General features: G+C 67.5%; 51 protein-coding genes (2 of these 51 cut by a window edge). 35 read left to right on the top strand and 16 right to left on the bottom strand.

What is annotated here, in order from left to right; all coding sequences use genetic code 11:
- From AC1DP9_RS08485 to AC1DP9_RS08475, 3 genes are all read left to right on the top strand, one after another.
- Positions 1-409, top strand: partial view of an RNase LS family HEPN domain-containing protein gene (locus AC1DP9_RS08485; RefSeq protein WP_477107043.1) — the end only. The gene continues 629 nt to the left of window position 1, outside the view; 409 of the gene's 1,038 nt are visible here — the last part of the coding sequence; its start codon lies off the left edge, out of view; its stop codon occupies positions 407-409.
- Positions 406-771 carry a type II toxin-antitoxin system RnlB family antitoxin gene (locus AC1DP9_RS08480; RefSeq protein WP_477107042.1) on the top strand — a complete coding sequence of 122 codons (366 nt, stop codon included), beginning with the start codon at positions 406-408 and terminating at the stop codon, positions 769-771. Before AC1DP9_RS08485 ends, AC1DP9_RS08480 begins: the two co-directional genes overlap by 4 nt.
- Positions 772-1,325: 554 nt before the next feature.
- Positions 1,326-1,658, top strand: a complete 333-nt coding sequence (locus AC1DP9_RS08475; protein WP_441591525.1) for a nucleotide pyrophosphohydrolase — start codon at positions 1,326-1,328, stop codon at positions 1,656-1,658.
- A gap of 14 nt (positions 1,659-1,672) precedes the next feature.
- Here the strand turns inward: AC1DP9_RS08475 and AC1DP9_RS08470 are convergent, their stop codons facing one another.
- Genes AC1DP9_RS08470 through AC1DP9_RS08460 form a run of 3 tightly spaced genes read right to left on the bottom strand, consistent with a single transcriptional unit; the run spans position 1,673 to position 4,366 of the window.
- On the bottom strand, positions 1,673-3,304 hold the full coding sequence (locus AC1DP9_RS08470) for an ATP-binding protein (RefSeq protein ID WP_477107041.1): 1,632 nt from the start codon (positions 3,302-3,304) through the stop codon (positions 1,673-1,675).
- A gap of 10 nt (positions 3,305-3,314) precedes the next feature.
- A complete protein-coding gene (locus AC1DP9_RS08465) occupies positions 3,315-3,929 on the bottom strand; it encodes a DUF4194 domain-containing protein (RefSeq protein ID WP_477107040.1) in 615 nt (204 codons plus the stop codon).
- Entirely contained in the window at positions 3,926-4,366 is a 441-nt protein-coding gene (locus AC1DP9_RS08460; protein WP_092291162.1) for a DUF3375 family protein, read from the bottom strand. Before AC1DP9_RS08460 ends, AC1DP9_RS08465 begins: the two co-directional genes overlap by 4 nt.
- 182 nt (positions 4,367-4,548) lie before the next feature.
- On the opposite strand from AC1DP9_RS08460, the gene AC1DP9_RS08455 reads away from it, so the two are divergent.
- The 8 genes from AC1DP9_RS08455 to AC1DP9_RS08420 all read left to right on the top strand — a co-directional run bounded on the left by AC1DP9_RS08455 (position 4,549) and on the right by AC1DP9_RS08420 (position 13,450).
- The gene (locus AC1DP9_RS08455; protein WP_441591517.1) at positions 4,549-5,424 is read left to right on the top strand and encodes a DUF72 domain-containing protein; all 876 of its coding nucleotides are present in this window, start codon (positions 4,549-4,551) and stop codon (positions 5,422-5,424) included.
- Between the two features lie 53 nt (positions 5,425-5,477).
- Entirely contained in the window at positions 5,478-6,908 is a 1,431-nt protein-coding gene (gene dbpA / locus AC1DP9_RS08450) for an ATP-dependent RNA helicase DbpA (protein WP_477107039.1), read from the top strand.
- Between the two features lie 202 nt (positions 6,909-7,110).
- Positions 7,111-7,551 carry a CBS domain-containing protein gene (locus tag AC1DP9_RS08445; protein WP_441591515.1) on the top strand — a complete coding sequence of 147 codons (441 nt, stop codon included), beginning with the start codon at positions 7,111-7,113 and terminating at the stop codon, positions 7,549-7,551.
- 251 nt (positions 7,552-7,802) lie between these two features.
- Entirely contained in the window at positions 7,803-9,293 is a 1,491-nt protein-coding gene (locus tag AC1DP9_RS08440) for an MDR family MFS transporter (protein WP_441644157.1), read from the top strand.
- 131 nt (positions 9,294-9,424) lie between these two features.
- Positions 9,425-10,090, top strand: a complete 666-nt coding sequence (locus AC1DP9_RS08435; protein WP_369823464.1) for a glutathione peroxidase — start codon at positions 9,425-9,427, stop codon at positions 10,088-10,090.
- A gap of 97 nt (positions 10,091-10,187) precedes the next feature.
- Complete coding sequence (locus AC1DP9_RS08430; RefSeq protein WP_092291172.1) at positions 10,188-10,967, top strand: oxygen-binding di-iron domain-containing protein; 780 nt, start codon at positions 10,188-10,190, stop codon at positions 10,965-10,967.
- A 147-nt stretch (positions 10,968-11,114) separates the two neighbouring features.
- Complete coding sequence (locus tag AC1DP9_RS08425) at positions 11,115-11,963, top strand: fumarylacetoacetate hydrolase family protein (RefSeq protein WP_092291174.1); 849 nt, start codon at positions 11,115-11,117, stop codon at positions 11,961-11,963.
- Between the two features lie 227 nt (positions 11,964-12,190).
- Positions 12,191-13,450 carry a M20 aminoacylase family protein gene (locus AC1DP9_RS08420; RefSeq protein WP_092291176.1) on the top strand — a complete coding sequence of 420 codons (1,260 nt, stop codon included), beginning with the start codon at positions 12,191-12,193 and terminating at the stop codon, positions 13,448-13,450.
- 46 nt (positions 13,451-13,496) lie between these two features.
- Here AC1DP9_RS08420 and AC1DP9_RS08415 read toward each other — a convergent pair whose 3' ends face one another.
- The gene (locus AC1DP9_RS08415) at positions 13,497-14,315 is read right to left on the bottom strand and encodes an AraC family transcriptional regulator (RefSeq protein WP_092292079.1); all 819 of its coding nucleotides are present in this window, start codon (positions 14,313-14,315) and stop codon (positions 13,497-13,499) included.
- Between the two features lie 189 nt (positions 14,316-14,504).
- Here AC1DP9_RS08415 and AC1DP9_RS08410 point away from each other — a divergent pair, with 189 nt between their 5' ends.
- A complete protein-coding gene (locus AC1DP9_RS08410; protein ID WP_092291178.1) occupies positions 14,505-15,734 on the top strand; it encodes an MFS transporter in 1,230 nt (409 codons plus the stop codon).
- 94 nt (positions 15,735-15,828) lie between these two features.
- On the opposite strand, the gene AC1DP9_RS08405 is transcribed toward AC1DP9_RS08410, so the two are convergent.
- Complete coding sequence (locus tag AC1DP9_RS08405) at positions 15,829-17,136, bottom strand: M20/M25/M40 family metallo-hydrolase (protein ID WP_477107038.1); 1,308 nt, start codon at positions 17,134-17,136, stop codon at positions 15,829-15,831.
- A gap of 262 nt (positions 17,137-17,398) precedes the next feature.
- Here AC1DP9_RS08405 and AC1DP9_RS08400 point away from each other — a divergent pair, with 262 nt between their 5' ends.
- Both AC1DP9_RS08400 and AC1DP9_RS08395 read left to right on the top strand, forming a co-directional pair.
- Entirely contained in the window at positions 17,399-17,662 is a 264-nt protein-coding gene (locus AC1DP9_RS08400) for a hypothetical protein (RefSeq protein WP_177219853.1), read from the top strand.
- A gap of 114 nt (positions 17,663-17,776) precedes the next feature.
- Positions 17,777-18,769, top strand: coding sequence for a Bug family tripartite tricarboxylate transporter substrate binding protein (locus AC1DP9_RS08395; protein ID WP_454756716.1), 993 nt, complete (start codon positions 17,777-17,779; stop codon positions 18,767-18,769).
- Positions 18,770-18,790: 21 nt separating this feature from the next.
- Here AC1DP9_RS08395 and AC1DP9_RS08390 read toward each other — a convergent pair whose 3' ends face one another.
- On the bottom strand, positions 18,791-19,522 hold the full coding sequence (locus AC1DP9_RS08390; RefSeq protein ID WP_477107037.1) for a response regulator transcription factor: 732 nt from the start codon (positions 19,520-19,522) through the stop codon (positions 18,791-18,793).
- 176 nt (positions 19,523-19,698) lie between these two features.
- Between AC1DP9_RS08390 and AC1DP9_RS08385 the strand changes: the two genes are divergently transcribed.
- Positions 19,699-20,502, top strand: coding sequence for a response regulator transcription factor (locus AC1DP9_RS08385; protein WP_092291188.1), 804 nt, complete (start codon positions 19,699-19,701; stop codon positions 20,500-20,502).
- An 80-nt stretch (positions 20,503-20,582) separates the two neighbouring features.
- Here AC1DP9_RS08385 and AC1DP9_RS08380 read toward each other — a convergent pair whose 3' ends face one another.
- From AC1DP9_RS08380 to minC, 4 genes are all read right to left on the bottom strand, one after another.
- Positions 20,583-21,686 carry a porin gene (locus AC1DP9_RS08380; RefSeq protein ID WP_092291190.1) on the bottom strand — a complete coding sequence of 368 codons (1,104 nt, stop codon included), beginning with the start codon at positions 21,684-21,686 and terminating at the stop codon, positions 20,583-20,585.
- 449 nt (positions 21,687-22,135) lie between these two features.
- The gene (gene minE, locus AC1DP9_RS08375; RefSeq protein WP_011296252.1) at positions 22,136-22,390 is read right to left on the bottom strand and encodes a cell division topological specificity factor MinE; all 255 of its coding nucleotides are present in this window, start codon (positions 22,388-22,390) and stop codon (positions 22,136-22,138) included.
- A gap of 15 nt (positions 22,391-22,405) precedes the next feature.
- The gene (minD, locus tag AC1DP9_RS08370; protein WP_092291192.1) at positions 22,406-23,221 is read right to left on the bottom strand and encodes a septum site-determining protein MinD; all 816 of its coding nucleotides are present in this window, start codon (positions 23,219-23,221) and stop codon (positions 22,406-22,408) included.
- A 72-nt stretch (positions 23,222-23,293) separates the two neighbouring features.
- Positions 23,294-24,100, bottom strand: a complete 807-nt coding sequence (gene minC, locus AC1DP9_RS08365; protein ID WP_441644112.1) for a septum site-determining protein MinC — start codon at positions 24,098-24,100, stop codon at positions 23,294-23,296.
- Between the two features lie 197 nt (positions 24,101-24,297).
- Here minC and AC1DP9_RS08360 point away from each other — a divergent pair, with 197 nt between their 5' ends.
- The 8 genes from AC1DP9_RS08360 (at position 24,298) to kdpE (ending at position 34,011) form a co-directional block, all read left to right on the top strand.
- Entirely contained in the window at positions 24,298-25,269 is a 972-nt protein-coding gene (locus tag AC1DP9_RS08360; protein WP_092291196.1) for a magnesium and cobalt transport protein CorA, read from the top strand.
- A gap of 167 nt (positions 25,270-25,436) precedes the next feature.
- Positions 25,437-25,565 carry a hypothetical protein gene (locus AC1DP9_RS08355; protein WP_255370702.1) on the top strand — a complete coding sequence of 43 codons (129 nt, stop codon included), beginning with the start codon at positions 25,437-25,439 and terminating at the stop codon, positions 25,563-25,565.
- Positions 25,565-25,654, top strand: a complete 90-nt coding sequence (gene kdpF, locus AC1DP9_RS08350) for a K(+)-transporting ATPase subunit F (RefSeq protein ID WP_092291198.1) — start codon at positions 25,565-25,567, stop codon at positions 25,652-25,654. The genes AC1DP9_RS08355 and kdpF overlap by 1 nt, the downstream gene beginning before the upstream one ends.
- An 11-nt stretch (positions 25,655-25,665) precedes the next feature.
- Complete coding sequence (kdpA, locus tag AC1DP9_RS08345) at positions 25,666-27,492, top strand: potassium-transporting ATPase subunit KdpA (protein ID WP_477107093.1); 1,827 nt, start codon at positions 25,666-25,668, stop codon at positions 27,490-27,492.
- A gap of 14 nt (positions 27,493-27,506) precedes the next feature.
- On the top strand, positions 27,507-29,687 hold the full coding sequence (gene kdpB, locus AC1DP9_RS08340; protein WP_441591501.1) for a potassium-transporting ATPase subunit KdpB: 2,181 nt from the start codon (positions 27,507-27,509) through the stop codon (positions 29,685-29,687).
- Between the two features lie 25 nt (positions 29,688-29,712).
- Positions 29,713-30,348 carry a potassium-transporting ATPase subunit KdpC gene (gene kdpC / locus AC1DP9_RS08335; RefSeq protein WP_477107036.1) on the top strand — a complete coding sequence of 212 codons (636 nt, stop codon included), beginning with the start codon at positions 29,713-29,715 and terminating at the stop codon, positions 30,346-30,348.
- A gap of 67 nt (positions 30,349-30,415) precedes the next feature.
- Positions 30,416-33,310 carry a DUF4118 domain-containing protein gene (locus tag AC1DP9_RS08330; protein WP_477107035.1) on the top strand — a complete coding sequence of 965 codons (2,895 nt, stop codon included), beginning with the start codon at positions 30,416-30,418 and terminating at the stop codon, positions 33,308-33,310.
- A 5-nt stretch (positions 33,311-33,315) separates the two neighbouring features.
- On the top strand, positions 33,316-34,011 hold the full coding sequence (gene kdpE, locus AC1DP9_RS08325; RefSeq protein ID WP_092291206.1) for a two-component system response regulator KdpE: 696 nt from the start codon (positions 33,316-33,318) through the stop codon (positions 34,009-34,011).
- A 207-nt stretch (positions 34,012-34,218) separates the two neighbouring features.
- On the opposite strand, the gene AC1DP9_RS08320 is transcribed toward kdpE, so the two are convergent.
- Positions 34,219-34,764, bottom strand: coding sequence for a hypothetical protein (locus tag AC1DP9_RS08320; RefSeq protein ID WP_477107034.1), 546 nt, complete (start codon positions 34,762-34,764; stop codon positions 34,219-34,221).
- Between the two features lie 301 nt (positions 34,765-35,065).
- Here AC1DP9_RS08320 and AC1DP9_RS08315 point away from each other — a divergent pair, with 301 nt between their 5' ends.
- The 8 genes from AC1DP9_RS08315 to AC1DP9_RS08280 all read left to right on the top strand — a co-directional run bounded on the left by AC1DP9_RS08315 (position 35,066) and on the right by AC1DP9_RS08280 (position 47,331).
- A complete protein-coding gene (locus AC1DP9_RS08315) occupies positions 35,066-35,755 on the top strand; it encodes a tetratricopeptide repeat protein (protein WP_369823465.1) in 690 nt (229 codons plus the stop codon).
- 152 nt (positions 35,756-35,907) lie between these two features.
- Positions 35,908-39,447, top strand: coding sequence for a transglutaminase family protein (locus tag AC1DP9_RS08310; RefSeq protein ID WP_477107033.1), 3,540 nt, complete (start codon positions 35,908-35,910; stop codon positions 39,445-39,447).
- A gap of 30 nt (positions 39,448-39,477) precedes the next feature.
- The gene (locus tag AC1DP9_RS08305) at positions 39,478-42,114 is read left to right on the top strand and encodes a circularly permuted type 2 ATP-grasp protein (RefSeq protein ID WP_477107032.1); all 2,637 of its coding nucleotides are present in this window, start codon (positions 39,478-39,480) and stop codon (positions 42,112-42,114) included.
- The gene (locus AC1DP9_RS08300) at positions 42,111-43,061 is read left to right on the top strand and encodes a transglutaminase family protein (protein WP_441591493.1); all 951 of its coding nucleotides are present in this window, start codon (positions 42,111-42,113) and stop codon (positions 43,059-43,061) included. Before AC1DP9_RS08305 ends, AC1DP9_RS08300 begins: the two co-directional genes overlap by 4 nt.
- A gap of 134 nt (positions 43,062-43,195) precedes the next feature.
- On the top strand, positions 43,196-44,062 hold the full coding sequence (locus tag AC1DP9_RS08295; RefSeq protein WP_477107031.1) for a hypothetical protein: 867 nt from the start codon (positions 43,196-43,198) through the stop codon (positions 44,060-44,062).
- 103 nt (positions 44,063-44,165) lie between these two features.
- The gene (locus AC1DP9_RS08290; RefSeq protein ID WP_092291218.1) at positions 44,166-45,041 is read left to right on the top strand and encodes a hypothetical protein; all 876 of its coding nucleotides are present in this window, start codon (positions 44,166-44,168) and stop codon (positions 45,039-45,041) included.
- Between the two features lie 145 nt (positions 45,042-45,186).
- Positions 45,187-46,080 carry a hypothetical protein gene (locus AC1DP9_RS08285; protein WP_477107030.1) on the top strand — a complete coding sequence of 298 codons (894 nt, stop codon included), beginning with the start codon at positions 45,187-45,189 and terminating at the stop codon, positions 46,078-46,080.
- 123 nt (positions 46,081-46,203) lie between these two features.
- Complete coding sequence (locus tag AC1DP9_RS08280; protein ID WP_477107029.1) at positions 46,204-47,331, top strand: hypothetical protein; 1,128 nt, start codon at positions 46,204-46,206, stop codon at positions 47,329-47,331.
- 98 nt (positions 47,332-47,429) lie between these two features.
- On the opposite strand, the gene gatB is transcribed toward AC1DP9_RS08280, so the two are convergent.
- From gatB to gatC, 5 genes are all read right to left on the bottom strand, one after another.
- Positions 47,430-48,884, bottom strand: a complete 1,455-nt coding sequence (gene gatB, locus AC1DP9_RS08275) for an Asp-tRNA(Asn)/Glu-tRNA(Gln) amidotransferase subunit GatB (RefSeq protein WP_092291224.1) — start codon at positions 48,882-48,884, stop codon at positions 47,430-47,432.
- A gap of 60 nt (positions 48,885-48,944) precedes the next feature.
- Entirely contained in the window at positions 48,945-49,934 is a 990-nt protein-coding gene (locus tag AC1DP9_RS08270; RefSeq protein WP_477107028.1) for a dienelactone hydrolase family protein, read from the bottom strand.
- A gap of 103 nt (positions 49,935-50,037) precedes the next feature.
- The gene (locus tag AC1DP9_RS08265) at positions 50,038-50,502 is read right to left on the bottom strand and encodes a hypothetical protein (protein ID WP_441591485.1); all 465 of its coding nucleotides are present in this window, start codon (positions 50,500-50,502) and stop codon (positions 50,038-50,040) included.
- Positions 50,502-52,001, bottom strand: coding sequence for an Asp-tRNA(Asn)/Glu-tRNA(Gln) amidotransferase subunit GatA (gene gatA, locus AC1DP9_RS08260; protein WP_477107027.1), 1,500 nt, complete (start codon positions 51,999-52,001; stop codon positions 50,502-50,504). Before gatA ends, AC1DP9_RS08265 begins: the two co-directional genes overlap by 1 nt.
- Positions 52,002-52,064: 63 nt before the next feature.
- On the bottom strand, positions 52,065-52,364 hold the full coding sequence (gene gatC, locus AC1DP9_RS08255) for an Asp-tRNA(Asn)/Glu-tRNA(Gln) amidotransferase subunit GatC (RefSeq protein WP_092291232.1): 300 nt from the start codon (positions 52,362-52,364) through the stop codon (positions 52,065-52,067).
- A gap of 766 nt (positions 52,365-53,130) precedes the next feature.
- Between gatC and AC1DP9_RS08250 the strand changes: the two genes are divergently transcribed.
- The 4 genes from AC1DP9_RS08250 to mrdA form a co-directional block, all read left to right on the top strand.
- Complete coding sequence (locus AC1DP9_RS08250) at positions 53,131-54,174, top strand: rod shape-determining protein (RefSeq protein WP_011296266.1); 1,044 nt, start codon at positions 53,131-53,133, stop codon at positions 54,172-54,174.
- Positions 54,175-54,301: 127 nt separating this feature from the next.
- The gene (gene mreC, locus AC1DP9_RS08245; protein ID WP_477107026.1) at positions 54,302-55,273 is read left to right on the top strand and encodes a rod shape-determining protein MreC; all 972 of its coding nucleotides are present in this window, start codon (positions 54,302-54,304) and stop codon (positions 55,271-55,273) included.
- On the top strand, positions 55,270-55,782 hold the full coding sequence (gene mreD, locus AC1DP9_RS08240; protein WP_092291236.1) for a rod shape-determining protein MreD: 513 nt from the start codon (positions 55,270-55,272) through the stop codon (positions 55,780-55,782). The genes mreC and mreD overlap by 4 nt, the downstream gene beginning before the upstream one ends.
- Positions 55,783-55,867: 85 nt before the next feature.
- A protein-coding gene (mrdA, locus tag AC1DP9_RS08235) for a penicillin-binding protein 2 (protein ID WP_477107025.1) crosses the window boundary here: on the top strand, positions 55,868-57,249 show its 5' portion. 994 nt of this gene lie beyond the right edge of the window; the window shows 1,382 of its 2,376 coding nt (coding positions 1-1,382); the start codon lies at positions 55,868-55,870; its stop codon lies off the right edge, out of view.

Raw genomic sequence — 57,249 nt, 5'->3', positions numbered from 1 at the left:
TGAGATTCGCAAGCAATTGAGTTGCGCATTGACGTGGTCCAAAGTCGATGTTGAACTGGAGGACTACAGCACTGTCGCTTTCCCTGCATTGCGCGGACTGGAAGGTTTCCTTTACCAGGAAATCCGCGAATGTGGCCTTCAGCCTGCCGACAAGGGCAATTTTGGCGACTATTTCGATGTGAATGGGCAACTTTATGCTGTCCGGGAGTCGTATCTCGAGCATCTTGCAGGAGATAAGGGCATGCTTCTTGCTCAGGCTTATGGGCTATACCATAAGCAGCGGCACGGTCTTGCTCACATGAGCGTTCTCCTGGTGGGCACGCGAACGCTTGCTTCGATGGCTGAGGCGATTAATGTAGTTAAGCAAGTGCTGGATTTGATAGAGAGTTTCTATCAAAAGGTAAAATGAAACAGCCCTTCCTTGTGAAGTCGAAAGGTCCAAAAGGACTGTCGGCCGTAGTGTTCTCTGTAGGATTCCAAAATCCTATGGGGACGCTCACGCGGGTCGAAAGCGATTTGCGAAGGAGGAAGGTATGCGGGACAGTGCTTTTTGATTTACTGCTGGCTAACGGCACTCGGTATAACCGGTTTTTCGTTGGGGAATTTGACGGAGACCATTTCATTTCAACCGATTTCCGTAGCGCCGATAGCAGGCGGCAGGAGTTCGCCGACTTCTGTGCCTCCGTTTACCAAAACGCAGTCGAGGACGTCGACACTTCGCTGCTCACACCAGCGATGAGATTCGCTCTGAAACGCGGCACCCCACTCTGACTCCGTGTCGATTTCTTCGATATGGCACGTGTGCGGAGTCGCTTGGTAGGCTTCTCCGTCCGCGCTCTCACTTTTCCGAATCCCGAACGAGTCAGTGATCGCAAGGCGATTTTGCTGTGGTACGCCTGGGTGGCGTCAAGGATCATGGTCGCGAGGGACCGCCGCTCCGTTATGGCGAACCTTTCCAGCGCTTCCATTTGAGTGGTGGGCAGAGGCCGACTTGGATGCAGGCCATCTTCAGGTGCTCATGGAGTCGGTGGGACGCGTTACGCCTTCGGTTTGCGCTTGGCGACTACGTAGTATGGCAACTMAGCCTGAGCGGGTGCCACTTTTTGTGGCGTTTCGGTAGGAATTTCTCAACTATTTTGGAATTTTGACGAACGGGTGTTGCGGAATAGTTGGTTAAGTTACTGATTTATATGGCAAGATTTGCCATCTATTTTGAGCGGCTACAGGTGGTGCGCCGATCCTAGCGAGATCATAAAAACGCTAGTCATCAAATGGGGTTACGGCTTGCCAGGCCGTAACCCTTTTTCATTGAAGTGAGACTGTCCATGCCTCTCATCGACATCAAGAATCTCCAACTCGCCGCCGCCGCCTTTGGCGAGCGGCGCGGCTGGGGCAAGTATCACAGCCCCAAGAATCTCGCCATGGCGCTGAGCGTCGAGGTGTCCGAACTCGTGGAAATCTTCCAGTGGCAGACGGAAGAGGAATCCCGCAACGTCATGGCGACCGCGGAGCGGGCGCATGTGGAGCAGGAACTGGCGGATATTACGATTTACCTCACGCAGCTTGTGACGGCGTTGGGGGTGGATCTGGATGCCGCGGTGAGGGCGAAAATGGAAATGAATGCGGTGAAATATCCTCCGCCTGCGGGGGAAGCGTAGCGGGATACCGCCACCTACCGATTCTCTATCCCTACCCGCCAGACCCGCGCTGCAGCGTCTCCCTCATCCCGCACAAACGCCACGCTGGACACCATCGGCTCAACAATAGGAATCTTCTCCATCGGGGTGACGATCAGGCATTGCACGTTGGCGGCGCCTAGCCGTTGTAGCCAGTTGCGCGTGGTGTCGTCGTCGCCCCGCCAGAATGATTCATCCAGCACGGCGAGGTGGAAGCGGTAGGGCCGAGCCGCCTCTGCGGTGGCCAGCGCGGATGGCGCGTCGCGTAGTTGTTCGTCCAGAAGTGCCCAGTCGCGTGCGTCGGCGTCGATGCGGGCCTGGAGCCAGCGGCGCATGCTCTCGCGGCAGGGGTCGCATGATTCCACGGTGGGCGCGTGTTGCCCGAACGCCTCGGCGCGCAGCGCGTCGAGCATGTCGAGGCTGGCCGACTGCATGGCGGGTTCGGACGCGGCCAGTAGGTCTTCCGCCTGCTGGCGCTCCGTTTCTGCGATGGCCATCGCCGTCTGCGCCGCCGTGCGGGCGTCGCGGCAGGCATCGAGCGATTGCTCGCATGACCGGATTGTCCCTCGTAACTCCTCCAGCCCATCAGCCAGTTGCTGGAGGATGTCCGAGGCATTCTGGAGTCGTTGCTTTTCCTCCCCAAGTCGCGCCGCGTCGCGCGCCGGAATGTGCCAGTCGATTTCGTGGAAGTCTGAAAAAGCGGAGAGTTGCGAGAGCGCTGCGGACGGCGCATGGGCCCGGCGCGCCGCCAGCCGCTCGCGTTGGGCGAGGAAGTCCGCCTCGGTGGCGGCAGGCGCTTCGTTGACGGAGGCAATCAGCGTGGCGTACAGCGTTGCGCGTTGCCGGCGGATGTCGCGTACCCGTTCGAGTTGCTCGATATCGATGTCGAGTTGCGCGATCCGCTCGCCTCCACTCGCGGAAATGCTATGCCGCAGGTGCAGCGCCTGGGCGCGCAGCGCGGCGTGGCGCTCCACTTCATCCAGCACGCGGCGGTCGTGTCGCGCCCAGTCGTCGGCCAGTTGTCCGAGCCGCACCTCCAGCAGCGCGAGCTTGAGGCTGGCAAAGTAGCCGTCCAGCGCGTCACGGCAGGCGCGCAGAGCTTCGACGGGTAGCGGATCGCCGATGGCGAAGCAGCGACGGAACCATGCGTGATACCGCGGGAAGGTGTCGAAGGATTCGGCGCCGACCGTGCGCAGCGATTTGCGGAGGGCGACGAGGTCGCCGTCGAAGTGAGAAAGATCGCCGCCGATGCTCAATTCATGCGGCGCGGCGACGAACAGCCGCGCGGGCAGGGGCTGATCCGCCGCGCTAGGGAATATCTGGGCGAGGGTGACCGTTCTGTCGAACGCGGCATTGTGGAAGACGCCAAGCAGCATGGCGGGCCGATCCGTCGCATGCGGCGTGATGGCGGGGTTCGGGGCCGGGAGTAGGAGCATTCTCAAGGCCTCGACCAGGGCGCTCGTGCCTGGCCCGAGGTTGCCAGTCAGCACGGCATGGCGGCCGTCGGGACACATCGACGTCACACCTTGCCGGAACGGCCCCCAGTTCGAGACCTCGAGCCGCATCAGGCGGAATCCTGCATCCAGTGTGGTGGCCTCGATATCCGGGGCCACCGTCTCCGGTGCCATGGTGGGTGGCCTATCCATCGACGCCTCGCGTGCGCTCGGTGGAGGTGCCGCGCAGTTGTGTCTGATAGGCGGCCAGCCGCGCGTCGAAATCGGCCAGCCATTGGGTGTCGATAAATGCTTTCAACACCCGGCGGACTTCGTACGAAGGTGTTTCCGTTTGGCCCGCGCGCCGCAGGAAGCCGAGTTCGACGATCTTGCCCACATGCGAGTCGACCATGTCGATAAGCTTGGCTTCATTGCTGCCCGAAGGCAGGAACGTGCGTAGCAATTCAGCGATGTCTTCGCGCGTCAGGATCAGTGGGCCATCGAGACCGGCAGCGTCGAATTCGGCGAGCGCCTTGCGCAGCAACGCCAGCGTGAGGCTGACCGCGTAGGACAGGGGGCGTCTGGCGATCAAAGAGGGCGCCGTGGCATCTGCCGCTGGCGCTGATAGCACTCGTAGAAATGCGAATCCATCGTCCTCGTCGACGACCAGGGCGAGGCCCAGCACGGCCACATAGTCGCGCACGGCTGCCTGCTGTGACACGAGTGCCTGCCAAGCGCTGGGTGAGTCTTCGCGGCTCAGCACCCCTTTGAGCAGCGGGACCACAAGGGGCGACAGGGCATGGGGACCGTGCGCGCTCATGATCCATGTCTCACAAAGACGACGCGTGGCATTTGCGCGCCGCGTGTCAGCGGCTCGCCGCCCATGCCGCGCGCGTGCCAGGTGACGGTCTCGGTCGCCGCCTCATCGACGACGCAATGGAAGGTATCGCCAGTCAGTTGCAGATAAGTCAGCAACTCCGCGAGGCCGTGTTCGAGTGGGTGGTCCCCGCAGAGGGCTTGCAGCGAGACTTGCGGCTGGCTGCGTAGCGCAGCTTCGACCCGTCGTTTGAGAAGGCTCTGACTCAGGGCCGCAGCCGGCGGCGGCTGATAGAGCACCCGCTCCATGGGCAGGTCGATGTGAGCCGCCGTCTCGTCGATCGACGAAAACAAGCCGGCTGGCGGGGTGTCGCGCAGTGCCAGGGCCCGTGCCTCGATGCTTTGCAGAATCGCCGGGAGCGTGTCGGGGTCGATGCGCAAGGCGGGCCCTCCGGGTTAGGTGAGGCGGCTGGAATCGGTTGTAGTGTGCCTTCGGTCGCCACATTCAGGAAGCAACATTCCCGCCATGAATCGTCATGCGACGAAAACGTGGCGTTGGCCGGACACGCCGCTGCGCGCTAGACTGGTATGCATCGCATTTTGCGTGATTGGCGGAGGTGGTCATGGCAGTGCGCAAGCAAGGCAAGACGGTAGGTAACATCCACATCGGCATCGGCGGATGGAGTTTTGCGCCATGGCGCGACAACTTCTACCCGTCCGGGCTCGCGCAGGCGCGCGAACTCGAGTACGCAAGCCGTCACCTGACCGCCATCGAGATCAACAGCACCTATCACGGGACACAAAAGCGAACGTCATTCGCCAATTGGCGCGATGCGACCCCGGATGGCTTCGTGTTCTCGGTGAAGGCGTCGCGCTTCGCCACCAACCGGCGCATCCTGGCCGAGTCGGGCGACTCCATCGCCCGTTTCATCGACAGCGGCATTGCCGAGCTGGGCAAGAAACTCGGTCCCATCGTCTGGCAATTCGCGCCAACCAAGCAGTTCGTGGCCGATGACTTCGAGGCATTCCTGACCTTGCTCCCGGATGCTGTCGAAGGCGTGAAGCTGCGGCACGTGCTTGAGGTGCGGCACGAGAGCTTTATGTGCGACGACTACCTGAAACTCGCGCGCAAGTTCAAGGCGGCCACGGTGTACACAGATTCGCCAAAGTTTCCGTCGTTCGCGGACCCGACCGCGGACTTTGCCTATGCGCGGCTGATGAACGCGCAGGCCAAGCTCAAGACCGGCTATGCGCCGAAAGATCTCGACGCCTGGGCCGCGCGCGCCACCGCGTGGGCCGGCGGTAGCGTGCCGGACGACCTGCCGCGCGTGGATGAGCAGGCCGGCGCCCGTCAGAAGCCCAAGGGGTTGTTCCTGTTCTTCATCAACGGGGCGAAGGAGCACGCGCCGGCGGCGGCGCAGGCCCTGCTCGAGCGGCTGGGATGGGCGCCGACCGAGGACGTGCCGGTGAAGAAGCCCGCCGCGCGCAAGGCTGCGTGACTGAAGCCGGTTTCCGAGCCACCCCCGCCGCACCCCCGCCGCTATAATCCGGCATGACTTCGAGCCCAACCCCCATCTCCGCCGCCCCCGCCACGACTTCGGCAGGCGCGCCGTTCTCCGACCTGGCGCTGTCGCCCGCGATGCTCGCCACGCTGGCGCAGCTCGGCTACGACACCATGACGCCGATCCAGGCCGCCAGCCTGCCGCTGGCGCTGGCCGGGCAGGATCTGATCGCGCAGGCCAAGACTGGTAGCGGCAAGACCGCCGCCTTCGGGCTTGCGGTGCTGCATCGGCTCGACGCACGCCGCTTCGACGTGCAGGCGCTCGTGCTCTGCCCCACGCGCGAACTGGCCGATCAGGTCACGCAGGAAATCCGCCGCCTGGCGCGTGCGGAAGAGAACATCAAGGTGCTGACGCTGTGCGGCGGGTCGCCTATGCGGCCACAGGTCGACAGCCTTATCCATGGCGCGCATATCGTTGTGGGCACCCCGGGGCGCATTCTCGATCACATCGAGCGCGGCAGCCTGGACCTGCGCGGTATCAATACGCTGGTGCTGGACGAAGCGGACCGCATGCTCGACATGGGCTTCTTCGATGACATCGCGTTCGTCGCCAACCATTGCCCGAAGGACCGCCAGACGCTGCTGTTCTCGGCCACCTACCCGCCCGGCATCGTCAAGCTGAGCCAGCAGTTCCTGAACAAGCCGCGCGAGATCAAGCTGGCCGAGACGCACGGCGCCAGCAAGATTCGTCAACGTTTTTACGAGGTGGAGGATGGCGACCGCCTGCAAGCTGTGGGCCGCCTGCTCGATCACTTCCGGCCTGCCAGCACGCTTGCCTTCTGCAATACCAAGGCGCGTTGCCGCGATCTCGTCGAATTGCTGCGCGCGCAGGGCTTCGAGGCCCTGGCGCTGCATGGCGACCTGGAACAGCGTGACCGCGATCAGGTGCTGGTGCAGTTTGCGAACCGGAGCTGCTCGGTCCTGGTGGCCACGGACGTGGCAGCCCGCGGTCTCGACATCGCCCAGTTGGAAGCCGTGATCAACGTCGATGTCACGCCCGACCCCGAGGTGCATGTGCACCGCATCGGCCGCACGGGCCGCGCGGATGCGGAAGGCTGGGCGTTCAGCCTGGTCAGCATGGATGAAATGGGGCGCGTGGGGAACCTGGAACAGCATCAGGGCGGCGAATTCGAATGGCACGCGCTGACCGAGCTGGTGCCGAAGAGCAAGGAGCGCCTGCTGCCGCCGATGGTCACGCTGCAAATGCTCGGCGGCCGCAAGGAAAAGATCCGCGCGGGCGACATCCTCGGCGCGCTGACCGGCGAGGCCGGCTTCACCAAGGACCAGATTGGCAAGATCAACGTGATGGAGATGTCCACGTACATCGCCGTGGATCGTGCCATCGGCAAGGAAGCGGTCAAACGGCTCAACGATGGCAAGGTCAAGGGCCGCAAGGTGCGGGTGCGGATGCTGACCGAGTAACGCGCGACTTCGCTGCTGGGAATTGTGCGCAAGAAGAAACAATAGGGCACGTCGGCTTGCTTACAAAGATTCGTGAAAGTCACCCTGTAAGCGCCGACTATCCTTTGCTAATCTGAATGAGCGGCCGGCGGCGTATGCGGGGGCAAGACAGCGCGGCGGGCCGGTGCAGCGATTTCCCCAGACAGCAATAAGGAGTCGGTCTATGAAAACCGCACGGCAGGTTCTGGAAGCGAAGCCAAATCAGGCGATCTTCAGCATTCCTCCTTCAGCGACGGTCTACGCCGCGCTGCAACTGATGGCGGAGAAAGGCATCGGCGCGTTGCTGGTGATGGAGCACGGCAAGATCCAGGGCATCCTCAGCGAACGCGATTACGCCCGAAAAGTGATCCTGATGCAACGTACGTCGCGCGAAACGCTAGTGCGGGAGATCATGACCTCAGCGGTGATCTATGTGCGGGCGGACCAGACCACGGACGATTGCATGAGCCTGATGACGCGGCACCGCCTGCGCCACCTGCCCGTGATGGAAGGGGACGAACTGCTCGGCATGCTGTCGATCGGCGACCTCGTGAACAACATCATCAGCGAACAGCGTTTCGTGATCGAGCAACTCGAACACTACATCACCGGCGGCTCGCGCTAGCGGCCATCAGGCCACGGACGCGCCATGTGGCGCCGTGGCCACTTCTAGCCAAAATTCATTGCTACGTCAACGATGGCTTCCGCATATAATTATGCGGATACTGAATTAGGCCGTCCCCACGCAAGGGATGGTCCCCGCAGCCTCCATCCCGCCGTAGCCACATGTCGTCGCCCACCTCGCCGCAATCCGCCGTGGAGGCTACCGCCTCCGTTCCCGAACATCCGCCCATCGTCCACGATCACCGCGCCATCATGCGGGTCATCGGCGGCATCGTGTTATGCATACTGCTCGCGGCGCTGGACCAGACCGTGGTCATCCCCGCCGTGCCCGCCATTGCGAATGATCTCAACGGATTTGGGCATCTGTCGTGGATCGTCACTGCCTACCTGATCGTCTCCACCGTCACCACGCCGCTGTACGGCAAGCTGTCCGATAGCTTCGGGCGGCGGCGCCTGCTGATGGTGGCCATCACGCTGTTCATCCTCGCCTCCGTGGCGTGCGCGCTGGCGCAGTCGCTGACGCAGCTGATCCTGTTCCGGGCGCTGCAGGGCGTGGGCGGCGGCGGGCTGATGTCGCTGGCGCAGGCGGCCATTGCGGACGTGGTGGCGCCGCGCCAGCGCGGGCGCTACCAGGGCTATCTGGCGATGGTCTGGGCGATGGCCTCCATCGCCGGGCCGCTGGTGGGCGGCTGGGTGTCTGACCATCTGTCCTGGCGCTGGCTGTTCTGGATCAACGTGCCGCTCGGCGCGCTGGCCATGGCGATGTGCTACCGGGGCCTGGCCAACCTGCGCCCGCGCGGCGGCCGGCCGCGCGTGGACTGGCTGGGCGCGCTGCTGCTCGCGGTGGCGATCGTCGCCTTCCTGCTCGCCATGAGCTGGGCCGGCGATGCCTTCGACTGGATCTCCCCGGAAACCGGCGCGTTGCTGGCCATCACGGCCGGGGCGCTGGCCCTGCTGACCTGGCAGGAACGCCGCGCGGCGGACCCGATGCTGCCGCCGCGTCTGTTCCGCAACCGCGCCTATGTGATGGGCGTGGGCGCCTCGGCGCTGGCCGCGCTCAATATCTTCCTGTGCATCTTCGCGCTGCCGCTGCATTTCCAGCTGGCGCGCCATGCCGATGCCGCGATGTCCGGCCTGCTCGTGGTGCCGTTCCTGCTGTCCACCGTGGCCGGCAACCTCGTGGTGGCCTGGCTGGCGCCGCGCATGGGACGCATGCGGGGCATTCTCAGCGCCGGCTTCGTGTTGGCCGCCATTGGCCTGAGCGCGCTGGCTGGCGCTACCCCGGACGTGCCCACGGCTGCCGTCCTGCTCGCCATGACGGTGGGCGGCGTGGGGCTGGGCATGGCGATGGTCGGCACGCTGATTTCGGTACAGAACGCGCTCGAGCGCCGCGACATGGGCGCCGGCACCGGCGCGCTGCTGGTGGTGCGCTCGCTCGGCAGCGCGATTGGCGGCGCACTGGCCGGCACGCTGCTGGCGCTGGAGTTCCGCGAGGCGATGGGCCGCGCCGGCGTGACCCAGGCGCTGGACCTTGGCGCGCTGCGCCACGGTAGCGAGGCGATGGCGCATCTGTCGCCGGCCGTGCGGCAGGTGCTGTCCGCCGGCGTGGAGTCGGGCTTCCAGCTGATTTTCGCGGCGGGCGCGGTGGCGGCGGTGGTGGCGTTACTGATCGTGCGGCGCATGCCGGACCTGGAACTGCGTACCAGCGTGACCGAGCACGCCGCGACGGCGGTGATGGACTGACCCCCGGACGGATGGCGGCCGCCATCGTCCATCATCGATCCTGCAGCACGGAGTGCAGTGAACCCGACGAAGGCGTAGACTGCGGAGGCTACCTTTCACGCCCCAATATGGAGTCGCCCGTCATGACCCGCATGGTCCCCCCGACCCGGATGCGCCACCCGCGCACGGCCACCCTGACGCTCCAGCGCCGCGCGCTGCTCGCCGCCCTGGCGGTGTCCGCGATGGCCGCCGCCACGGCCAGCCTGCTGCCGCGCGCAGCCCACGCCGCCGAGAAGTCGACCCCCACAGCCGCCGCTTCAGCCGGTCAGGCCGGCAGTTGCCCGGCGACGCTCAACTTCAAGTTCCCGCGCCTGCAGGACGAGTCGCCCCAGAACCTGTGCCAGTACGCCGGCAAGGTCGTGCTGGTGGTCAACACGGCCAGCTACTGCGGGTTCACGCCGCAGTATGAGGGCCTCGAGGCGCTCTACGCCAAGTACCGGGAGCGCGGCCTGGTCGTGCTCGGCTTCCCGTCGAACGATTTCTCGCAGGAGCCCGGCTCCTCGAAGGAAATTTCCGACTTCTGCTACAACACCTACGGCGTCAAGTTCCCGATGCTGGGCAAGTCCCACGTGCGCGGCAGCGATGTCAACCCGATGTACGAGCTGCTGGCCAAGGAAACCGGCACCGCGCCGAAGTGGAACTTCTATAAATACCTGATCGACCGCAAGGGGCAGGTCGTCGGCAGCTACAACAGCATGGTCAAGCCGGACGACAAGCAACTCGTGGCCAATATCGAGAAGCTGCTCAGCACGCGCTAAGACCGCATGACCGACCTTTGATCCCCGTCAAAGGTCGAACCGCCCCCGCTGGTACTTTCGCCGATTCAAAACAAAAACGAGCGAAAGGGGGGCCGCGATGGCTATCGCGCTGTATGAATCGAGCGAGCATGTCTGCATGGTGTTCACCGACCTGGTGGACGATGGCGACGGGGACGTCGTGCAGTCGAACCAGTTCCTGGTGGTCAACCACGGTCACGGGGCGTTGATCGATCCCGGCGGTGCGCTGACCTACGGCGAGCTGTATATGGCGATCAGCCGCCACTTTCCGCCCAAGCGGCTCGACTACGTGCTGGCCTCCCATGCCGATCCGGACATCGTGGCGTCGGTGGGCCGCTGGCTGACGGCATCGGACAGCAAGGTGTTGATCTCGCAGGTATGGGCGCGCTTCCTGCCCCATATCTGCCAGGCCGGGAAGATGGCCGGCCGCGTGGTCGGCATTCCGGATGCCGGCATGGTCGTGCCGCTCGGCGCGAGCAACCTGATCGCCGTCCCGGCCCACTTCCTCCACTCGGAGGGCAATTTCCACTTCTACGATCCCATCAGCAAGATCCTGTTCTCGGGCGATCTGGGCGCGGCCATGACCACGGCCGCCGAGGCCGGCGCGGTGGTCGAGGACTTCGACGCCCATCTCCCGCGCATGCTGCCGTTCCATCGCCGCTATATGAGCGGCAACCGCGCGTGCCGGCTCTGGGCCGAGATGGCGCGGACCATGGATATCGAATGGATCGTGCCGCAGCACGGGCCGTCGTTCCGGGGTCGGGCGATGGTGAAGCGCTTTATCGACTGGGTGGGGCAGCTCGAATGCGGGCTCGACCTGCTCGACAGCTCGCACTATCGCGTGCCGGCCGGGGCGTAAACGTAGCGCGTGGTGGTGACCCTGGCGGTACTTCTCCACCGGGGATGTCTCCGCTGCTGCACAGGACAAGCCGGCCAGATTCCGGCTATCCTCGGTTTCCTTGCCGTCTCGCTTCCCACGGCCAGCCCAGAAACCAAGGAAATCACCATGAAACTAGTACGCGTAGGACAGCCCGGTGCAGAGCGCCCGGGCGTCGTGGATCGTGATGGCCGCGTGCGCGACCTGTCTGCCGTGATCGGCAACATCGGCCCGGACGAACTGGCGCCGGCCGCGCTGGCCCGGCTGGCCGCGATCGACCCCGCCACGCTGCCGCTGGTGGAGGGCGCCCGCCACGGCGTGCCCTGGACCGGCATCGGCAAGATCATCGCCATCGGCCTGAACTACGCTGACCATGCCGCCGAAGCCGGCATGCCGCTGCCGGCCGAGCCGATCGTCTTCCTGAAGGCCAATTCCTCGCTGAACGGCCCCAACGATGCCGTGATGCTGCCGTTCGGTTCGGAGAAGTCCGACTGGGAGGTGGAGCTGGGCGTGGTCATCGGCACCACCGCGCGCAATGTCTCGAAGGCCCAGGCGCTTGAGCACGTGGCGGGCTACTGCGTGGTCAACGATGTGTCCGAGCGCGAGTTCCAGATCGAGCGGGGCGGCACCTGGGACAAGGGCAAGGGCTGCGACACCTTCTGCCCGGTCGGCCCCTGGCTGGTCACGCGCGACGAGGTGCCCGAACCCCAGAACCTGGCGATGTGGTTGGACGTGAACGGCCAGCGCATGCAGAAAGGCAGCACCGCAACCATGGTTTTCGACGTCGCCACCGTGGTCAGCTATGTCAGCCGCTTCATGACCCTGCTGCCCGGCGACCTGATCGCCACGGGCACGCCGCCGGGTGTGGGCATGGGGTTCAAGCCGCCGCGCTACCTGCGCGCGGGCGACACCATGCGCCTCGGTATCGCCGGCCTCGGCGAGCAGACCCAGCAGGTCGTGCCATACGGCGAGCGCTGAGTCGGGCGTCGGCCCATGTCCGACATCGTTGCCAGAAAAAGGGGGACTTTCGGGTTCCCCGCTGAAACGTCTTCATACAAAGGGTCGCAGTTCCACACAAAGCGTCCCCTAAGGGCAACAGTTTTGGCACGGTTTAGGGCGCATACGCACGAAATCCGCATTCTGGGTTTTACCCTTCGACCCTGCGTGAAATACTGTTCATACATGCAAGCCACAAGAGCAATGCCATGTCTGAACATGCCCCCGAAATAGAATCGATATTGAAGACCGTCGCGGTCAAGCTCGCGAACGGCTCCACCGAATCCCCCACGCGCTCCTACTGCACGCTGCACGACACGCTCGATTGCCACGACGAGCTGCAGGACATCCGGCGCAGCATCCACCAGCATCCCGAACTGGCCTTCAACGAGATCCGCACTGCCGAACTGGTGGCGTCCCGCCTGGAGGGGTGGGGCTATCAGGTCACGCGCGGCGTGGGCGGCACCGGGGTGGTCGGCACGCTGCGCGCCGGCACGGGCAAGCGGAGTGTCGGCATTCGCGCCGATATGGACGCGCTGCCGATTCACGAGCGCTCGGGTTTGCCCTATGCCAGCGTGCATGAGGGCAAGATGCACGCGTGCGGCCACGACGGCCACACCACCATGCTGCTGGGCGCCGCCCGCCAGCTGGCGCGGACCCGCCGCTTCAACGGCACCATCCACCTGATCTTCCAGCCGGCCGAGGAAATCGGCGCGGGCGGCGGCGCGGAGCGGATGCTGGCCGATGGCCTGTTCGAGCGGTTTCCCTGCGATGCGATCTTCGGCCTGCACAACCATCCGGGCGTGGAAGCTGGCACCTTCATGTTCCGTTCCGGCCCGTTCATGGCGGCCTGCGACACGGTAGCGATCACGATCCGCGGCAAGGGTGGCCACGCGGCGCGCCCGCACCAGTCGATCGACCCGATCCTGGTGGCCGGCAGCCTGGTGATGGCGCTGCAATCGGTGGTATCGCGCAATGTGGATCCGAACGAGACCGCCGTGGTGACCATCGGCACGCTGCACGCCGGCCACGCCCCGAACGTGATTCCGGACAGCGCGCGCATGGAAATCAGCGTGCGGTCGTTCAACCCCGAGGTGCGGGCGTCGATGGAGGCGCGCATCCGCCAGCTGGCTACATCGCACGCCGAGGGTTACGGCGCTACGGTCGATATCGACTATGTGCGCGGCTACCCGGTGCTGGTGAATAGCGAGGCCGAAACCGAGTTCGCGCGCCAGGTGGCCGAGGAACTGGTGGGGCCGGAGCGTGCCGTGCCGAACTTCCACCGGATCGCCGGCAGCGAGGACTTCGCGTACTTCCTGCAACAGCGCCCGGGCTGCTTCGTGCGGATGGGCAACGGCGCGAACCAGCCGCTGCTGCACAACGCCGGCTACGACTTCAATGACCAGAATCTGACCGTGGGCGCGGCGTACTGGACCCGGCTGGCCGAGCGTTACCTGGATGGGGCCTGAGCGGGACCCGATCGGGGCCTGAGCCCCGACCGGGCTCATCGGGCAGTTATCGGAAGAAGGCGCTGGGCGGCACGCCGAACTGCCGCCGGAACATCGTCGCAAAGGCGCTCGGGCTGCCATAGCCCATGTCGAGCGCCACATCCACCACCTTCGCCCCCGCCGCCAGGCGCTCCAGCGCGGCCAGCAACCGCGCCTGCTGGCGCCACTGGCCGAAGGTCATGCCGGTCTCGCGCGCGAACCGTCGCTGGATCGTCTTCGGATCCACCCCCAGCGAGTTTCCCCAATCGGCCAGGGTCAGGTCGGTGTCCGGGCTTTCGACGATGGCGTCGCAGATCTGCCGCAGGCCGACATCGCTCGGGCGCGGCAGGTGCAGCGGCAGGGTCGGCACCAGCAGCACCTCATCGAGGAGCAGCCGCATCAGCCGACCGTCGCGCGAGTCCGGTGCATAGGGCAGTGGGATGTCGATGGCGGCCAGGATCAGCTCGCGCAGCAGCGCGGTGACGCCGAGCACGGTGCAGCGGGTGGGGAGGTCCGGCGCGGCGTCCGGGCGGATATAGGCGGTGCGCATCTGCACGCGGCCGACCATGCGGATCCAGTGCACCGTGCCGCCGGGCATCCACATGCCGCGCGTGGGCGGCACGATCCACTGCCCGTCCGCCGTGGAGACCACCATCACGCCGTGCATCGCGTGGATCAACTGCGCGTGGGGATGCTGGTGCGGCTTGGTGACGTGGCCCGGGGCGTAGTCGGCGGCCATGGCCGTTACCGGCATCGGGCTGCGGTCGTAGCGGATGTAGGCTGGCGAGGCCGCGTAGGTGTCGGCCCGGGCGTCGGCATCGGGGTCGTGCGGGGCATCGGGCGGCAGGCGCCGGGCGCCCGGCGTGGTGCGGTCGATCCACTCGACTGGCGGCGGCGTCGCTTTCCGAGGACGGGGGGTGGGCGGCATGTCCTTTTCTCCAAGGTTCCGGCCCCATTCTCGCAGGACAGGCGGAAATTTGCCATTTACGATGCGATCGTCACACTTTTAACCAGATCGGCCAATGCGCCCCGCCCCATGAGCACAACCGTCAATCCCGCCCCCGCCGCCGAGGCCGCGCACCGCGAGGAAGGCACGCGCTTCCGCGTGTTGTACGCGATCAGCTTCGCGCACTTCCTCAACGACATGATTCAGTCGCTGATCCTGGCCATCTATCCGATGCTCAAGGGCGGCTTCAACCTGAGCTTCACCCAGATCGGCCTGCTGACGCTGACCTATCAGATCACCGCGTCGCTGCTGCAGCCGATCGTTGGCCTGTACACAGATAAGCATCCGAAGCCACATTCGCTGGCCATCGGCATGGGCTTTACGCTGTGCGGGCTGCTGCTGCTGTCCGTGGCGCCGACCTATGGCGTGCTGCTGGTGGCGGCGGCGCTGGTGGGTACCGGCTCGTCGATCTTCCATCCGGAGTCGTCGCGCGTGGCGCGCATGGCCTCGGGCGGCCAGCACGGGCTGGCCCAGTCGATCTTCCAGGTGGGCGGCAACGGCGGTAGCGCCATGGGGCCGCTCCTGGCGGCGTGGATCGTGCACCAGCAAGGCAGCGTGGCGTGGTTCTCGCTGGCCGCGCTGCTGGCGATTGCCGTGCTGTGGCAGATCGGCGGCTGGTACGGCCGCCACCTGGCCGAGCGCGCAGCCAAGAAGAAGGGCGCCGGCACGGCGGCCAAGCCGCTGCCGACCCGCACCGTGGTCCGCGCCATCGCGGTGCTGCTGCTGCTGATCTTCTCGAAGTACTTCTACATGGCGAGCCTGAACACGTATTACACGTTCTATCTCATGGAGAAGTTCGGGCTGACCCGCCAGTCTTCGCAGATCTACCTGTTCCTGTTCCTGTTCGCGGTAGCGGCTGGCACCATCCTCGGCGGCCCGATTGGCGACCGCATCGGCCGCAAGCGCGTGATCTGGGCGTCGATCCTCGGCGTGGCGCCGTTCACGCTGATGCTGCCGCACGCCAACCTGTTCTGGACCGGCGTGCTGTCGTTCGTGATCGGCTTCATCCTGGCCTCGGCGTTCTCGGCCATCCTCGTGTTCGCCCAGGAGCTGATTCCGGGCAAGGTCGGCATGGTGTCCGGCCTGTTCTTCGGCTTCGCGTTCGGCATGGGCGGCATCGGCGCCGCCGTGCTCGGCACCCTGGCCGACACGCACGGCATCAAGACCGTGTACGACGTCTGCGCCTATTTGCCGCTGCTCGGCCTGCTGGCGGTGTTCCTGCCGGACCTCGGCGGACGGAAGAAGACCGCGGCGGCCTAGCCCGCCGTTGGATTGCTCCCCTCGCCCGCTTGCGGGAGAGGGGCCGGGGGAGAGGGCCGGCGCATGAACCTGCCCGCCACCCCTCGTAGAACGCCTACTTCGCGGCCCCAGCCTTATCCTGGGACACATCCATGATCATCCGCGTCAGCAGGTACAGGCGCGGCGTGACCGAGTTCAGGTCCACGTACTCGGCATCGTTCGAATGCGCGCCAAAGCCGCGCAGCCCGAAGCGCTCGATCACCGGTGCCTTGGTGCCCGCCGCCGCGAACGCCGCGTCGGTGCCGCCGCCTTCGGCAGTGTCATAGACCATCAGCTTCTCGCCGATTTCCGAATAAATGCCCTGCGCATGGGCTGCCAGCGTGCGCGCCGCCTGGGTGACCTCGAGCGGCGGGCGACGACGCTCGAACTTGACCTCGACCTTGGTGTCCGGAATCAGCTTCTGCTTCACGCGCTCCTGCAGCGTGCGCTCCAGGCCATCGTAGTCGGCGGTGCGCAGCACGCGCACATCGGCCTGCGCCGTGGCGACGGCCGGAACCACGTTGCGGTTGGTGCCCGCGTTCGAGATCGTCCAGTTGACCTTGAGCCCGGTGTCCGGGTTGGACAGGTCGCGCATCTGCAGGATCTGGTGCGACAACTCGTACAACGCATTGCGGCCCAGCTCCGGCGCGCTACCCGCGTGCGACGCCTTGCCCGCGACTTTCAGCGAAATCGCACCGATGCCGCTCGTCGCCAGCGACAGGCGGTCGCCCGTGACGCGCGTGGCCTCGCACGAGAACACGGCGTCCTGCTGCGCCCCGAGCTTGGTCATCATGGCGCGGGCGCCCGGCGAGCTGATTTCCTCGTCGCCGTTGATCAGCACCGTCAGCGTGCCGTAGTCCTTGAACTTCATCTTTTGCAGGATGGCCACCGTGTGGAGGATCACGGCCACGCCATTCTTGTCGTCGGCAATGCCCAGCCCGTAGGCGCGGTCGCCGTCCACGCGGAACGGCTGCTGCGCGAGCATGCCGCGCAGGTACACGGTGTCCATGTGGGCGATCAGCATGATGTTGCGGCGCCCGGTGCCCTTGAACTGGGCCACGACCATCTTGCCGACCTTCTCCGGCGTGTCTTCCATCCGGTAGACCTCGGTGGGCTCGACCAGCTTGGCGTCGCCGCCGAGCGCGGCCAGCCGGTCCCGGATCAGCGAGGCGATGCGGTCCAGGCCCTCGATATCCTTGCTGCCGGACTCGATCGACACCAGATCCTTGAGCGTGGCGATCAGCGCGGGCTTCTCCTGCTGGGCGAGCTGGTAGGCCGGCTCCACCGGGGCGGCGTGGGCCGTGGCGGCGCAGGCGGAGGCCAGTGCCAGCGCGAACGGCAGGGCGCGCAGGGCATGGAAGCGGGGGCGACGAACGGATGGCATGCGGTCAGGCTCCTTGTTATGGGGATGTGGGATCGGAAATCTTGAGCGCATGGCGCCGCCACGTAAAGTGCGCCAGACGCGATGCCGCGTGAAAACGCCAGCCTGTCGCGCGCACGCAGCAGACATGGCGCGACATGGCCTGCCCATGGCCCGGCCACGGACCAATCACCGCCAGATGGGGCCAACGCCAGCGTTTTGCGGCATCATGGCGGGCATGAAGTCCGCCGTGCCCCCGCTCCCCGGTCATTCCGGTCATCCCGCCATGCCAGCCGCCCCGCCCCTGCCGGTACCCACCCGCCCCGCCTGCGCCCACTGCCTGGCCTTGGCCGAGGACCCGCGCCGGCGCGAGCCGCACGCCTGCCTGGCTCTGCGCAACACGGCGCCCCATGTCAGTGCCAGCGCGGCCGGGGTGCCGTTCAGCATGCTGTCCTTCACCTGCCGCGAGTGCGGCACGGCGTGGCGGCTGTACGACCGCGCCAACGAACTCTTCGTCTCGTGGGTGCCGGAACACCCGCTCGTGCGCTGAAACGGCTTCGCCGGGAGGGCTGGCAAGGCCGGAACGGCAAGCGGGCGGGGCCGCCGGGGCCCTTCGGCTAAGATAGCGCCTATCCATCAGCAACCCTCCCGCCCCGTTTCCAACATGTTTCCTGCCATTTCCAAGCCGCTGCTGGCGGCCTTGTCTGTCGCCACGCTTGCGGCCCCGTCCTTCGTTTCCTCCGCCCACGCGGCCGACGCCTACCCGAGCCGCCCGATCCGCGTGATCGTGGCCTACCCGACCGGGGGCATCAGCGACGCCGTGGCCCGCGCGCTGGGCGAGAAGCTGTCCGTGCAGATGGGCACCTCCGTGGTGGTGGAGAACAAGGCCGGCGCTGGCGGCAGCATCGGCATCGACGCCGTGGCCAAGGCCGCGCCGGACGGCTACACCATCGGCTTCGCCTCCACCAGCCCGTTGACGCTGAACCCGCACGTGGGCCGCGTCAACTACGACCCCGAGCACGACGTGGCGCCGGTCATGAGCGTCATGTACTCGCCGGTGCTCGTGGTGGCCACCTCGGGCTTCGCCGGCAAGGCCTTCCCGGACCTCGTCGCGCAGGCCAAGGCCAAGCCGGGTTCGGTCCGCTGGGCCACTTCGGGCCTGGGCACGGTCGGGCACGTGATGCTCGAGCAGGTCAAGGCGAAGTCCAAGGCCGACATCACGCTGATCCCCTACAAGGGCGCGGGCCAGCAGATGAACGACGCGCTGGGCGCGCAGTTCGAGGTGATGAGCACCAACGCCAGCCCCATGCTGAGCCAGCATATGCAGGCGGGCCGCCTGCGCGCGCTGGCCGTGGGCGCGCCCAAGCGCCTGGAGAGCCTGCCCGGCGTGCCGACCTTCGCCGAACTCGGCTATCCCAAGGCCAACCTGACGTCGACGTTCGGCATCTTCGCTCCGGGCAAGACCCCGCCGGCCATCATCAACCGCCTCAACGCCGAGCTGAACAAGGCGCTGGGCGAGCCGGAAGTGCGCGAGCGCCTGCTCAAGGGCGGCGAGGTGCCCACCGGCGGCACCGCCGCGCAGTTCGCCGCCGCTATTCGCGCGGAGTCGGAAGACAACGCGCGCATCGTCAAGGAAGCCGGCATCAAGGCCGACTGAGCCCCCGTCGTCCACCATCGGCTAGACCAGATCCAGCCGGCTGCCCAGCCGGTGGATCGCCCGCAGCATCACGCCGTTGCGGGGCCATAGCGCCAGCTTGGTCCGCACGCGCGAGAGGTGGCTGTCCACGGTGCGCGCGTGCGTGTGCACCCCGCCGTCCGGCCAGACGTGCCGGATCATCGCCTCGCGCAGCACCAGCGTGCCCAGGTTGCGGAACAGCAGCAGGGCCAGCGCAAACTCCTTTGGCGCCAGCGCCACGGGCACACCGGCCACCCAGGCCTGCCGCTCGGCCGTGACGAAGCGATAGACGCCGCTCACGAGTTGCTCGGGCATGTCGCCGAAGCCCGCCGGCGCCACGGTGCCGGCCAGCATTCCCGGTACTGCCGCGCGCCGCGCCAGCGCCTCCACGCGCGCCAGCAACTCGGCCCCGCGCCCCGCCTCGCCCACGTAGGCATCGGCGCCCGCCGCCAGACAGGCCGCCACCTGTGCCTCGTCGTCGCCCCGGCCCAGCATCATCACCGGCACGCCTTGTCCGAGCGTGTCGCGCACCCATTTCAGCACGTCGCACGCGGCCGTCGCGGCGGCGATGGAACTCGCGCGGTCCAGCAGCAGCACGTCGTAGCGGGCGTCCCGCACCGCGTCCGTCATCGACTTTCCACACCCGAAGCAGCGCACGACATGCCCGCCCCGATGCAGCGCGTGCCTGAGCATCCCGGCGCGGGACGGGTTGTCCGCCAGCGCGGCGATCTTCACGATGGGCCTCCCTCGGCTTGTTTCGATGCGGCCATGGTAGGCCGCGCGCCGGCCGGCACGAAGTAAACATTTGTTGCCGACTAAAAATGAGCATCGTCTTATAGGGTTGCGACGCGTCCCGGCCTCTAATGCTCGGATGGCAGACAACGGATGCGCCTCGGGGGCGCGCAACGACGATGGGATTGAGGATAGCTTCGCTGGAGCCAGACGCCGGCCACGCCGCGCGGATTCGGGAGATCGTGACGGCCGCCGGGCACGAGTGCGTGACGTTCGACGACGGCCGGCGCATGCTGCTGACGCTGCGCAAGGTCACGTTCGACCTGCTGCTGCTGGACTGGCACGCGCCGCAGGTCAGCGGCCGCGAGGTGCTGGCGTGGGTGCGCGCCCATCTGGACGCCCGCGTGCCGGTGATGTTCCTGACCGGGCTGGACAACGAGCGGGACATCGTGGCGACGCTGGCAGCGGGAGCGGACGACTACATGGTCAAGCCGATCCGCCCGCAGGAACTGGCCGCGCGGATCGAGGCGCTGCTGCGCCGCGCGTACCCGGACCTGCGTCAGTCGCGCGACGGCAGCATGGCCTGGGGCTGCTTCGCCTTCCACCTGGCCACCCGGGCCTCGACATGCCACGGCCAGAAGGTGGCGCTGACGCCCAAGGAATTCGACCTCGCGCTGCTGCTGTTCCGCAACGCCGGCCGGGTGGTGCCGCGCGAACACATGGTGGTGGCGGTCTGGGGGCGCGACATCCCGCCGATGTCCCGCACCATCGACACCCACATCTCGCGCGTGCGCAACAAGCTGGGACTCTGGCCCGACAACGGCGTGCGCATCGTCCCGCTGTACACGCATGGCTATCGGCTGGAGTTGCTCGGCGACGAGGGGTCGGCGGGGCCTGCACCCAAGCCCGACGCCGCGCCGGCCGGCGGCTCCCGCAGGCGCCGTGGAACGGGCCGCCAGCCGGTGCTGGGCCCCAATCGCTGATGACGGCAGGAACGACCCGCCGCCCTGAAAAACAAAAAGGCACCCGAAGGTGCCTTTCTGCGATGCGGTCAGACCAACAATCAGAAGATGTGGCGGATACCTGCGGCCACGCCCGTCTGGTTGTTCTTGCCAGGCATTTCGGCCTGCACAGCGCCCGTGACCTTGTTGTAGTCGACGGTGCCGTACACCTGGGTACGCTTGGACAGCGAGTACTCGGCCAGCAGCACGCCGGTGTAGCGGTTGCCGCTGCTTTCCACGCCGTTCTTGTCCTTCACGTGGTCGCCGTAGAACACGCCGGTCACGGCCAGGGCCGGGCTGACCTGGTAGGTCATGCCGACGTAGCCGATCATGTCCTTGCGCGGCGTGTTGGCGGCGCCGGCGGCGATGGCGTTCTGGGCGGCAACCGTGGTCGTGGCGGCCGAGCGGTTCAGGAAGCCATTGTCGATCGTACCGGTGGCGTCACGGCCGCCGACGTAACCGAGGAACAGCTTGGCTGCGCCGATGGTGTACTTACCAGCCAGGCCCCACATCTGCTGGCGCTCGCTGCTGGCGTTGCGGAATTCCTGGTACACGGCGCCGATGCCGAACGGCCCGATGTCGTACGAGGCACGGGTGCCCCAGTACTGGTTGCGCGTCATGCTGCCGGCGGTCTCACCGAAGCCGTAGCTGGCGCCCACGTTCAGGCCCGCGAACGCGCCCGAGTAGCTCACCACATTGTCGGTACGGATCTGGGTCAGGAAGAACGGCCAGGCGTTGTTGTCGTAGTTACCGATGGTCAGCGGGTCGAAGTCGCCGAACAAATTAAACCCTTCGGTGTACTGGCGGCCCAGCTTGACTGCGCCGAAGTCACCGGCCAGGCCCACGTAGGCCTGACGACCGAACATACGGCCACTCGGGTTGGCGGTGCTGACCTGGTTGGAACGACCCGTATCCGGATCGAAGCCGTTTTCCAGCTGGAAGATGGCCTTCAGGTTGTTGCCCAGTGCTTCGCTGCCCTTGATGCCCCAACGGCTGTTGGTGATCGCGCCGTTGGTCAGCTGCGTCTGGCTGTGGTTGCCGGCGTCGGCGTTGGTCTGGAAGCGAATGCTCTGGTCAACGATACCGTACAGCGTCACCGACGTCTGTGCGTAGGCGCTGCCGGCCAGCAGGCTGCCAATGGCGAGGGTGAGTAGCGATTTCTTCATGGTGCTCCTTTTCTGTCTTGTGGTTGTGCCGTAACCGGATCACGGCCGGCACAAAGGTTTACGTTTGCAGTAAACGCCGCGAAAATTTAACAAAACACGGAACTTTCGGACATAAAAGCAGCGTGAACCGGCACTCTAGAGAGACATTTGGTGCAATTCCGTTGGTTTGTCGCTACACAATGTCACACCCTCGTGATAATGGTGCATTGCAGCGTGCGCCATGGCAGTGCATGGACGTGGGAGGCGAGCGGTGGGGCGGCTGTGCAGGCGCGATTGCAGCCACCACGTGGATGGTTGCTGCAATGCAAAAACCCCTCCTTGCGAGGGGCGGGTTATCCCTTAGTTAATGGGATAACGGCGCACGGAAGGTATCCGCGCGCCGTTCAGGACCGAGAAACTCGAATTAATTCGAAAACCGAAAAACGAATACCGAAAATGCCGGAGGGCAATCAGTTTTGCGGGATTTCGATTTTCACCTCGAGCACTTCGAGGTTGTCCTGGCGCTCCAGGCTGACGCGCAGGTCCTGGTCGCTGATCTTCACGTACTTGGAAATCACGGCCACCAGCTCGCGCTGGAGGGCCGGCAGGTAATCGGCCGGCGCGGAATGGCCGGTGCGCTCATGGGCGAGGATGATCTGCAGCCGCTCTTTGGCGACCGACGCTGACTTCTTCTTCTCCCCCAGCAGGAAGGACAGGATCGACATAGGGATGAGTCCTCCTTACTTGTTACCGAAGATGCGCGAGAGCAGCCCCGGCTTCTGGTAGTCGGTGAAGCGCATCGGCTTGTCCTTGCCCAGGAAGCGGTCCACCACGTCGCCATAGGCGTCGGCCACATCGCTGCCTTCCAGGTGGATGGCGGGCGTGCCCTGGTTGGACGCGTGCAGCACGGCTTCCGATTCCGGTACCACGCCAATCAGCTTGATGCGCAGGATTTCCTGGATGTCGGTCAGCGACAGCATTTCGCCGCCATGCACGCGCTTCGGGTTGTAGCGCGTGATCAGCAGGTGCTCCTTGATCGGCTCGCCGCCCTCGCTGGCACGCTTGGTCTTCGAGGCCAGGATGCCGAGGATGCGGTCCGAGTCGCGCACGGACGAGACTTCCGGGTTGGTCACGACGAGCGCCTCGTCGGCGAAGTACATCGCCATCAGCGCACCGGACTCGATGCCCGCCGGGGAGTCGCAGACGATGAACTCGAAGCCCATGCCCACCAGGCCGTTGATGACCTTTTCCACGCCGTCGCGGGTCAGCGCGTCCTTGTCCCGCGTCTGCGACGCCGGCAGGATGAACAGGTTCTCGCACTTCTTGTCCTTGATCAGCGCCTGGTTCAGGTTGGCTTCGCCCTGGACCACGTTGATCAGGTCATACACCACGCGGCGCTCGCAACCCATGATCAGGTCGAGGTTGCGCAGGCCGACGTCGAAGTCGATCACGGCCGTCTTGTGGCCCCGCAGGGCCAGGCCGGCGGCGAAGCTCGCGCTGGTGGTGGTCTTGCCAACGCCTCCCTTGCCGGAGGTCACAACGATGATTTTTGCCATGGCTCTATGGTCCAGTATGGGTGCAGGGTATTTCGTACCGGGCGGGCCGGCCGTACCGATGGGTTAGCGCGGTTATTTCATCCGCAGCGGTTCGAGAATCAACTTTTCGTCAGCAAGGCGCACCTGGGCCGACTTGCCGAGCACATCGGCCGGGAGCGTCTGCTCGGCGGTCCGATAGATGCCGGCGATGGAAATCAGCTCGGGCTCCAGGCACGTGCAGAAGATGCGCGCGTCCGGGTTGCCCTTGACACCCGCCAGCGCGCGTCCGCGCAGCGGGGCATAGATATGGATGTTGCCTTCGGCGATGACCTCGGCGCCGTAGCTGACCAGGTCCAGGATCACCACGTCGCCCTGCGCGTAGATCTGCTGGCCGGAGCGCAGCGGCTTGTCGATCAGCAGGGTCGGCACCGCGCGCGGGGCGGCGGCAGCGGCCATGATCTCGGCGATATCCGAGGCCGTGTTGTTGACTGGCGCGGCTTCGGCGGCGGGGGATTCAGGGGTTTCGGCGGCCTTGGGGGCGCCTGGGGCGGCAGCCGTCGCCGCTTCGTCCCGGCCGCCACGGCGGCTCTGGCTCTCCAGCAGCGGCAGGCCGAAGGCTTCGGCCCAGGCGCGCTGGTCGTCGCGCGCCACCACGCCGATGGCCCGGGCGCGCAGGGTGGCCAGCGTGTCGATCACGCGGTCCAGCGCCAGGCGGTCGTCGCCTTCCAGGCGGCGCAGGTCCAGCGCCACCACGTCATTGGAGAAGAAATCGGGGGTCGATTCGAAGCGGGAGAGGAGATCATCCCGCAGCGCCTCGATGTCGGCGGTCTTGAGGGCGAGAAGGAGGGCGTCGACGTTGCCACTGCGCAGCTCGAAGCGTGGCGATTTCTTCTGAGACATAGTCGGTGACCGTGGAAATGCCACATTCTAACGTCGGTTCTCCGGCGAACTGTAACAATTCTCGAACCCGGCGCCGAACGTGCCCGATGCGGGGCTTCCCGGCCGGATCGCGCGCCTAAAGTGCCGGGCGATGCCGCTTACGCTCGCAGAAGGGTGACGCTCTTGTTACGATTGCGCATCTCGACAACGGAGTTCCCATGGGCGCCATCGTCAATTGCGCGGCCTATCGTCAAGGCAAGAAGCTGGGTCCGGTCGAATTCGACGCCCTCGCCGGCGTACTGTCCGAGCCCGGCACCTTTGTCTGGCTGGGCCTGCACGAACCGGACCTGGCGTTGCTGCGCAAGGTCCAGCAGGCGTTCGGGCTGCACGACCTCGCCGTGGAGGACGCCCTGGACGCCCACCAGCGGCCCAAGCTGGAAACCTACGGCGATTCGGTCTTCGTGGTGCTCAATACCGCGCAACTGGTCGGGGAGGAGGTGGTGGTGGGAGAGACGCACCTGTTCGTCGGCCCGAACTACGTGGTTTCGGTACGGCACGGCGCCAGTTCCACCTACGCCCCGGTGCGCGAGCGCTGCGAGAGCGACCCGCAGGGGCTGGCCAACGGCCCCGGCTATGTGCTCTATGCGCTGATGGACTTCGTGGTGGACCACTACCTGCCCATCGTCAACCGGCTCGAGGACAACTTCGAGACGCTAGAGCAGGACATTTTCCGCGATGAATTCGATCGTGCCGCCATCGAACGGCTGTACCAGGTCAAGCACCAGGTGCTGCGGCTGCGCAACGCGGTCTATCCGGTGGAGGACATCTGCAGCCAGCTGATCCGGCTGCACGAGGAACTGGTGCCGAAGGAGCTGCGCGCCTATTTCCGCGACATCGAGGACCACGCCAGCCGCATCGTCCGCACGCTTGACGTGGTGCGCGAGATGCTGACCACGGCCGTGCAGGTCAACCTGGCGCTGGTCACGGTGGGCCAGAACGAGGTGGTCAAGCGGCTGGCCGGCTGGGGCGCCATCCTCGCCGTGCCGACCGTGATCTTCAGCCTCTACGGCATGAATTTCAGCTTTATGCCAGAGCTGAAGCTCCATTACGCCTATCCGGTGGTCATCGGCGTGACCGCCACGGCCTGCACCTGGCTCTGGCGCAAGTTGCACCGGGCGGGCTGGATCTAGCCCAGTCCGGATCAGCCGCCATGGCTGGAAAACGGCGCCACGCCTGGCGTTGGCGCCGTTTTTATATCTTCTTTACACCACCCCTCCCCCTCTCTACCCCGTTTTTACCCCGCCGTCCCTAATCTCCGAAGCGTGAATCTTTCACGTTTTTCCTATTTGGGGTTTGTATGGACGGGATCTATTTCCTCGTGTTGCTGGCCTTCGGCGCGCTGACCGGCGCGCTGCTGGCACTGTGCGCCGCGCTGGGCGCCAACCCGCCGTCTGCGCGGCAGACGGACGACGAGCGGGGGCGCTGATGGACTGGACCGACATCCTGAGCGGGGCCCTGGCCGCCGCGATCTTCCTCTACCTGCTTTTTGCCCTGTTCCGGCCGGAGAAATTCTGATGTCCACGCCGTTGTCCACACAATTCATCGGGCTGCTGGTCCTGTACCTCGCGATCCTGTTCGCGATGGCGCCGTTCCTCGGCCGCTACATGCGCCGCGCGCTGGAGGAGGGCGACTATCGCCTGACCGCCTGGGGCCGCCCTCTTGAGCGCGCGCTCTACCGTCTGGYCGGCGTGCGCGCGGACGCGGAGATGGGCTGGAAGCAGTACGCCATCGCCGTCCTCATCTTCAACGTGCTCGGCGTGGTCTTCGTCTATGCGATCCAGCGCCTGCAAGGCATGCTGCCGCTGAACCCGCAGGCGTTCGGCGCGATCTCGCCCGACTCCTCGTTCAACACCGCCATCAGCTTCGTCAGCAATACCAACTGGCAGGGCTACGCCGGTGAATCGACGATGAGCTACCTCACGCAGATGCTGGCGCTGACGATGCAGAACTTCGTCTCGGCGGCCACTGGCATTGCGGTGGTGTTTGCGCTGATCCGCGGCTTCGCGCGCCACGGCGCCGCCACGCTCGGCAATTTCTGGGTCGATCTGGTGCGCACCACGCTCTATGTGCTGCTGCCGTTGTCCTTGATTACCGCGCTGCTGCTGGTCAGCCAGGGCGTGATCCAGAACTTCGACCGCTACCAGGATGCAGCGCTGGTCTCGGAACTCACCTACACCCAGCCCAAGGTGGATGCGGCCGGCCAGCCCGTGCTCGACACCGCCGGCCAGCCCGTGACGGAGACCGTCAAGACCCGCACGCAGTCCTTGGCGATGGGTCCGGTGGCCTCGCAGGAAGCCATCAAGATGCTCGGCACCAACGGTGGCGGCTTCTTCAATGCCAACTCGGCGCACCCGTACGAGAACCCCACGCCGTTCACGAATTTCGTGGAAATGCTAGCCATCTTCCTGATCCCGGCGGCGCTGTGCTTCGCCTTCGGCGAGATGGTGCGTGACCGCCGGCAGGGCGTGGCGGTGCTGGCGTCGATGACCGTGATCTTCGTGGTCATGGCGATTGCCGCCGTGGTGTCCGAGCAGCAGGTCAACGCGGCGCTGACATCGCTGGTTATCGACCACGTGGCCTCCGCGCTCCAGGCCGGCGGCAACATGGAAGGCAAGGAAGTGCGATTCGGCATCTCGGCGACCTCCCTGTTCGCGACGATCACCACGGCGGCGTCGTGCGGCGCGGTGAACGGCATGCACGACTCGTTCACGGCCATCGGCGGGCTGGTGCCGATGCTGCTGATGCAGCTCGGCGAAGTGGTGTTCGGCGGCGTGGGTTCGGGCCTGTACGGCATGCTGGTCTACGCGGTGCTGGCGGTGTTCATCGCCGGGCTGATGATTGGCCGCACGCCGGAATACCTCGGCAAGAAGATCGAAGCCTACGAGATGAAGATGACCGCCGTGGCGATCCTCGTCACGCCACTGCTGGTGCTCGTGGGTACGGGCATCGCGGTCATGACCGAGGCCGGCCGCGCGGGGGTGTTCAACCCCGGCACGCACGGTTTCTCGGAAATCCTCTATGCCCTCTCGTCGGCGGCGAACAACAACGGCAGCGCGTTCGCGGGCCTCTCCGCCAACACGCCGTTCTATAACGGGCTGCTCGCCGCGGCAATGTGGTTCGGCCGCTTCTGGATCATCGTGCCGGTACTGGCGATGGCCGGCTCGCTGGCCGCCAAGCGCCGCACCCCGCCTACCGCCGGCACCATGCCGACGCACGGCCCGCTGTTCGTGGTGCTGCTGGTGGGCTCGGTCCTGCTGGTAGGCGCGCTGACCTATGTGCCGGCGCTGGCGCTGGGCCCGGTGGCCGAGCAGTTGCAGCACATCCCGGCCGCCACTCAGGCGGTGGCCCGGTAATCGTGGAGAATCGTATGCAGCAAGACACTACGGTGACGCGCACTTCGGTGGCGCGTACCCCGCGTCAGGTTCCGGCCCGGGGCGGCATGTTCGCGCCCGAGCTGGTCAAGCCGGCCATCGTCGACGCCTTCAGGAAACTGTCGCCGCGCGCCCAGTTGCGCAATCCGGTGATGTTCGTGGTCTACGCGGGCAGCGTGCTCACGTCGATCCTGTTCCTGCGCGCCCTGTTCAGCCCCGTGCAGGGTGGGGAATCGGCCGGCTTCATCCTGGCCATCTCGATCTGGCTGTGGTTCACGGTGCTGTTCGCCAACTTCGCCGAAGCCATGGCCGAAGGCCGCAGCAAGCAGCAGGCTGCCGCGCTGCGGGGGCTGAAGACCACGGTGACGGCACGCGTGCTGCGCCCGGGCCGGACCAACATCCGGGCCGACGGCGCCACCGAGGCGCGCATCGCCACGGACCTGCGTCGGGGCGATGTGGTGCTGGTCCAGGCCGGCGACATGATCCCCGGCGACGGCGACGTGATCGAAGGCGTGGCCTCGGTCGATGAGTCCGCCATCACGGGCGAGTCCGCGCCGGTGATCCGCGAGTCGGGCGGCGATTTCTCGTCGGTCACGGGCGGCACGCGCGTGCTGTCCGACTGGATCGTCGTGCGCATCACCGCCAACCCCGGCGAGAGCTTTATCGATCGCATGATCGGCATGGTCGAAGGCGCCAAGCGCCAGAAGACCCCCAACGAGCTGGCGCTGACCATCCTGCTGGTGGGCCTGACGCTGGTCCTGCTGCTGGCCACGGCCACGCTGCAACCGTTCTCTCTATATAGCGTGATGGTGGCCAAGGCCGGCGTGCCGGTGTCGGTGACGGTGCTGGTGGCCCTGCTGGTGTGCCTGATCCCGACCACCATTGGCGGCCTGCTGTCCGCCATCGGCGTGGCCGGCATGAGCCGGATGATGGAGGCGAATGTGATCGCCACGTCCGGCCGGGCCGTGGAAGCTGCTGGCGATGTGGACGTGCTACTGCTCGACAAGACCGGCACGATCACGCACGGCAACCGCCAGGCCGCGCGCTTTATCTGCGCACCGGGCGTGACCCCGCGCCAGCTGGCTGAAGCCGCCTGGCTGTCGTCGCTGGCTGATGAGACGCCGGAAGGCCGCAGCATCGTGGCGCTGGCCCGCCAGCAGCCCGACGCCACCGTCCCCGAAATGGGCGGCAAGGGCCTGGACGCCCCCGTGTTCGTTCCCTTCACCGCCCAGACCCGCATGAGTGGCGTGGACGTCACCCATGGCGCGCGGGTGCGCAGCGTGCGCAAGGGCGCCGCCGATGCAGTACGCCGCTACGTGGCCGACCGCGCCGGCAAGTTCCCCGATGCCGTGATGCAGGCCGTGGACGATGTGGCGCGCGCCGGCAGCACGCCGCTGGTGGTGGCGGAGGCGATCTCCGAAGGCACCGAGGACAGCGTGCGCGTGCTCGGCGTGGTCGAACTCAAGGACATCGTCAAGACCGGTATCCGCGAGCGCTTTGGCGAACTGCGCCGGATGGGCATCCGCACGGTGATGATCACCGGCGATAACCGCCTCACGGCGGCGTCGATCGCGGCGGAAGCCGGCGTGGACGACTTCCTGGCCGAAGCCACCCCCGAAGCCAAGCTGGCGCTGATCCGCGAGTACCAGCGCGAGGGCCGCCTCGTCGCCATGACCGGCGACGGCACCAACGACGCCCCGGCGCTGGCCCAGGCCGACGTGGCCGTGGCCATGAACAGCGGCACGCAGGCAGCGCGCGAGGCCGGCAACATGGTCGACCTGGACAGCAATCCGACCAAGCTGATCGAGATCGTCGAGATCGGCAAGCAGATGCTGATGACGCGCGGCTCGCTGACCACGTTCAGCGTGGCCAACGACGTGGCCAAGTACTTCGCGATCATTCCGGCCGCCTTCGCCACCACCTATCCGCAGCTCAACCTGCTGAACGTGATGGGGCTGGCCACGCCGGCGTCCGCGATCCTGTCGGCGGTGATCTTCAACGCGCTGATCATCGTCGCCCTGATTCCGCTGGCACTGCGCGGCGTGGTCTACCGCCCGCTCGGGGCGGCCGTGCTGCTGCGCCGGAACCTGCTGATCTACGGGCTGGGCGGCATCATCGTGCCGTTCGCGGGGATCAAGCTGATCGATCTGTTGCTGACGATGTTCGGCTGGGTCTGAGCCGAGTCGTCTAGGAGAAATACGCATGACTACGCAAACCAAGGCCCCCATGGGCGCCGCCGCAAACAACGTACCGCGCCAGCCGGGGCTGCTTCGGCCGGCGCTGACGATCTTCGTCGGCCTGGCGGTGGTGACCGGGCTGCTGTACCCCGGCGCGGTGACCGGCATCGCCCGCGCGGTGTTCCCGCACGAGGCCGCCGGCTCGCTGATCGAGCAAAACGGCAAGGTGGTCGGCTCGGCGCTGATCGGCCAGCCGTTCTCCGAGCCGAAGTACTTCTGGGGCCGCCTGTCGGCCACGGCGCCGATGCCGTACAACGCGGCGGCGTCGGTGGGCTCGAACCTCGGGCCGAGCAACCCGGCGCTGACGGACGCGGCGCGGGCGCGCATCGAGGCGCTGCAGGCCGCCGACCCCGACAACAAGGCGCCGGTGCCGGTGGATCTGGTGACGGCCTCGGGCAGCGGCCTCGATCCGCACATCAGCCCGGCGGCGGCCCGCTACCAGGCGGCGCGCGTGGCGCGTCTGCGCGGGCTGTCGGTGGCGCAGGTGGAGGCCCTGATCTCGGCGAACACGGAAGGCCCGGGGCTGGCCGTGTTCGGCGAGCCCGGGGTGAATGTGCTGAAGCTGAACCTTGCGCTGGATGGGGTGAAGCGGGGCGACTGATGGAATGGATGCGCCAGCCCATGGCCGCCGGCCCCGTGGCAGAATCCGTCCCACCGCCCCCTCTACCATGACCCTCGCCGACAACCGCCCGGACCCCGACGCCCTGCTGCAACGCATGCAGGAGGAGGGCGCGCGCGCCGGGCGCGGCAAGCTGCGGGTCTACTTCGGCGCCTCGGCCGGCGTGGGCAAGACGTTCGCGATGCTCACCGCCGCCCGCGCGCTGCGCACGCAGGGGGTGGACGTGGTGGTGGGCGTCGTGGAGACCCACGGCCGCGCCGAGACCGAGGCGCTGGTCGCCGGGCTGGACAGCGTGCCGCTGCGCGAGATGCCCTACCGCGACCGCGTCCTCAAGGAATTCGATCTCGATGGCGTGCTCGCGCGCCATCCCGCGCTGGTGCTGGTGGACGAACTGGCCCACACCAACGCCGCCGGCAGCCGGCATCCCAAGCGCTGGCAGGACATCGCCGAACTGCTGGCCGCCGGCATCGACGTCTGGACCACGGTCAACGTGCAGCATCTGGAGAGCCTGAACCAGGCCGTGGGCGGCATCACCGGCGTGCGGGTCTGGGAGACCGTGCCCGATGCCGTGTTCGATGACGCCGACGACGTCGTCCTGGTGGACCTGCCCGCCGACGAACTGCTGCGCCGGCTGCGCGAGGGCAAGGTCTACCTGCCCGAGCAGGCCCGCCACGCCGCGCGCAATTTCTTCCGCAAGGGCAACCTGATCGCGCTGCGCGAGCTGGCGCTGCGGCGCACGGCGGATCGTGTCGATGACGACGTGCGCGCCTATCGCGACGCCCAGTCGATCGAACCGGTCTGGCGCACGCGCGAGGCGCTGGTGGCCTGCATCGGCACCGGCGACGACGCCGAGCAGGTGGTGCGCAGCGCGCGCCGGCTGGCCAGCCAGCTCGACTGCGACTGGCACGTGGTGACGATTGCCACGCCCCGGCTGGTGCCGCTGTCCTCCGAGGTGCGCACCCGCGTGCGCGCGGCAATGCGGCTGGCCGAGGAACTGGGCGCCCGCACCGAGACGCTGGCCGGACACGATATGGTGCGCGCGGTCACCGGCTACGTGCGCCGCCACAATCTCACCAAGGTGCTGGTGGGCCGCGCGCGCACCGACTGGCAGCATGAAGGCGGATGGCTCGAACAGGGCCGCATGCTGCTGGGGCGCGCGTTGTCGCCGGTGCTGGGCGCCGGCAACCGGTTGATCGGCCGCCAGACCTTCGCCGATGCGCTGGCGGCCGGCTGCCCTGAAATCGACGTGATCCGCGTGGCGGCCGACACCACACGCGCGGCGCCGCTGCCGGCCACGCAGGGCCTGCCGGCAGGGGCGATGTCCGAGGAAAACGTCGCCGAATCGGGTACGCGCCGCCTCGACTATGTCTGGTCGGTGGCCTGGTGCGCCGGGGCTACGCTGTTGTCCACATTCGCCCGGCCCTGGTTCGACATCGTCAACATCGCCATGCTGTTCCTGGCCGCCGTGGTGGGCGTGGCGCTGCGCCATGGGCGGGGGCCGGCGGCGCTGGCGTCGGTGCTGTCGGTAGGGGCGTTCGATTTCTTCTTCGTGCCGCCCCGGCTCTCGTTCGCCGTCAGCGACGTGCAGTATTTGCTGACCTTCGTCGTGCTGCTGACGGTGGGATTGGTCATCGGCCAGCTCACTGCCGGCCTGCGCGAGCAGGCGAGCGTGGCGGTGCGGCGCGAGACCGACGCGCGCACGCTCTACGAACTGGCGCGCGAGCTGTCGGCGGCGCTGACCACGCAGCAGATCGTCGAGATTGGCGGACGCTTCCTGCGTGCCGCGTTCGACGCCCACGCGTCGTTCTTCCTCGTCTCCGCATCGGGCCGGCTGCTTCCGGTGGCGGATCCCAATGAGACAAGTCCGAAAGAAGGTCGGACCACCAAGGGCGAAGCCATCGACACCGTGCTGGCCCAGTGGGTGTTCGACCATGGCGAAGCGGCCGGCACCGGCACCCACACGCTGCCGGGCAGCACCGTGCTGTACCTGCCGCTGAAGGCGCCGATGCAGACGCGCGGCGTGCTGGCCGTGGAGCCGCACGATTGGGGCGCGCTGGCCGACCCCGCGCTGCGCCGCCAGGCCGATGTGTTCGCCACGCTGATCGCCATCGCTATCGAGCGGCTGCACTATGTGGAGGTGGCGCAGCAGGCGCTGGTGTCGATCGAATCCGAGCAGCTGCGCAGTTCGCTGCTGGCAGCGGTGTCGCACGACCTGCGCACGCCGCTGACCGGGCTGATCGGCATGGCCGAGTCGCTCGCGCGGGCGCCGCTGCCGGCCGATGTGGCGGCCACCGTGGACGCCATGCGCGTCCAGGCCCACCGCATGCGGACGATGGTGGTGAATCTGCTCGACATGGCGCGGCTGCAGCGGCACGACGTGTCCCTGACGCGCGGCTGGCAGTCGATGGAAGAACTGGTGGGCGCGGCGCTGGCGGCGATGCGCGAGGCGCTGGCGGGACACCCCGTGCAGGTGTCGGGGCTGGCGGCGCTGCCGCTGGTCGAGTGCGACGCCGTGCTGGTGGAGCGCGTGCTCTGCAACTTGCTGGAGAACGCTGCCAAGTACACGCCGCCGGGCACGACGGTGCGCATCGGCGGCGCCGTGGCCGGCGAGATGGTGCAGGTGTTCGTCGAGGACGACGGCCCCGGCGTGCCGGCCGGGCAGGAGCGCCGCATCTTCGAGAAATTCACGCGCGGCGCGCACGAGTCCGCCACGGCAGGCGTGGGGCTGGGCCTGGCGGTGTGCGACGCCATCCTGCAGGCGCACGACGGCCGCATCTGGGTGGAGCCGGTGCACGGCGCGGCGCCGCATGGCGCGCGCTTCACGCTCGCGCTGCCGCGCGGCAATCCGCCGGACATCGAGCCGGAAACCCTGCATGACCTCAACGACCTCAACGACCTCAATGATCTGAGCGACCTGAACCAGGTCGCCAGGACGGAACCCTGAACGAGATGCCATTCGACTATTCGCCGACCGTCCTGCTGGTGGAGGACGAGCCCCATATCCGGCGCTTCGTGCGGGAATCGCTGCAGGCCGAGGGCTGCACCGTGCACGAGGCGGAGACGCTCAAGCGTGGGCTGATCGATGCCGGCACGCGCCAGCCAGACGTAGTGATCCTCGATCTCGGCCTGCCCGACGGCGACGGCATGACGCTGATCCGCGAGATGCGTACATGGACGCAGGTGCCGGTGCTGGTGCTATCCGCGCGCACCGAGGAGGCCGACAAGATCGCCGCGCTCGACGCGGGCGCGGACGACTACCTGACCAAGCCCTTCGGCGTGGGCGAACTGGTGGCGCGCGTGCGCGTGCTGCTGCGCCGCCACGCGCGCGCCAATCCGCAGGGCACGCCGACCATCGCCTTCGGCGACGTGCAGGTGGACCTGGCCAACCGCCTCGTCACGCGCGCCGAGGCGCCCGTGCACCTGACCCCCATCGAATACCGGCTGCTGGCGGTGCTGATCGCCCACCGCGGCAAGGTGATGACCCACCGCGAACTGCTGCGCGAGGTCTGGGGCCCGTCGCACGCCGAGAGCAGCCACTACCTGCGCGTGTACATGGGCCACCTGCGCCACAAACTCGAATCCGACCCCGCCCAGCCGGCCCACCTGCTGACCGAGGTCGGCGTCGGCTACCGCTTCGCGGCGTGAGCGCAACGCCCGGCTTGCGAGCCGGCGCCGATCGGGCTACCATCGCGTCGTTGGCATATGAACGGAACGGCGAAAGCCGCGTGTCAGCTCCGCCTCGCAAGAGGTTTGCGCCCGAGTGCGCTGATAGCTGAAAAGCAAAGAGGTCCGATTAGCAGTGCGAACAAAGGCTCCTTCGGGAGCCTTTTTCGTTTGGGCGACGGATGCCGCTCAATCCGGCGGTATCCTGATGGGCTTGCCGTGCAGCGTGTTGTGCAGCAGCACGCGGGTCTTCAGTACGCGGCGGCGTGGCCGGCTCCCGATGTGGGTACGGTCCCGGACGTACGCGCTTTGCACATAGAGGCGCAGCGCGCCCCGCTCCCGGGACCGCGTCACGGTGATGTAGATCTCATATTCCTGGCGCTCGCCGGATTCATCCACCCATTCGAGCAACAGGAAGTTGCCTCTGCCTGTGTGATAACACGGGCGCAGCGGCAACGAACCCACCACCTCCGGCAACTTGAACGACAGCGCGTAGCGCCGATGGCAGAAGATCCGGGTCTCGCGCTTGTCCCGATAGCGCAGCGCCTCCTCGGCGTCTCCCGCCTCCGGATTGACCGCGCGGGTGAAGCAGTGGAGGCCGAAGATCACGTCGACGATGTAGTGTTGCGCCGGCTTGCCATCCCGTGCGGCGAAGGTCAGCGTCAGGCGGCGCGGGTGCAGGTGGGACAGGTCATGGACGACGTCGGCGAGGCGGAAGGGCTCCCAGGCGATCACGCGGGCGCCTCGCCAGCGGTGCCGTGACGGCGGGTGGACGGGCGACGCAAGGGCGCGATGCGTCGTGGGTGTCTCGGATGAACAGGCAGGAACGGCACGGTGCGGCGCTGAAGGTTGGCGATCCCCCAGTCTTCTGTGCCGTCCAATCCACGTACATAAGACGACTCGCATTCTGGCGAGCCGGTCGAAGCGTCGTCCGCTACACTGAATTGGTAGCGCCCCGTTCCGTCCGACCCCTGCTCGCCGGAGTCACGTCATGTCTGCCTCCCTTGTCCCGATTCGCCAGGCCGCAGCCGCTGTCATGGCGTGCATGGCATTTCTGGCCTGCGTGCTGTCCGTGGCCCATGCCGCACCGATGCGGGCCGCCACCGAGCCGCCGGCGCCCGCGCAGGCGCAGACGCGCGATGCGGTGACCGCTTACGAGGCTGGGCAGTTCGATGCCGCGCTGCAGGGGTTTGCCGCGGCGGCGCAGAAGGGCAACCGGCTGGCGCAGTTCAACTACGCGATGATGCTGTTGCGTGGCGAGGGCACGTCGCCCAAGCCGCAGGAGGCGCTGGTCTGGCTGCGCAAGGCGGCTGACAACCAGATGACACATGCGCAGTTCACATTGGGCGATCTGAACGAGCGCGGCGAGTTGGTGCCGAAGTCGCTCGTGGAGGCCAATCGCTGGTATGAGCGCGCGGCGCAGGGCGGGCATGTGCAGGCGCAGATGGCGCTGGCCACCAACTACTTCACCGGGCGTGGCGTGGCGCGCGACTACGGCAAGGCGTTCACCTGGTACAGCCGGGCGGCCACAGCCGGCGACGGTGGCGCGCAGTACATCGTCGGCAGCTATTACGAGCGGGGCGAGCCCGGCGTGGTGGACAAGGACATCGAGCAGGCCAAGATCTGGTACGCCCGCGCGGCGGCAGGCGGGGACCCCGGCGCGCTGGCCAAGCTGCGGTCGCTGCTGGAGGAAGGCCTGCGCGCCAAGAGCGGCGGGTCGATGTGAAGCGCCCCGCGCGCCACCTCGTCGGGGCCACGGCGCGGTCTGCCGATAGGGCTCGGTACAAGTCTTGCTTGCTGCATTCCATCCGGCCGATGCCCATCTGGACGATTCACTGACGCATTACTGACGATTCACCGCACCCCTGGGAGGTTGTAGTGGCTACGCACGTTGCGCTGAACCATGTCACGCATTACCGCTACGACCGCCCGGTGAATCTGTCACCGCAAGTCGTGCGGCTGCGCCCCGCGCCGCATTGCCGGACCCCGATCCTGTCCTATTCCCTGCGCATCGAGCCCGCGCAGCACTTCGTGAACTGGCAGCAGGACCCGTTCTCCAACTACCTTGCCCGCCTGGTCATCCCCGAGAAGACCACCAGCTTCAAGGTCACGGTGGACCTCGTGGCGGAAATGGCCGTCTACAACCCGTTCGATTTCTTCCTGGAGCCATCGGCCGAGACATTCCCGTTCGACTACGACGCCAGCCTCGGGCACGACCTCGCCCCCTATCTGGTGCGCGGCGAGCTGACCCCCCGCCTGGCGGCCTTCGTGGCCAGCATCGACCGGACGCCCACCGCCACGCTGGACTTCCTGGTGGCCCTGAATCAGCGCCTCCAGCACGACATCCGCTACCTGATCCGCATGGAGCCGGGCGTGCAGACGCCCGAGACCACGCTGGAGAACGCCTCCGGCTCGTGCCGGGACACCGGCTGGCTATTGGTGCAGACGCTGCGCCATCTTGGGCTGGCGGCGCGTTTCGTATCGGGTTACCTGCTGCAGCTGACGCCCGACGTGAAGGCCGTCGATGGCCCGGTAGGCGCCGAGACCGATTTCACCGACCTCCATGCCTGGTGCGAGGTCTACCTGCCCGGCGCCGGCTGGATCGGGCTGGACCCCACCTCCGGGCTGCTGGCCGGGGAGGGCCACATCCCGCTAGCCTGCACGCCGGAGCCCAGCGGCGCCTCGCCGGTGAGCGGGGCGGTGGACGAGTGCGAGGTCTCCTTCGAACACCATATGTCGATCACGCGCATCTATGAGTCCCCGCGCGTGACCAAGCCCTATACCGAGGCGCAATGGATGGCCGTCGATGCGGCCGGCGCAGCCGTCGACCGGACGCTGGAGCAGATGGACGTGCGCCTGACGATGGGCGGGGAGCCCACCTTCGTCGCTGCGCGCGACCGCGAGGGCGCCGAATGGAACACCGACGCGCTCGGCCCCACCAAGCGCGGGCTGGCCACCGAACTGGTGCAGAAGCTGCGCGCGCAATATGGCGAGGGTGGCTTCCTGCACTTCGGCCAGGGCAAGTGGTATCCGGGCGAGCAGTTGCCGCGCTGGGCGCTGTCGATCTGCTGGCGTGCCGATGGCGTGCCGTGCTGGGAGAACCCGGCGCTGTTCGCCGATGAGCGCGAGCCGGACGCCTACACCGACGCCGACGCCCGGCGCTTCATGGAAACCCTGACCGCCCGGCTCGGCCTGGCTTCGCATTTCATCCTGCCCGGCTACGAGGACGTCTGGTACTACCTGTGGCGCGAGCGCAGCCTGCCGGTCAACGTCGATCCGCACGAGGCGCGGCTGGAAGACGCCATGGAGCGCGCCCGCCTGCGCCGGGTGTTCGAAGGCGGCCTGTCGCGCGTCACCGGCTACGTGCTGCCGCTGGCCCGCGCCACGCAGGAGCCGCCGTCGCGCAATGACGCCGCATGGATTACCGGCCCGTGGTTCCTGCGCGATGACCGCATGTATCTGCTGCCCGGCGATTCGCCGATGGGTTACCGGCTGCCGCTCGACGCCCTGCCGTGGGTGTCCGAGGCCGACTACCCGTGGCAGTTCGATCAGGACCCCTTCGCCCCGCGCGCCCCGCTGCCGGCCACTACACCGCTGCGCAGCCAGTTGCCGGCGCCGGCCGGCGGGCTGTCGCTCGAACCGACCGGGCTGGGTCCGGCCGCCATGGCGGTTCGGCGCGCCCAGGCGCGCGGCGAGGCCGTCGCCCCGGCACGGTCCGGGCCCGCAACACCAGCGGAGCCAGCACCCGCACCGGTCGCCACGGCCGACGCAGCCGGCCTGGCCCCGGCCTTCACCCGCCCGCCCGCGCTCGGCGAGTCGGCGGCGGACATCATCCGTACCGCGCTCTGCGTGGAAGTGCGCCATCCCAGCCGCGCCGCCGGCCCGGCCGTCGAGTTGAAGGCGATGGGCGACAAGCGCGGCATCCTCTATGTCTTCATGCCGCCGCTGACCGTGCTCGAGGACTACCTCGCGCTGGTGGCCGAGGTGGAAGCCACGGCGGCCGAACTCGGCATGAAGATCGTGATGGAAGGCTACCCGCCGCCGCGCGATCCGCGCCTGAAGCTGCTCCAGGTCACCCCGGACCCGGGCGTGATCGAGGTCAACATCCATCCGGCCAGCAACTGGGCGGAACTGGTGGATCACACCGAGTTCCTCTACCAGGCCGCGCACGAGACGCACCTTTCCACCGACAAGTTCATGCTCGATGGGCGCCACACCGGCACGGGCGGCGGCAACCACTTCGTGCTCGGCGGTGCCACGCCGGCGGACAGCCCCTTCCTGCGCCGGCCTGACGTGCTCGCCAGCCTGATCGCCTACTGGCACAACCATCCCGCGCTGTCCTACCTGTTCTCGGGCCTGTTCATCGGCCCGACCAGCCAGGCGCCGCGCGTGGACGAGGCCCGTAACGACCAGCTCTACGAACTGGAGATCGCCTTCGCGGAACTGCGTCGGCAGGTGGCGCTGCACGAAGGCGCCGGCGATGGCTACACCCCGCCATGGCTGATCGACCGGGCACTGCGCAACCTGCTTGCCGATGTGACGGGTAATACGCATCGATCCGAGTTCTGCATCGACAAGCTCTATTCCCCCGATGGCGCCACGGGCCGGCTTGGCCTGCTGGAGCTGCGCGCCTTCGAAATGCCGCCGCACGCACGCATGAGCCTGGTGCAGCAACTGCTGCTGCGGGCGATGGTCGCCCGTTTCTGGCGCACGCCCTATACCGCGCGGCTCACGCGCTGGGGCACGGCGCTGCACGACCGCTTCATGCTCGGCACCTTCGTGCAGATGGATCTGGAGGACGTGCTGGCCGAGATGCGCAGCGCAGGCTTCGTGTTCGAGTCCGCGTGGTTTGCGCCGCACTTCGAGTTCCGCTTCCCGCGCGTGGGCGAGGTGGAGGCCGAGGCGGCCGGGCTCTCGCTGCAACTGCGCGCGGCGTTGGAGCCGTGGCACGTGATGGGCGAGGAGGGCGCGGCGGGCGGCACGGTGCGCTATGTCGATTCGTCGGTGGAGCGGCTGGAGGTGCGCGTGCTCGGCATGAACGAGACCCGCCATGTGGTGACGGTGAATGGCCGGACCATCCCGCTCCAGCCCACCGGCCGCGCCGGCGAGTACGTGGCCGGCGTGCGCTACCGCGCCTGGGCGCCGCCGTCGTCGCTGCATCCGACCATCGGCTCCCATGCCCCGCTGACCTTCGACGTGGTGGATACGTGGATGGATCGCAGCGTAGGGGGATGTCAGTATCATGTTTCCCACCCCGGCGGCCGTAATTACCAGACATTCCCGGTGAACGCCTACGAGGCCGAAAGCCGGCGGCTGGCCCGTTTCTTCACCATCGGCCATACGCCGGGGCGGTCCGTGGCGCCGCCGGTGGAACGCAGCCTCGAATTTCCCTTTACGCTCGATTTGCGGCAGATCTAGCCCGACACCCTCCCCCGGAGACCCCTCCCCGTGCCCTTGCAGTCGTCGCTTCCCCTCGACGGATCGGACAGCCCGGCTGCCATGGCGAGCCGGCTGGCCCTGCCCGTGCCGTCCGGCCATCTGGACGAGCTGCGCCTGCCGGACGGCACGCTGCGCGCGCCCTGGGCGCGCTTCTTCTCGGAACTGGGCGAGCAGGGCGACCTGGGCAATCTGAGCCCGGACGCGCTGGCGGCGCGCGCGGCGGCAGTGGCGCGCCAGATCCGCGACAACGGCGTGACCTACAACGTCTATGCCGACCAGGGTGGCGGCGCGCGGGCGTGGCAACTCGAATTGCTGCCGTTCCTGATCGCCGAGGAGGACTGGGCCGTGATCGAGGCCGGCGCAGCCCAGCGCGCCACGCTCGCCAACGCCATCATGGCCGACATCTACGGCCCCCAGACACTGCTCACGCGCGGCCTGCTGCCGCCGGGGCTGGTCTACGGCCATCCCGGCTACATGCGGCCCCTCAAGGGCTACCAGCCGCCGGGCGGCAGCTTCCTCCAGACCATGGCGATCGACCTCGTCCATACCGACGATGGCTGGACCGTCATCGCCCATCGCACGGAAACCCCGTCGGGCATGGGCTACGCGCTGGAGAACCGGCTGATCATCTCGGGCCAGTTCGCCGATGCCTTCCGCGAGATGCGTGTGCGGCGCCTGCCGCCGGCCTTCGCGCAGTTGATCTCCACGCTGGCCCACGCGCCGCTGGTGGCGGGGGCGGACGAAGGCTCGTCGCTGCCGTCGAGCGGCGGGCTGCACATTGTGCTGCTGTCGCCGGGGCCGTTCAACGAGACCTACTTCGAGCACACCTTCCTGGCGCGCTACCTCGGCATCACGCTGGTGGAAGGCAAGGACCTGACCGTGCGCAACGACATGGTCTACCTGAAGACGTTCGGCGGGCTGGAGCGCGTGGACGTGATCCTGCGCCGGCTGGACGACGTGTTCTGCGACCCGCTGGAGCTGCGCAGCGACTCCACCATCGGCGTGCCGGGGCTGCTGGAGGCGATGCGGGCGGGCAACGTGATGGTGTCGAACGTGCCGGGCGCGGGTTTCCTGGAGTCGCCGGCGATCCACGGCTTCCTGCCGGGCATCGCCCGCGCGTTGCTCGGGGAGACGCTGATCCTGCCTGCGGTGTCGAGCTGGTGGTGCGGCGAGGCCGCCGCGCAGGACGAGGCCATGTCGACGCTGACCGAGGCCTTCGTCATGCCGACCTATCCGCGCGTGCCGGGCGAGCCGCGCCTGGGCATGGAGCGCGGGCTGCAGCCGCTGGAAGACTGGCGCGCGCGCATCGCCGAGACGCCGGACCGCTACACGCTGCAGGCGCCGCTGCCGCTTTCGCACACGCCGTGCTGGGAGCCGGACGGGCGCGGTGGCGGGCGGATTGGCTCGCGGGCGTCCATGCTGCGCGTGTTCGCCATCGCCGATGGCAACGGCGGCTGGCAGGTCATGCCGGGCGGATTCATGCGACTGGCGCCGCCCCGGCTGGAGGCGGTGTCGATGCAGCTGGGCGGCACCAGCGCCGACACCTGGGTGCTCTCCAGCCAGACCTCGGGCGCCGTGCCACTGGCCGCGCGCAGCGGGCTGGCGGCGGCGCCCGCCTCGCGCCCGCTGGCCGTCTCCAGCCGCGCCGCCGAGAACCTGTACTGGGCCGGCCGCTACGCGGAGCGCGCCGAGAACACCGTGCGCCTGTGCCGGCAGATCCTCGGATCGATCGAATCGAACGATGAAACCGACGACGGCACGCTGAACATGATCAGCCAATTGGCGCAGTGGTTCGGCCTGGTGCCGGCCCAGACGCCGTCGCCGCAGGCGTCGCTGCGGGTGTTCGAGCGCAGCCTGGTGTCCGCGCTGGCCGATGCCAGCGGGAGCGCCGGCGTGGTGCAGACGCTGGCCAGTCACGCCCGCGCCGCCAACGAGATCCGCAACCGGCTCTCGAACGATCACTGGCGCACCATCCTGGCCGCCCGCAACGACTTCCATGACGCGATGGCCGCCGCCGCGTGCCCGGCCGGCTCGGCCAGCGGCGAGGGCTCGTACGACCGCTCCCGGGTGCTGGTCGCGCTGGAGCAGCTCTCGATGCAGCTCGGGGCGATCAGCGGCGCGCAGGGCGACCGCATGTCGCGCGACGAAGCGTGGCGGCTGGTGTTCATCGGCCGTCATATCGAGCGCGTCTCCACGCTGGCGCTGTTCCTGGAGGTGGCCGAGCGCAGTGGCGCGCTGCGCTCGCGCAGTGGCTTCGACCTGCTGCTGCACCTGTTCGACAGCACGCTGACCTACCGCTCGCTGTTCCCGGGCCGGACCGACGTGCCGGCGCTGGTGGACCTGCTCGTGCTGGACGCCACCAACCCGCGCGGCCTCTACGGCGTGCTGGACCGCCTGCGCGAGAAGCTGGTGCAGTTGCCGACCGGCGCCACGGGGCAGGCCCGCGTACCGCTGGCGGAACTGCTGCCGCCGGCCAGCGCGCTGCCGTCGCGCACGGTGCTGTGCGCCACCGATGACGAAGGCCGCCATGCCACGCTGGCCGCGCTGTGCGACCAGCTCGGCGCGCGCATGGCCAAGCTGTCCGATGAAATCGGCGGCCGGTACTTCAGCCATGCCGGCGTGGCGCCGGAAACGGACCTGCCATGAGCGTGCATCCCGTGCCCGCCGCCAAGCCGCCGGCCACCCCGGCGCCGACGCCGGAGGCCGACGCCCCGTCCACCCTGAGCGTGCACCACGTCACCACCTACCAATACGCCTGGCCCGTGGAGCACGCGCAGCAGCGCGCCGTGGTCACGCCGCCGTCCTACCCGTGGCAGGCCGTGAGCGCGCACTGCACCGACATCGATCCGCAGCCCTCGCACCATCACGTGCGCACCGATGCCTTCGGCAACAACGTGCTTCATTTCATGCTCGACGTGCCGCACGAGACCATGCGGCTGACCACGGCCAGCACGGTCACGCTGACGCCGCGCTGGGCCACGCTCGACCCGGCCCGCAGCCCGCCGTGGGAGAAGGCCGCGCAACGGCTGCGCTACCGCGCCGGCCAGCCGTTCGATCCCGAGGCCGAGTTCGTCTTCGCCTCGCCCAATGTGGCGCTGCACGCGGACCTGCGCGACTACGCCCGGCGCAGCTTTACGCCCGGGGTGAGCGTGGTGGCTGGCGCCATCGACCTGATGCACCGCATCCACGCCGATTTCGAGTATCACGCCGAGATCACCGAGGTCCACACGCCCGCGCTGGAGGCCTTCGCGCTGCGCAGCGGCGTGTGCCAGGACTTCGCCCAGGTGATGATCGGCTGCCTGCGCTCGCTCGGGCTGCCCGGGCGCTATGTCAGCGGCTATCTCCGCACCGACCCGCCGCCGGGCGAGCCGCGCCTGCTGGGCGCCGATGCCTCGCACGCCTGGGCCGGCGTCTGGTGCCCCGGGAACGGCTGGGTCGATCTCGACCCGACCAACGCCATGCTGGCCGACACCCGCCACGTCACCCTGGCCATCGCGCGCGACTACAGCGACGTGCCCCTGCTGCACGGCGTCATCGTGGGCGGGGGCGAGCACACGGTGGAGGTGGAGGTGAGCGTGGTGCCGGTGGAGTGATCGGCGGCGCCCGCGCATCATCTATCCGGGGATCCATGTACTTCAGGAGAGGGACCGCGGAACATGGTGGCGTCCTGGACGTTGTGGCGCCATGATGCGCGCCGTCCACCAACGGCACCTTTCGGAGAACTGCAATGACCCATCGCACCGCGATCGAAGCAAGGCGAAATCTTCCGGGGAGGGCCTTGCAGGGTGAGTATGTCACCCAGCAACAATTCAATGCGCTACGGAAACGGGTTGACGCTATTGCGCTGACAGACGACGGCATTATGTATTTCACAGTCAACAGCACCGGCGCGGATAGTCAGGCCAATGGCAGCGAGTCGGTGGCGATTGCCAGCGGTGCCTCCGCAAATTCCGAAGAATCTGTTGCAGTCGGCTACCTGGCTACCGGATCTGGCCAGGGCTCGGTGTGTGTGGGGGCGTATTCCTCAGCCAGCGAAACGTGCAGCACCTCCATAGGCTTTGACACGCTCGCTCAGGCTTATGGAGCGGTTGCGATCGGGTCTGCCGCGATAGTGGACCCCGTTGCTAACAAGGGGATCAGTATCGGCAACACAGCCATCGTTGCCGGTGATTCAGCATTGGCCATCGGCGCGAGTGCCACTGCGAGCGGCGAGCAGAGTGTGGCGATAGGCGCTGGTTCCACGACCGATCGCGCGCAGACGGTGTCCGTAGGCAATGACAGCGCGCTCCGCTTCATCGCCCGTGTTGCGGCGGGGCAGGAGGATGATGATGTCGCCACAATCGGCCAGTTGAAGGAGGCTGGCCTGCCCGTGAATGCGCGCGGCGACGTGGAGCGTGCGCTGGTGCTGTACGACGACAGGAACAAGACGAGGCTGACGCTGCCGTTGGTAAGAGTGTCGGGATTGCGTCCCGCTGAACTGAGCGCGCAGAGCACAGAAGCGGTAACGGGCAGCCAGCTCTTCAAGGCAAATCAGCGGCTGGTCGAACTCGAGGCGCGCCTCGCGGCGCTGGAGCGTGCGGTGCGCGACAGGTAGTCGTGCAGGAATGGCCCCGGGTGGCTTGAGCACATGGTGCGGTCACACGGCAATCTTACTCAGGATGGGGCGCTGTCCGTCGCGGCAGCTGATGGAGAACGCAATGAGCAATCAGACTGATGTCCAGGCTAGGGCCAACGCCTCGGACAGGGACCGCCCGGGCCAGTATGTCACCCTGCAACAGTTCCATGCGCTACGGGAACGGGTTGACGCCATTGCGCTGCAAGACGACGGTATTACGTATTTTGCAGTCAACAGCACCGGTCCGGACAGTCAGGCCAATGGCATAGAGTCGGTGGCGATTGCCAGTCACGCCGAGGTGGATTCCGAGGAATGCGTCGCTGTCGGCCACGCGGCGGGAACAATCGGCGCGGACTATCCGGGCTCGGTGTATGTGGGTGCGTATGCCCAGGGATATGCCATATGCACCACTGCCATCGGCTATTACGCCTATACCAACGCTTATGGAGCGGTTGCGGCCGGGTGTCTGGCGACGGTGAGCGCCAGTGGTAACAAGGGGATTGCTATCGGCGATCTGGCCCTCGTTGACAGTGATTCAGCAGTGGCCATCGGCGCGAAGGCGACCGTGAATGGCGCCCAGAGTGTGGTACTGGGTTGCGCTTCCACGACCGATCGCGCGCAGACAGTATCTGTCGGCAATGACAGCACCCGTCGCTTCATCGCCCGTGTTGCGGCGGGGCAGGAGGATGATGATGCCGCCACGGTCGGCCAGTTAAAGGAGGCGGGCCTGTCCGTGAATGCGCGCGGGGAAGTGGAGAGTGCGTTGGTGCTCTACGACGACAGGAGCAAGACCCGGCTTACGCTGCAATCGGTAAAAGTTGCGGGGTTGCGACCCGCTGAGCAGAGCCTGCAGAGCACGGATGCGGTGGCAGGCAGCCAGCTCTTCAAGGCAAACCAGCAGCTGGTTGAACTCGAGGCGCGCCTTGCGGTGCTGGAGCGTGCGGTGCGCCACAGGTAGTACGGGGGCGAGCACACGGCGGAGGTGGAGGTGGAGGTGAGCGTGGTGCCGATGGATTAGGCTGGGTTTGTCCGATCCATGGTTTTCCGAAGTACGGCGTGAAAACATGGCCTCGCTGGCCAACGTCAACTTCAGGAGACCTTCGATGAGCAACGCCCAGACGGATATCGCAAGCAATCAGTACCTGACCCGGGAACAGTTCCAGGCACTGAGCGCAGTCGGAAAGAACGACAAGAACGCCAAGTACTTCCACGCCAACAGCAAGGGTCCCGATAGCGAGGCCAGTGGCCAGGAAGCCGTGGCCATCGGACCCTCCGCCGTGGCGGCGGGCTCGGGGAGCGTTGTGGTGGGCGAGGGCGCCGTGTGCGGCGCCGCGGGCCGGGGCGTGGTCATCGGCTCCCAGGCGCAGGTCGGGGCGGACTCGCCCGGCGACGGCGTGGTGGTACTGGGCAGCGACGCCACGGCATGGGGCGACAAGGCCGTGGCGATCGGCGGCAACGCCAATGCGGGCTACACGGACAACATCGCCATCGGCGGCGATGCCCAGGCCACCGCTGCCTCCGCCGCCGTGGCGGTGGGCGCCGATGCCTTCGCGGGGGGCGACCAGAGCGTGTCCGTCGGCTCCGCCGCCAGCGCCCAAAGCCAGGCGGCCGTGGCGATCGGAGCCAGCGCGAACGTGTACGGCTACGGCACCATCGGCATCGGGCGCGGCGCCATCGCCAACAACCACCACGCCACCGCCATCGGCGAGTATGCGGAGGTGAGCGCCTACGGCAGCGTGGCGCTCGGCGCGTATTCCGTCTGCGACCGCGAATACGCGGTGTCCGTCGGCACGGCGGACAATGGCCGCTACATCACCCATGTGTTACCGGGCGAGCAGGACGACGACGCCGTGACCGTCGCGCAACTCAAGGACGCGGCCCTGCAGGTCAACCCGAAAGTGGCCCGGCGCCTGGGCAACCTCGAGGCCCGCATCGCAACGCTGCGCCAGCTCGAAGCGCGCATCGCGGCGCTGGAGCGGGCGGCGGGGCGTTCGTAGTCGGGGGACGGGCGGCCTTTGGATCCATGTACTTCTGGAGATCGGGTAGCGACCATGGCGACGGCACGGGCCGTGTATGCGCCCTTGCCGTGGTTCTGATCAACCCGATTCCAGGAGCCCTTCATGGCAATTCCTCAGACTGAGCCCGAAGCAGGGAACCATCCATCGTCCGCCAACGGCAATGGTGGCGGTGGCGGTGGCGGTGGCGGTGGCGGCGGCGGTGGCGGCGGTGCGCCCTACCTGGCCTATGACGACAAGAGCAAGAGCCGCGCTACGCTGCCATCGACATTGGTCACGGGGCTCCGGCCCGGCGATGTGAGCCCCGGCAGCAGCGACGCCATCACGGGCAGCCAGCTGGCCGACACGGAGGCCGACGTCGCTGGCAATGCGCAGGACATCGCCGCGCTGTCGCAGACGGTGGATGACCTCGCCTCGGGCAAGACCGGGCTCAAGTATGTGCAGGTGAACGCCAGCGGGACGGCCGCCTCGGCACCCGGCAGCAACGCCATCGCCATCGGCGCGGATACCGTCGCCACCGGGGTCGGCAGTGTCGTGCTGGGCCAAGGGGCGACGGTCAGCGAGTCGGGGCCCGGCGTGGCCATTGGCCTGAATGCCCGTGCCGATGTCGCCGCGCGGGACCCCGTGGACGCCGGCTCGGTCGCGCTGGGCTGCGATACCTATGCCTATGGCAGCCGCTCGGTCGCGATCGGCGAAAAAGCGCAGGCCGTCTACGCGTGGAGCGTCGCCATCGGCGGCAATGCCGTGGCGACCGGCGCGGACAGCTTCCAGGTGGGCGGCACCACGGCGGTGGGGATGGCCGCGGTGGCATCCGGCCACAAAAGCGTGGCGCTGGGCCAGCGATCGGAAGCCTCCGGCGCGACGGCGATCGCCGTGGGGCCGATGGCGCAGGCCACCAATACCGGCGCGGTCGCCGTGGGCACCGACGCCGTCGCCAGCACCGAGTTCGCGGTGGCGCTCGGGCACGGCAGCCGCGCGGCGGCAGCGCACGGCGTGGCGCTCGGCACGGCCTCGTACTGCGACCGCGACCTGACGGTCTCGGTCGGCACCGACACCCTGCAGCGCCAGATCATCAACGTCGCGCCGGGCACCGCGCCGACCGACGCGGCCACCGTGGGGCAACTGAGCGCGCCCATCGCCCAGATGCAGGAAGCCCTCGCCTCGCGCGAGCGCCGCCTGCACGACCTCGAGGCGCGCATCGTGGCGCTGGAGCGGGCGCTGCGGGGGGCTTAGGGGCGCTTAGGGGTGCTCAGGGGCGCCCAACAAAAAAGCCGGCCGCTTGCGCGGGCCGGCTTCTTTCGCCAGATGGCTCGGATGACGCCGAGGGCGGGTCAGCCGAGCTTTTTCTTGAGCAGTTCGTTGACCTGGGCCGGGTTGGCCTTGCCCTTGGTGGCCTTCATGGCCTGGCCAACCAGTGCGTTGAACGCCTTTTCCTTGCCGGCGCGGAACTCTTCCACCGACTTGGCGTTGGCGGCCAGCACGTCGTCGATGATCTTCTCGAGTTCGCCGGTATCGGACATCTGCTTGAGACCCTTGGCGGCGATGATCGCGTCGGCGTCGCCGCCGGACTCGCCGGCCCACATCGCCGGGAAGACGTCCTTCTTGGCTGTGTTGTTGGACACCGTGCCGTCGGCGATGCGCGCCAGCAGCCTGGCCAGTTGCGCCGGGCGCACCGGGGCGTCGTCGATGGCCATGCCTTCGCGGTTCAGTTGCGACGCCACGTCGCCCATCAGCCAGTTGGCCGCCGGCTTGGCGCTGGCCACGCCGGCTTCGGTCACCACAGCCTCGAAGTACGCGGCGAGGGACTTGGTGGCCGTGAGCGTGCTCGCATCGTAGGCCGAGAGGCCGTATTGCGAGACGAAGCGCGCCTGCATCGCCGCCGGCAGCTCGGGCAGGCCGGCGCGCACGCGCTCGACCCACTCGCTGTCGATCTCGAGCGGCATCAGGTCCGGATCGGGGAAGTAGCGGTAGTCGTGCGCGTCTTCCTTGGTGCGCATCGCGCGGGTCTCGCCGGTGTCCGGGTCGAACAGCACGGTGGCCTGGACGATCTTGCGGCCGTCCTCGATCTCGTTGATCTGCCACTGCACTTCGTAGTCGATCGCCTGCTGCAGGAAGCGGAACGAGTTCAGGTTCTTGATTTCGCGGCGGGTGCCGAATTCCTTCTGGCCGACTGGGCGCACCGAGACGTTGGCGTCGCACCGGAAGCTGCCTTCCTGCATGTTGCCGTCGCAGATGCCGAGCCACACCACGAGCGAGTGCAATGCCTTGGCATAGGCCACGGCCTCGGCCGAGCTGCGCATGTCTGGCTCCGTCACGATCTCCAGCAGCGGCGTGCCGGCGCGGTTCAGGTCGATGCCGGTCATGTTGGCGAAGTCCTCGTGCAGCGACTTGCCCGCATCCTCCTCAAGGTGGGCGCGGGTCAGGTTCACGGTCTTCTCGTAGACGCCCTGCCGTCCTTCCACCTGGATCGTGATGGTGCCGCCCTGCACGACCGGGATCTCGTACTGGCTGATCTGGTAACCCTTCGGCAGGTCAGGGTAGAAGTAGTTCTTGCGCGCGAAGATGCTGCGCGGCGCGATATGGGCGCCGATGGACAGCCCGAACTCGATGGCGCGCTCGACGGCGCCCTTGTTCAGCACGGGCAGCACGCCCGGCAGCGCCAGATCCACGGGCGAGGCCTGCGTGTTGGGTTCGGCCCCGAACGCGGTGGAGGTGCCGGAAAAAATCTTCGAGGCGGTGGAGAGCTGCGTATGCGTCTCCAGGCCGATCACCACTTCCCATTGCATGGCGGTATTCCTGGTTTAAGTCTTCTGTTCTGTTCTATATCAGGCCGGACCCGGCGTTTTTCAGGGCGCGGGGTTCAACAGCCACGAATCGAGTTGGGCGAGCGCGGCCACACGCGCCAGGGCGTCGCCGCCGCTGGCGGTATCGCTGCCCGGGGTGCGCCGGGAGGCGTCGCGCCGGCCGTGCAGCTCGCTGGTGCCGTCGAAGCCATGATAGGCGCCCGGGTAGATCTCCAGCCGGAAGCGCGCATCGGGCTGGCGGGCCAGCACCGCGTTCTGGAGCATCGCGCAGCGCGTGGCCGGGGTCCAGTCGTCCGCGCCGCCAATCATCATCAGCACCGGCGCGCGCAGCTTGAAATTGTGCTGCCGCACCACGCGCTTGCAGGCCGGGTAGAAGGCCACGGCGCGCTCCACGGCAGGCGTGCCGGCCGGCCACGGGCGGCTGGCGTCGATGGCGGCCAACACCGCCTGCGCGCCGTTCGACCAGCCCAGCAGCACGATGCGGCGCGGGTCGACGCCGGGCTGGCGGGCCACCCAGCGCAGCGCGGCCAGGGCGTCGGCGCGGCGCGTCTTGTCGTCGATGCCGCGCGCGTCCGGCGTATCGCCGCAGCCGCTGGTGATGCGGCCGCGCGGGCCGAAGCTGTCCGGCATCAGCACGGCGTAGCCGCGCTCGGTCAGCCAGTGGGCGTACTCGCGGTAGCGGGCCTGCATGGCGCCGGCCGGGTCGAGGATTTCGTCGATGGAGCCGGTGCGCCGTGCCACGCGATGCGTGTCTTCAAGCCCACCGCAGCCGTGCAGCGCCACGACCACCGGCAGCGGCTGGGCCCTTGGCTGGCCGCTGTCGCGGGGCAGGAACCAGTAGGCGGGGAGCGTCGGCATGCCGGCGTCGCCGGCCAGCCGCACACGCTGGACGATGGGCGCCGGTGCAGCCGACGTGGAGGTGGCTGCCGAGGCCGCCACAGAAGCCGCCACAGCAGGCGCACTGGAGGCCGAAATCGGCGCTTGCGGCGCCGAGACCGTGCTCCAGGCCGGCACCGCCGCCACCGTCATCATCGCAAAACCCGCGCGCAGCCAGCGCCGCGCCCGAGGCATAACCCCGGGCAGAACCCCGGCGGCGAAGGATGAGAGTGGGCGGCGTGGCGGCATGATAGTTACGTTATCGCGTGCGGGCGCAGGCGCCCGAGTCCGGCTCGAACATCACCGGCCACGCTTCTTCATAGATGCCGGGCGTGCAGTGCGACTGGCAGCTTGCGTGCGCCAGCGTCACGCGGCGCGGGTCCTGCCAGACCATCAGCTTGCAGGCGCTGCCATCGTTGGCGCGCAGCTCGATATGTGGCGTTTTGCGCACCTGTCGGAAGTCGGCCAGATTGAAGCTGCACGAGCCGCGCTTGCCGACCCACAGCTTCCACTGCAACTGCTGCACGGCGTTGTCCACCACGCGTAGCTGGGCGTCCTCGCGGAAACCGTCTTCCTCGGTGCGGCGGCAGTCGCCGTTCAGGTCGATGTCCCGCGCGGCGATGGGCGTGGAGCGCCCGCCGAACGGCAGCGAGCAGCCGGCCAGCACCACGGCGAGGGCCATCGCGACAAAGAGGCGTAGCAGGCGCTTGTCGTGCATCGTCATCAGGCCGGGCGGCGCAGGTGCCAGTCGGTGGCCTCCTGGAACGCATGGGCCACCTGCAGCAGGCGCGCTTCGTCGAAATAGTTGCCGATGAGCTGCAGGCCGACGGGCATGTTGTCCTGCCCAGTGCCGCAGGGCACGCTCATGCCGGGCAGGCCGGCGAGGCTGGTGGAGAGCGTGAAGATGTCGGCCAGGTACATCTGCACCGGGTCGGCGGTCTTCTCGCCGAGCTTCCAGGCCACCGTGGGCGCCACCGGGCCCATGATCACGTCGCACTGGCTGAAGGCGCGCTGGAAATCGTCGGCGATGATGCGGCGGATCTTCTGCGCCTGCAGGTAATAGGCGTCGTAATAACCGTGCGACAGCACGTAGGTGCCCACCATGATGCGGCGCTTGACCTCGGCGCCGAAGCCTTCGGCGCGGGACTTTTTGTACATGTCGAGCAGGTCGCTGTACTCGGCCGCGCGGTGGCCGTAGCGCACGCCGTCGAAGCGCGACAGGTTGCTCGACGCCTCGGCCGGCGCAATCACGTAGTACACCGGGATCGACAGCTCGGTCTTGGGCAGGGTCACGTCGACCAGCGTCGCGCCGAGCTTCTCGTACTCGGCCAGCGCGCCGCGCACGGCGGCTTCCACATCGGCGGACAGGCCCGCGCCAAAGTACTCGCGCGGCAGGCCGATGCGCAGGCCGGCCAGCGGTTGGTCGGCGCTGGCGCCGGCGCGCGGCTGGCCCAGATGGCGCGTGAAGTCCTCGTCCACGCCGCCCTGGGCGGGCGTGAGGCTGGTGGAATCCTTCGGATCGAAACCGGCCATGGCGTTGAGCAGCAGCGCGCAGTCCTCGGCCGAGCGGGCCATCGGGCCGCCCTGGTCGAGCGACGAAGCGAACGCGATCATGCCGTAGCGCGAGACGCGGCCGTAGGTCGGCTTGATGCCGGTGATGCCCGAGAACGATGCCGGCTGGCGGATCGAGCCGCCGGTGTCGGTGCCGGTGGCGGCCGGGGCCAGCCCTGCGGCCACGGCGGCGGCGGAACCGCCCGAGGAGCCGCCCGGCACGCGCTGCTTGTCCCACGGGTTGCGCACGATGCCGAAATACGAGTTCTCGTTCGACGAACCCATCGCGAATTCGTCCATGTTGGTCTTGCCCAGCGTGACCATGCCGGCGGCGGCGAGGCGCTCCACCACGGTGGCGTCGAACGGGCTCTGGTAGCCGGCCAGCATCTTCGAGCCGGCCGTGGAGGCCCAGCCGCGCGTCACGAAGACGTCCTTGTGGGCGATGGGCACGCCGGTCAAGGGCGTGGCCTGGCCCTGGGCGCGGCGCGCATCGGCGGCACGGGCCTGGTCCAGGGTGAGGTCGGCGTTGACGTCGACGAAGGCGTTCAGGTCGCGCGCGGCCTCGATGCGGGCGAGGTAGTCGCGTGCGAGTTCCTCGGCGGAGACGGTGCGCGCCGCCAGGGCATCGGCGATCTGGCGCAGGGAAGTCACGGAATCAGCGGAAAAGGACATGTCGGTCTGGTGTCTGCGGTGGCGGTCAGGGGCGGCGGCGGGCCGGGCGGGTGGGCCCGGGCGTCACTCGATGACCTTCGGCACCAGGTAGAGGCCGCGTTCGGTGGCCGGGGCCGGGCGCTGGTAGTCTTCGCGGCGGTCGGTCTCGGTCACGGCATCCTCGCGCAGGCGCTGGGCGATGTCGCGCACGGCGGAGAGCGGGTGCGCCAGCGGCTCGATGCCGGTGGTGTCCACCGCCTGCATCTGCTCCACCAGCGAGAAGAAGTTGTTCAGTTGGGCGAGCGTCTGCGCGGCCTCGGCATCGCTGGTTTCGATGCGGGCCAGGTGCGCGATGCGCTTGACGTCGGAGAGTGCGAGAGCCATGGCGTGATGCGGCGCGGGCGCCGGGTTCAGTCCATCGGACTGGGGATGTTGCGGTCGGTGGCGGGCAGGACGCCCGGAGCGGGGTCCGGGGGCGCCCCCGGGATCGTTTCGTTACAAGTTTTTCCGGGCGCTGACGCCCCGAAACAGCGTGGATTATAAGGTATCATTACGCGCTGCAGGCCTCCCGCAACGCGGACTTCACATGGCGCGCCAAACGGGGGGTTCCAGGCAGGTCACGGGTCACGCCGGCGACTGCGCCGGTGATGCCGTCGCCACTGCTGGCACGTACCATGAGTGCCGGGCAGGGCAGCCGCCCGGGGCATGCGGCGCGCGAGCGTCGCAGGACTGCAACAGAGCAGGAAACGATTGGCGAACGATAAAGGCACGGCCCGGCGGCAAGTCCGCGATTAACGGCTGGTTTTCATCGCAGTTTCACACTTCACAATCAGGTTCCTCCGATTAGGCTTCTGCCATCGTCAGGCGATTTTCCGACCTGTCCGGCGCATCTGGCGGCGAACTTTCGCGCAGAGTCTAATCAAAGGTTCCCGTAGGTCCGGCGTGCAGGTTGCGCCGGTTGCGGATCGCCGATGACCGGGCGGGCATGCGCCCCTCGCCGTCGGCACCGGGGCGTACCGGCTTGCCGGTACGGGCCGCAGCGCACCGGGGGAACCGTGAACCATCACCCTTGCAAACGTATACCTGGCCGGGCCGAAGACGGCGCCGGCCGTTTCGCATACTCGCGAACCAACAAAAGACAGGATTCCTGATGTTCGGATTTCTCCGCAGCTATTTCTCCAACGACCTGGCCATCGACCTGGGCACCGCCAACACCCTGATCTACATGCGCGACAAGGGCATCGTCCTGGACGAGCCGTCGGTCGTGGCCATCCGTCAGGAAGGCGGCCCCAACGCCAAGAAGACGATCCAGGCGGTCGGCAAGGAAGCCAAGCAGATGCTGGGCAAGGTGCCGGGCAATATCGAGGCCATCCGCCCGATGAAGGACGGCGTGATTGCCGACTTCACCGTGACCGAGCAGATGCTCAAGCAGTTCATCAAGATGGTCCATGACTCGAAGCTGCTGCGCCCGAGCCCCCGGATCATCATCTGCGTGCCGTGCGGCTCCACCCAGGTGGAACGCCGTGCCATCCGCGAATCGGCGCTGGGCGCCGGCGCCAGCCAGGTGTACCTGATCGAGGAGCCGATGTCGGCCGCGATCGGCGCCGGGCTGCCGGTGTCGGAACCGTCGGGCTCGATGGTGGTGGACATCGGCGGCGGTACCACCGAGGTGGGCATCATCTCGCTGGGCGGCATGGTCTACAAGGGTTCGGTGCGCGTGGGCGGTGACAAGTTCGACGAAGCCATCGTCAACTACATCCGCCGCAACTACGGCATGCTGATCGGCGAACAGACCGCCGAAGCCATCAAGAAGGAAATCGGCTCGGCATTCCCGGGGTCCGAAGTGCGCGAGATGGAAGTCAAGGGCCGCAACCTGTCCGAAGGCATTCCGCGTGCATTCACGGTCTCGTCGAACGAAATCCTCGAAGCCCTGACCGATCCGCTGAACCAGATCGTGTCCGCCGTGAAGATCGCCCTCGAGCAGACGCCCCCGGAACTGGGTGCCGACATCGCCGAGCGCGGCATGATGCTGACCGGTGGCGGCGCGCTGCTGCGCGACCTGGACCGCCTGCTGGCCGAGGAAACCGGCCTGCCGGTGCTGGTGGCCGAAGACCCGCTGACCTGCGTGGTGCGCGGCTCCGGCATGGCGCTCGAGCGCATGGACAAGCTCGGCAGCATCTTCTCGTACGAGTAAGAACAGGAACCGCAACGTGGCGACACGCGGCATGCCGGCCCCAGCAGGCTGCGCCGGCGCGTGCGCCACGAGATTTCCGCCCCTTCCCGCCGCCCCCGGCGGGATGACTTCGCCTGCGCACGGGTAAATGGATTACTCCCCACCGCCGCTCTTCAAGCAAGGCACGTCCGCCGTGGCGCGGCTGGTCATTTTCGTGACCATCGCGCTGACGCTGCTCGTGGTCGATGCCCGCTTCGACGCCATGCGCGTCGCGCGCCAGGTTGCCGCCACCGTGCTGATGCCGGTGGAACGCGTGGTCCTGGTGCCGCGCGATGCGCTGCGCGGCGTCTTTGACTATGCCCAGTCGTCCGTCACGCTGGCCAACGAGAACCGCGAGCTGCGCCGCAGCGCCGTGGAGCAGGCCAGCGCCGCCGTGCGCCAGGCCCAGCTCGAGGCCGAGAACAACCAGCTGCGCAAGCTGCTGAATCTGACCCAGCAATCGGCCACGCCGGTGGTGGCGGCGGAGATCCTCTATGACGCCCGCGACCCATACAGCCAGCGCATCGTGATCGACCGGGGCAGCGTGCAGGGCCTGCGCGCCGGCTATCCGGTGATCGACGAACGCGGCGTGATCGGCCAGATCACGCGGGTCTCGCCGCTCCAGTCCGAAGTGACGCTGCTGACCGACAAGGATCAGGCGATTCCGGTCCAGGTGGTGCGTAACGGGCTGCGCAGCGTGGCCTTTGGCGGCTCGCGTGCCGGGCAGCTCGACCTGCGCTTCATGGCGGCCTCGGCCGATCTCCAGCAAGGAGACCTTCTCGTCACATCCGGCCTGGACGGGACCTATCCGCCCGGCCTGCCGGTGGCGAAGATCTCCCATATCGAACGCAAGGCCGATACCGCCTTCTCGCGCGTGTACTGCGAGCCGGTGGCTGGCGTGCGCTCGCACCGACAGTTGCTGGTGGTGCGTTACGAGTCCGGGCTGGGACCGCGTCCGCAGGACGAGGACAAGCCGCAGAAGGCCGAGCGCGGTGCGCGTTCGGCGGCGGCCCGCGCCGGTGCCGAGAAATCGGCAGAGAAAAACGGCGATAAACCCGCTGCCACGGAGCCCGCACGGTGACCAATCCCCAGTATCTGCTGCGCCCGGTCAACCCCGCGTTCATCGCGGTGACGTTCATCGTCGCCTTCCTGTTCAACCTGATGCCGTGGGGCACCACGCTCTGGATTCCGGACATGGTGGCGCTGGTGCTGGTGTTCTGGAACATCCACCAGCCGCGCAAGGTCGGCATGGGCGTGGCCTTCCTGCTCGGCCTGCTGATGGATGTGCACGATGCCCGCCTGCTGGGCGAGCACGCCATGGCCTACACGCTGCTGGCCTACTTCGCCATCACGATCCATCGCCGCGTCCTGTGGTTCTCGGTCTATACCCAGGCGCTGCACGTGCTGCCGCTGCTGTTTATCGTCCACGCCGTGCCGGTGGTGATCCGCCTGGCCATGGGCGCGCCCCTGCCGGGCTGGCAACTGCTGCTGGCGCCCTGCATCGAGGCGCTGCTGTGGCCGCTGGCCACCAGTGTGCTGTTGGCGCCACAGCGGCGTTCGCACGACGTCGACGAAACCCGACCGATTTAGCCGATCCAGCCTTCCCGGGCCGGATCTATCTATATAGAGCCGCCCGGGCCACCGCCCACGCCGAACCCGCCGCCGCAGTACCGCCATGACCGAAATCCGCAACGTCGAACTGGAAATCGGCCGCTTCCGCATCCGCGTGGCGGCTGCCGCCCTGTTTACGGTGATCTGCTTCGGGCTGCTGTTCACCCGCTTCCTGTGGCTGCAGTGGTACAAGCACGACCAGTACTCGGCCAAGGCCGAGGACAACCGGATCTCGGTGGCGCCGATCGAGCCCAATCGCGGCATCATCATGGACCGCAACGGCGTGATCCTGGCGCGCAACTATTCGGCCTACACGCTGGAAATCACGCCGTCGAAGCTGACCGATACCCTCGACAACACGATTGAGTCGCTTTCGTCACTTGTCGATATCCAGCCGCGTGACCGCCGCCGCTTCAAGCGCCTGCTGGAAGAGTCGCGCAGCTTCGAAAGCCTGCCGATCCGCAGCCAGCTTTCCGACGAGGAAGTGGCCAAGTTCTCCGCCCAGCGCTTCCGTTTTCCCGGCGTGGATGTGCGCGCGCGGCTGTTCCGCCAGTACCCGCTCGGCGAATCGGCCAGCCACGTGATCGGCTACCTGGGGCGCATCTCGCAGCGCGACCAGGAGCGGATCGATGCGATGGACGAGGCCAACGACGCCGAGGGCGCCAAGTACGATCCGCGCAAGGACGCCGACAACTACAAGGGCACCAACTACATCGGCAAGATCGGCCTGGAGCAGAGCTACGAGGCCGAACTGCACGGGCTGACCGGCTTCGAGGAAGTGGAAGTGAGCGCGGGCGGGCGGCCGATCCGCACGCTGTCCACCTCGCCGGCCACGCCGGGCAACAACCTGATCCTGTCGCTGGACATCCGCCTCCAGCAACTGGCCGAGCAGCTGTTTGGCGACCGGCGCGGTGCGCTGGTGGCGATCGAGCCGGCCACGGGCGACATCCTGGCCTTCGTCTCCAAGCCGACCTACGACCCGAACCTGTTCGTGGAAGGCATCGATTCGAAGACCTGGGACGAACTCAACAGCTCGCCGGACAAGCCGCTGCTGAACCGCCCGCTGCGCGGCACCTATCCGCCCGGCTCCACCTACAAGCCGTTCATGGCGCTGGCGGCGCTGACCATCGGCAAGCGCACGGCCGCCTGGGGCATGCACGATCCGGGCTTCTTCACGCTGGGCAACCACACCTTCCGCGACGACAAGCCGGGCGGCCACGGCTGGGTGGACATGCAGGCGTCCATCGTGCAGTCCTGCGACACCTATTACTACGCGCTGGCGCGCGACATGGGCGTCAACGGCATCCACGACTTCATGAAGCCGCTCGGGTTCGGCCAGATCACGGGTATCGACATCGAGGGCGAAAGCCGCGGCATCCTGCCGTCCACCGAGTGGAAGCGCAAGGCGTACCGCAAGCCCGAGCAGCAGAAGTGGTATGACGGCGA

The organism is Cupriavidus sp. 01L43, assembly GCF_056399925.1.
The sequence above is the reverse complement of the archived record's forward strand: the minus strand, read 5'-3'. Positions and strand labels throughout refer to the sequence as shown.

Bases quoted from the DNA above. Each gene is read 5' to 3' on its own strand.
- AC1DP9_RS08395 (WP_454756716.1), top strand. From the start codon at position 17,777: ATGTTTCCTGCCATTTCCAAGCCGCTGCTGGCGGCCTTGTCTGTCGCC.
- AC1DP9_RS08470 (WP_477107041.1), bottom strand. From the start codon at position 3,304: ATGGCACCGGAGACGGTGGCCCCGGATATCGAGGCCACCACACTGGAT.
- AC1DP9_RS08250 (WP_011296266.1), top strand. From the start codon at position 53,131: ATGTTCGGATTTCTCCGCAGCTATTTCTCCAACGACCTGGCCATCGAC.
- kdpC (WP_477107036.1), top strand. From the start codon at position 29,713: ATGACTACGCAAACCAAGGCCCCCATGGGCGCCGCCGCAAACAACGTA.
- AC1DP9_RS08360 (WP_092291196.1), top strand. From the start codon at position 24,298: ATGGGCGCCATCGTCAATTGCGCGGCCTATCGTCAAGGCAAGAAGCTG.
- AC1DP9_RS08475 (WP_441591525.1), top strand. From the start codon at position 1,326: ATGCCTCTCATCGACATCAAGAATCTCCAACTCGCCGCCGCCGCCTTT.
- AC1DP9_RS08280 (WP_477107029.1), top strand. From the start codon at position 46,204: ATGGCAATTCCTCAGACTGAGCCCGAAGCAGGGAACCATCCATCGTCC.
- minE (WP_011296252.1), bottom strand. From the start codon at position 22,390: ATGTCGATCCTGTCCTTCCTGCTGGGGGAGAAGAAGAAGTCAGCGTCG.
- minC (WP_441644112.1), bottom strand. From the start codon at position 24,100: ATGTCTCAGAAGAAATCGCCACGCTTCGAGCTGCGCAGTGGCAACGTC.
- kdpE (WP_092291206.1), top strand. From the start codon at position 33,316: ATGCCATTCGACTATTCGCCGACCGTCCTGCTGGTGGAGGACGAGCCC.
- AC1DP9_RS08285 (WP_477107030.1), top strand. From the start codon at position 45,187: ATGAGCAACGCCCAGACGGATATCGCAAGCAATCAGTACCTGACCCGG.
- AC1DP9_RS08430 (WP_092291172.1), top strand. From the start codon at position 10,188: ATGGCTATCGCGCTGTATGAATCGAGCGAGCATGTCTGCATGGTGTTC.
- AC1DP9_RS08400 (WP_177219853.1), top strand. From the start codon at position 17,399: ATGCCAGCCGCCCCGCCCCTGCCGGTACCCACCCGCCCCGCCTGCGCC.
- AC1DP9_RS08420 (WP_092291176.1), top strand. From the start codon at position 12,191: ATGTCTGAACATGCCCCCGAAATAGAATCGATATTGAAGACCGTCGCG.
- AC1DP9_RS08410 (WP_092291178.1), top strand. From the start codon at position 14,505: ATGAGCACAACCGTCAATCCCGCCCCCGCCGCCGAGGCCGCGCACCGC.
- minD (WP_092291192.1), bottom strand. From the start codon at position 23,221: ATGGCAAAAATCATCGTTGTGACCTCCGGCAAGGGAGGCGTTGGCAAG.
- AC1DP9_RS08295 (WP_477107031.1), top strand. From the start codon at position 43,196: ATGACCCATCGCACCGCGATCGAAGCAAGGCGAAATCTTCCGGGGAGG.
- AC1DP9_RS08380 (WP_092291190.1), bottom strand. From the start codon at position 21,686: ATGAAGAAATCGCTACTCACCCTCGCCATTGGCAGCCTGCTGGCCGGC.
- AC1DP9_RS08445 (WP_441591515.1), top strand. From the start codon at position 7,111: ATGAAAACCGCACGGCAGGTTCTGGAAGCGAAGCCAAATCAGGCGATC.
- AC1DP9_RS08270 (WP_477107028.1), bottom strand. From the start codon at position 49,934: ATGATGACGGTGGCGGCGGTGCCGGCCTGGAGCACGGTCTCGGCGCCG.
- kdpF (WP_092291198.1), top strand. From the start codon at position 25,565: ATGGACTGGACCGACATCCTGAGCGGGGCCCTGGCCGCCGCGATCTTC.
- kdpB (WP_441591501.1), top strand. From the start codon at position 27,507: ATGCAGCAAGACACTACGGTGACGCGCACTTCGGTGGCGCGTACCCCG.
- gatA (WP_477107027.1), bottom strand. From the start codon at position 52,001: ATGTCCTTTTCCGCTGATTCCGTGACTTCCCTGCGCCAGATCGCCGAT.
- AC1DP9_RS08290 (WP_092291218.1), top strand. From the start codon at position 44,166: ATGAGCAATCAGACTGATGTCCAGGCTAGGGCCAACGCCTCGGACAGG.
- AC1DP9_RS08455 (WP_441591517.1), top strand. From the start codon at position 4,549: ATGGCAGTGCGCAAGCAAGGCAAGACGGTAGGTAACATCCACATCGGC.
- AC1DP9_RS08480 (WP_477107042.1), top strand. From the start codon at position 406: ATGAAACAGCCCTTCCTTGTGAAGTCGAAAGGTCCAAAAGGACTGTCG.
- AC1DP9_RS08425 (WP_092291174.1), top strand. From the start codon at position 11,115: ATGAAACTAGTACGCGTAGGACAGCCCGGTGCAGAGCGCCCGGGCGTC.
- AC1DP9_RS08300 (WP_441591493.1), top strand. From the start codon at position 42,111: ATGAGCGTGCATCCCGTGCCCGCCGCCAAGCCGCCGGCCACCCCGGCG.
- AC1DP9_RS08385 (WP_092291188.1), top strand. From the start codon at position 19,699: ATGGGATTGAGGATAGCTTCGCTGGAGCCAGACGCCGGCCACGCCGCG.
- AC1DP9_RS08315 (WP_369823465.1), top strand. From the start codon at position 35,066: ATGGCGTGCATGGCATTTCTGGCCTGCGTGCTGTCCGTGGCCCATGCC.
- AC1DP9_RS08435 (WP_369823464.1), top strand. From the start codon at position 9,425: ATGGTCCCCCCGACCCGGATGCGCCACCCGCGCACGGCCACCCTGACG.
- AC1DP9_RS08330 (WP_477107035.1), top strand. From the start codon at position 30,416: ATGACCCTCGCCGACAACCGCCCGGACCCCGACGCCCTGCTGCAACGC.
- AC1DP9_RS08405 (WP_477107038.1), bottom strand. From the start codon at position 17,136: ATGCCATCCGTTCGTCGCCCCCGCTTCCATGCCCTGCGCGCCCTGCCG.
- mreC (WP_477107026.1), top strand. From the start codon at position 54,302: ATGGATTACTCCCCACCGCCGCTCTTCAAGCAAGGCACGTCCGCCGTG.
- gatC (WP_092291232.1), bottom strand. From the start codon at position 52,364: ATGGCTCTCGCACTCTCCGACGTCAAGCGCATCGCGCACCTGGCCCGC.
- gatB (WP_092291224.1), bottom strand. From the start codon at position 48,884: ATGCAATGGGAAGTGGTGATCGGCCTGGAGACGCATACGCAGCTCTCC.
- AC1DP9_RS08355 (WP_255370702.1), top strand. From the start codon at position 25,437: ATGGACGGGATCTATTTCCTCGTGTTGCTGGCCTTCGGCGCGCTGACC.
- dbpA (WP_477107039.1), top strand. From the start codon at position 5,478: ATGACTTCGAGCCCAACCCCCATCTCCGCCGCCCCCGCCACGACTTCG.
- AC1DP9_RS08265 (WP_441591485.1), bottom strand. From the start codon at position 50,502: ATGACGATGCACGACAAGCGCCTGCTACGCCTCTTTGTCGCGATGGCC.
- AC1DP9_RS08465 (WP_477107040.1), bottom strand. From the start codon at position 3,929: ATGAGCGCGCACGGTCCCCATGCCCTGTCGCCCCTTGTGGTCCCGCTG.
- AC1DP9_RS08440 (WP_441644157.1), top strand. From the start codon at position 7,803: ATGCGGGTCATCGGCGGCATCGTGTTATGCATACTGCTCGCGGCGCTG.